The organism is Mucilaginibacter sp. 21P (assembly GCF_019331605.1).
GTDB lineage: Bacteria > Bacteroidota > Bacteroidia > Sphingobacteriales > Sphingobacteriaceae > Mucilaginibacter > Mucilaginibacter achroorhodeus.
Map to the genome: position 1 here is coordinate 1037627 of NZ_CP063061.1, position 57671 is coordinate 1095297.

At 43.4% G+C, this 57671-nt stretch carries 51 protein-coding genes (2 of these 51 running past the window's edge); 34 read left to right on the forward strand and 17 right to left on the reverse strand.

Annotated elements, in window-relative coordinates:
* The 4 genes from INP83_RS04540 to INP83_RS04555 form a co-directional block, all read right to left on the reverse strand.
* On the reverse strand, positions 1 to 140 hold the 5' portion of the coding sequence (locus INP83_RS04540; protein ID WP_219126463.1) for a YifB family Mg chelatase-like AAA ATPase. The gene continues 1399 nt to the left of window position 1, outside the view; the window shows 140 of its 1539 coding nt (coding positions 1-140); the start codon lies at positions 138 to 140; the stop codon falls past the left edge of the window.
* 171 nt (positions 141 to 311) lie between these two features.
* Complete coding sequence (locus tag INP83_RS04545; protein ID WP_219126464.1) at positions 312 to 2444, reverse strand: carboxy terminal-processing peptidase; 2133 nt, start codon at positions 2442 to 2444, stop codon at positions 312 to 314.
* Between the two features lie 188 nt (positions 2445 to 2632).
* Positions 2633 to 3259, reverse strand: a complete 627-nt coding sequence (locus INP83_RS04550) for a hypothetical protein (RefSeq protein WP_219126465.1) — start codon at positions 3257 to 3259, stop codon at positions 2633 to 2635.
* Between the two features lie 222 nt (positions 3260 to 3481).
* Entirely contained in the window at positions 3482 to 4120 is a 639-nt protein-coding gene (locus tag INP83_RS04555) for a DNA-3-methyladenine glycosylase (protein WP_219126466.1), read from the reverse strand.
* 95 nt (positions 4121 to 4215) lie between these two features.
* Between INP83_RS04555 and INP83_RS04560 the strand changes: the two genes are divergently transcribed.
* The 7 genes from INP83_RS04560 (at position 4216) to INP83_RS04590 (ending at position 12762) form a co-directional block, all read left to right on the forward strand.
* Positions 4216 to 5496 (forward strand): replication-associated recombination protein A, encoded by a 1281-nt coding sequence (locus tag INP83_RS04560; protein ID WP_219126467.1) that lies wholly within the window; start codon positions 4216 to 4218, stop codon positions 5494 to 5496.
* Positions 5497 to 5545: 49 nt separating this feature from the next.
* Positions 5546 to 7021, forward strand: coding sequence for a DUF5687 family protein (locus INP83_RS04565; RefSeq protein ID WP_219126468.1), 1476 nt, complete (start codon positions 5546 to 5548; stop codon positions 7019 to 7021).
* Positions 7022 to 7023: 2 nt separating this feature from the next.
* Entirely contained in the window at positions 7024 to 7779 is a 756-nt protein-coding gene (locus tag INP83_RS04570; RefSeq protein WP_219126469.1) for an ABC transporter ATP-binding protein, read from the forward strand.
* Positions 7779 to 9356 (forward strand): M1 family metallopeptidase, encoded by a 1578-nt coding sequence (locus tag INP83_RS04575; RefSeq protein WP_219126470.1) that lies wholly within the window; start codon positions 7779 to 7781, stop codon positions 9354 to 9356. Before INP83_RS04570 ends, INP83_RS04575 begins: the two co-directional genes overlap by 1 nt.
* Before the next feature lie 196 nt (positions 9357 to 9552).
* The gene (locus INP83_RS04580; protein ID WP_219126471.1) at positions 9553 to 9927 is read left to right on the forward strand and encodes a hypothetical protein; all 375 of its coding nucleotides are present in this window, start codon (positions 9553 to 9555) and stop codon (positions 9925 to 9927) included.
* 121 nt (positions 9928 to 10048) lie between these two features.
* Positions 10049 to 11131 (forward strand): ligase-associated DNA damage response exonuclease, encoded by a 1083-nt coding sequence (locus INP83_RS04585; protein WP_219126472.1) that lies wholly within the window; start codon positions 10049 to 10051, stop codon positions 11129 to 11131.
* Positions 11128 to 12762, forward strand: a complete 1635-nt coding sequence (locus INP83_RS04590) for an ATP-dependent DNA ligase (RefSeq protein ID WP_219126473.1) — start codon at positions 11128 to 11130, stop codon at positions 12760 to 12762. The genes INP83_RS04585 and INP83_RS04590 overlap by 4 nt, the downstream gene beginning before the upstream one ends.
* A 297-nt stretch (positions 12763 to 13059) precedes the next feature.
* On the opposite strand, the gene INP83_RS04595 is transcribed toward INP83_RS04590, so the two are convergent.
* From INP83_RS04595 to panC, 5 genes are all read right to left on the reverse strand, one after another.
* Positions 13060 to 13755 carry a hypothetical protein gene (locus INP83_RS04595; RefSeq protein WP_146269308.1) on the reverse strand — a complete coding sequence of 232 codons (696 nt, stop codon included), beginning with the start codon at positions 13753 to 13755 and terminating at the stop codon, positions 13060 to 13062.
* Positions 13756 to 13844: 89 nt separating this feature from the next.
* Positions 13845 to 16661, reverse strand: a complete 2817-nt coding sequence (gene carB / locus INP83_RS04600) for a carbamoyl-phosphate synthase large subunit (RefSeq protein WP_219126474.1) — start codon at positions 16659 to 16661, stop codon at positions 13845 to 13847.
* Positions 16662 to 16944: 283 nt separating this feature from the next.
* A complete protein-coding gene (locus INP83_RS04605) occupies positions 16945 to 17925 on the reverse strand; it encodes an energy transducer TonB (protein ID WP_219126475.1) in 981 nt (326 codons plus the stop codon).
* Between the two features lie 24 nt (positions 17926 to 17949).
* Positions 17950 to 18300: an aspartate 1-decarboxylase gene (gene panD, locus INP83_RS04610; protein WP_219126476.1), complete on the reverse strand. Its 351-nt coding sequence runs from the start codon at positions 18298 to 18300 to the stop codon at positions 17950 to 17952.
* Positions 18301 to 18475: 175 nt separating this feature from the next.
* On the reverse strand, positions 18476 to 19306 hold the full coding sequence (panC, locus tag INP83_RS04615) for a pantoate--beta-alanine ligase (protein WP_146269304.1): 831 nt from the start codon (positions 19304 to 19306) through the stop codon (positions 18476 to 18478).
* 160 nt (positions 19307 to 19466) lie between these two features.
* Here panC and INP83_RS04620 point away from each other — a divergent pair, with 160 nt between their 5' ends.
* The 3 genes from INP83_RS04620 (at position 19467) to glmS (ending at position 23678) form a co-directional block, all read left to right on the forward strand.
* Positions 19467 to 20291: a glycogen/starch synthase gene (locus INP83_RS04620; protein WP_146269303.1), complete on the forward strand. Its 825-nt coding sequence runs from the start codon at positions 19467 to 19469 to the stop codon at positions 20289 to 20291.
* Positions 20292 to 20306: 15 nt separating this feature from the next.
* Complete coding sequence (locus INP83_RS04625) at positions 20307 to 21701, forward strand: DUF4270 domain-containing protein (protein ID WP_219126477.1); 1395 nt, start codon at positions 20307 to 20309, stop codon at positions 21699 to 21701.
* A 141-nt stretch (positions 21702 to 21842) separates the two neighbouring features.
* Entirely contained in the window at positions 21843 to 23678 is a 1836-nt protein-coding gene (gene glmS, locus INP83_RS04630; RefSeq protein WP_219126478.1) for a glutamine--fructose-6-phosphate transaminase (isomerizing), read from the forward strand.
* Between the two features lie 74 nt (positions 23679 to 23752).
* Here the strand turns inward: glmS and dtd are convergent, their stop codons facing one another.
* Together dtd and rsgA are read right to left on the reverse strand one after the other, a co-directional pair.
* A complete protein-coding gene (gene dtd / locus INP83_RS04635) occupies positions 23753 to 24205 on the reverse strand; it encodes a D-aminoacyl-tRNA deacylase (RefSeq protein ID WP_219126479.1) in 453 nt (150 codons plus the stop codon).
* A 107-nt stretch (positions 24206 to 24312) separates the two neighbouring features.
* Positions 24313 to 25230, reverse strand: coding sequence for a ribosome small subunit-dependent GTPase A (gene rsgA, locus INP83_RS04640; protein ID WP_219126480.1), 918 nt, complete (start codon positions 25228 to 25230; stop codon positions 24313 to 24315).
* A gap of 247 nt (positions 25231 to 25477) precedes the next feature.
* On the opposite strand from rsgA, the gene thrA reads away from it, so the two are divergent.
* The 5 genes from thrA (at position 25478) to INP83_RS04665 (ending at position 31443) form a co-directional block, all read left to right on the forward strand.
* Entirely contained in the window at positions 25478 to 27928 is a 2451-nt protein-coding gene (thrA, locus tag INP83_RS04645; RefSeq protein WP_219126481.1) for a bifunctional aspartate kinase/homoserine dehydrogenase I, read from the forward strand.
* Between the two features lie 102 nt (positions 27929 to 28030).
* Positions 28031 to 29017: a homoserine kinase gene (locus INP83_RS04650; protein WP_219126482.1), complete on the forward strand. Its 987-nt coding sequence runs from the start codon at positions 28031 to 28033 to the stop codon at positions 29015 to 29017.
* A gap of 122 nt (positions 29018 to 29139) precedes the next feature.
* Entirely contained in the window at positions 29140 to 30450 is a 1311-nt protein-coding gene (gene thrC, locus INP83_RS04655; protein ID WP_219126483.1) for a threonine synthase, read from the forward strand.
* Positions 30451 to 30454: 4 nt separating this feature from the next.
* Complete coding sequence (locus tag INP83_RS04660) at positions 30455 to 30841, forward strand: hypothetical protein (RefSeq protein ID WP_146269295.1); 387 nt, start codon at positions 30455 to 30457, stop codon at positions 30839 to 30841.
* Positions 30838 to 31443: an HAD family phosphatase gene (locus INP83_RS04665; protein ID WP_219126484.1), complete on the forward strand. Its 606-nt coding sequence runs from the start codon at positions 30838 to 30840 to the stop codon at positions 31441 to 31443. Before INP83_RS04660 ends, INP83_RS04665 begins: the two co-directional genes overlap by 4 nt.
* Before the next feature lie 76 nt (positions 31444 to 31519).
* Here the strand turns inward: INP83_RS04665 and INP83_RS04670 are convergent, their stop codons facing one another.
* Complete coding sequence (locus INP83_RS04670) at positions 31520 to 33820, reverse strand: TonB-dependent receptor (protein WP_219126485.1); 2301 nt, start codon at positions 33818 to 33820, stop codon at positions 31520 to 31522.
* 70 nt (positions 33821 to 33890) lie between these two features.
* Positions 33891 to 34220 (reverse strand): hypothetical protein, encoded by a 330-nt coding sequence (locus tag INP83_RS04675; RefSeq protein WP_146269292.1) that lies wholly within the window; start codon positions 34218 to 34220, stop codon positions 33891 to 33893.
* 125 nt (positions 34221 to 34345) lie between these two features.
* Between INP83_RS04675 and INP83_RS04680 the strand changes: the two genes are divergently transcribed.
* The 14 genes from INP83_RS04680 (at position 34346) to INP83_RS21330 (ending at position 49026) form a co-directional block, all read left to right on the forward strand.
* Positions 34346 to 34699, forward strand: coding sequence for a hypothetical protein (locus tag INP83_RS04680; RefSeq protein ID WP_146269563.1), 354 nt, complete (start codon positions 34346 to 34348; stop codon positions 34697 to 34699).
* Between the two features lie 12 nt (positions 34700 to 34711).
* Positions 34712 to 35419 (forward strand): peptidylprolyl isomerase, encoded by a 708-nt coding sequence (locus tag INP83_RS04685; protein WP_219126486.1) that lies wholly within the window; start codon positions 34712 to 34714, stop codon positions 35417 to 35419.
* 186 nt (positions 35420 to 35605) lie between these two features.
* A complete protein-coding gene (locus INP83_RS04690; RefSeq protein WP_146269290.1) occupies positions 35606 to 36373 on the forward strand; it encodes an exodeoxyribonuclease III in 768 nt (255 codons plus the stop codon).
* A gap of 69 nt (positions 36374 to 36442) precedes the next feature.
* Positions 36443 to 37288 carry a menaquinone biosynthesis family protein gene (locus tag INP83_RS04695; protein ID WP_219126487.1) on the forward strand — a complete coding sequence of 282 codons (846 nt, stop codon included), beginning with the start codon at positions 36443 to 36445 and terminating at the stop codon, positions 37286 to 37288.
* A gap of 122 nt (positions 37289 to 37410) precedes the next feature.
* Positions 37411 to 38634: a PQQ-dependent sugar dehydrogenase gene (locus INP83_RS04700; protein WP_255563257.1), complete on the forward strand. Its 1224-nt coding sequence runs from the start codon at positions 37411 to 37413 to the stop codon at positions 38632 to 38634.
* A 201-nt stretch (positions 38635 to 38835) separates the two neighbouring features.
* Complete coding sequence (locus INP83_RS04705) at positions 38836 to 41226, forward strand: tyrosine-protein kinase (protein ID WP_219126488.1); 2391 nt, start codon at positions 38836 to 38838, stop codon at positions 41224 to 41226.
* A gap of 8 nt (positions 41227 to 41234) precedes the next feature.
* Complete coding sequence (locus INP83_RS04710) at positions 41235 to 42596, forward strand: lipopolysaccharide biosynthesis protein (protein WP_219126489.1); 1362 nt, start codon at positions 41235 to 41237, stop codon at positions 42594 to 42596.
* 16 nt (positions 42597 to 42612) lie between these two features.
* Entirely contained in the window at positions 42613 to 43248 is a 636-nt protein-coding gene (locus tag INP83_RS04715; RefSeq protein ID WP_146269286.1) for a DapH/DapD/GlmU-related protein, read from the forward strand.
* Between the two features lie 5 nt (positions 43249 to 43253).
* A complete protein-coding gene (locus tag INP83_RS04720; protein ID WP_219126490.1) occupies positions 43254 to 44525 on the forward strand; it encodes a hypothetical protein in 1272 nt (423 codons plus the stop codon).
* Between the two features lie 7 nt (positions 44526 to 44532).
* Complete coding sequence (locus tag INP83_RS04725) at positions 44533 to 45312, forward strand: glycosyltransferase family 2 protein (RefSeq protein ID WP_219126491.1); 780 nt, start codon at positions 44533 to 44535, stop codon at positions 45310 to 45312.
* Positions 45309 to 46613, forward strand: a complete 1305-nt coding sequence (locus INP83_RS04730) for a glycosyltransferase (protein ID WP_219126492.1) — start codon at positions 45309 to 45311, stop codon at positions 46611 to 46613. Before INP83_RS04725 ends, INP83_RS04730 begins: the two co-directional genes overlap by 4 nt.
* The gene (locus INP83_RS04735) at positions 46610 to 47746 is read left to right on the forward strand and encodes a glycosyltransferase family 1 protein (RefSeq protein ID WP_219126493.1); all 1137 of its coding nucleotides are present in this window, start codon (positions 46610 to 46612) and stop codon (positions 47744 to 47746) included. The genes INP83_RS04730 and INP83_RS04735 overlap by 4 nt, the downstream gene beginning before the upstream one ends.
* Positions 47724 to 48467, forward strand: coding sequence for a DapH/DapD/GlmU-related protein (locus tag INP83_RS21150; RefSeq protein ID WP_255563258.1), 744 nt, complete (start codon positions 47724 to 47726; stop codon positions 48465 to 48467). The genes INP83_RS04735 and INP83_RS21150 overlap by 23 nt, the downstream gene beginning before the upstream one ends.
* Before the next feature lie 286 nt (positions 48468 to 48753).
* A complete protein-coding gene (locus INP83_RS21330; RefSeq protein WP_370630610.1) occupies positions 48754 to 49026 on the forward strand; it encodes a DapH/DapD/GlmU-related protein in 273 nt (90 codons plus the stop codon).
* Here the strand turns inward: INP83_RS21330 and INP83_RS04750 are convergent.
* Positions 49023 to 49688: an acyltransferase gene (locus INP83_RS04750; protein WP_146269280.1), complete on the reverse strand. Its 666-nt coding sequence runs from the start codon at positions 49686 to 49688 to the stop codon at positions 49023 to 49025. The genes INP83_RS21330 and INP83_RS04750 overlap by 4 nt on opposite strands.
* A 306-nt stretch (positions 49689 to 49994) precedes the next feature.
* Between INP83_RS04750 and INP83_RS04755 the strand changes: the two genes are divergently transcribed.
* From INP83_RS04755 to INP83_RS04775, 5 genes are all read left to right on the forward strand, one after another.
* The gene (locus INP83_RS04755; RefSeq protein WP_219126495.1) at positions 49995 to 51143 is read left to right on the forward strand and encodes a DUF1972 domain-containing protein; all 1149 of its coding nucleotides are present in this window, start codon (positions 49995 to 49997) and stop codon (positions 51141 to 51143) included.
* Between the two features lie 9 nt (positions 51144 to 51152).
* Positions 51153 to 51953, forward strand: a complete 801-nt coding sequence (locus INP83_RS04760) for a polysaccharide biosynthesis/export family protein (RefSeq protein WP_219126496.1) — start codon at positions 51153 to 51155, stop codon at positions 51951 to 51953.
* 51 nt (positions 51954 to 52004) lie between these two features.
* Positions 52005 to 52850, forward strand: a complete 846-nt coding sequence (locus INP83_RS04765; protein WP_219126497.1) for a sugar transferase — start codon at positions 52005 to 52007, stop codon at positions 52848 to 52850.
* A gap of 60 nt (positions 52851 to 52910) precedes the next feature.
* A complete protein-coding gene (locus INP83_RS04770) occupies positions 52911 to 54233 on the forward strand; it encodes an OmpA family protein (protein ID WP_219126498.1) in 1323 nt (440 codons plus the stop codon).
* Between the two features lie 236 nt (positions 54234 to 54469).
* On the forward strand, positions 54470 to 54970 hold the full coding sequence (locus INP83_RS04775) for a hypothetical protein (protein ID WP_219126499.1): 501 nt from the start codon (positions 54470 to 54472) through the stop codon (positions 54968 to 54970).
* 5 nt (positions 54971 to 54975) lie between these two features.
* Here the strand turns inward: INP83_RS04775 and INP83_RS04780 are convergent, their stop codons facing one another.
* From INP83_RS04780 to INP83_RS04790, 3 genes are all read right to left on the reverse strand, one after another.
* Positions 54976 to 56883 carry a family 43 glycosylhydrolase gene (locus INP83_RS04780; RefSeq protein ID WP_219126500.1) on the reverse strand — a complete coding sequence of 636 codons (1908 nt, stop codon included), beginning with the start codon at positions 56881 to 56883 and terminating at the stop codon, positions 54976 to 54978.
* Between the two features lie 157 nt (positions 56884 to 57040).
* Positions 57041 to 57520 (reverse strand): hypothetical protein, encoded by a 480-nt coding sequence (locus tag INP83_RS04785; protein WP_219126501.1) that lies wholly within the window; start codon positions 57518 to 57520, stop codon positions 57041 to 57043.
* Between the two features lie 66 nt (positions 57521 to 57586).
* A protein-coding gene (locus INP83_RS04790; RefSeq protein ID WP_219126502.1) for a hypothetical protein crosses the window boundary here: on the reverse strand, positions 57587 to 57671 show its end. 359 nt of this gene lie beyond the right edge of the window; the window shows 85 of its 444 coding nt (coding positions 360-444); its start codon lies off the right edge, out of view; its stop codon occupies positions 57587 to 57589.

Here is a 57671-nt window from a genome sequence, read left to right on the forward strand (position 1 = left end):
ATCCTAAAATAGCTTTCTTTAACAGCAACATCCGGCAAACCAACAATAAAATACTTGGTACCCGCGGCAATATTTACTTCAACGGTGATGGTGATAGCCTGTATCCCATAAACTGCGCTTCCAAAGGTCTTAACTAACACGTGACAGGTTATTTATAAGGCGGAAGATAGCGTTTTTTTGAAACATTGCGCTTCCTTGTTAATCTTGAAGGATAATTTTATTATTACCGATTTAAGGTTTGCAACCGTGACCGTGTATATAAAAAAAGGGAACTGCACGCAGTTCCCTTTTTTTATTAGTATATGATAATTTTACGGGTTAACTACCGCTGTTTTATTTCCAAGTGTAATGTAGTCTGTCAATATTTGACCGGCTTCTTTTTGTAGGAAGTCAAGATCTTCGTTCTTAGGTTTTGCTTCGCCTTTTTTAAGCGGACGTAACCCGAGTGCTAACCGGCGGAGATTATTACGCTCAAATACTTTTTGCTCGTCTGCATCTCTTTGCTTTTTGAGGTCAACTTCGTTAAGTGTTATTGATTTTTCAGCGTCTTGTTTTTTAGCATCCTGGATATCTTCAAGCAGGTACTTGTAGCTTTGGCTTGTTGCCATTCTTTCATCATGCATTTTGCGCAGTTCAGGTATCACGGTTGAGAAATTACCAACAGTGGTGTAGCTTGTTTTAGCGATCATATCAAACGGAAGTGCAGATGGTTCGGTATCTTCTCCGTATTTATCAAGCGGTATGATAGACGGGAACTGAACATCAGGTATTACACCTTTGTGCTGTGTTGAGCTGCCGCTGATACGATAGAATTTAGCTATAGTTAAGTTAAGCTGGCCAAATTTGTTTTGGCTGCCGGTGGCAACCGTTTTCTGTTTGCCTGTAAGTGACATCAGCTTATCCTTAAGTGTAGGCGCTATGATCTTATCAAGATCAATAGCGTTTTGCACGGTACCTTTACCGTAGGTTTGTGTACCAATGATCAGTCCGCGACCGTAATCTTGTATAGCACCGGAGAAAATTTCTGATGCTGATGCACTAAACCTGTCCACAACTATTGCTAACGGGCCGGTATAATTAACTGTTTCGTCCTCATCCTTATCAACCTCTACCTGGTTGCGTGCATCACGCACCTGTACTACAGGCCCGGTTTTGATAAACAAGCCAGTTAATTCAATAGCTTCCATTAAAGAACCACCACCATTTTGACGAAGATCAATCACAACGCCATCAACATTCTCTTTCTTCAGGCTGTCTAAGATCAGTTTTACGTCGCGAGTGGTGCTTTTGTAGTTAGGGTTTCCTGCTTTGTAATCAGCAAAGTCAAGATAGAAAGCCGGGATAGATATCACACCTATCTTCACCTTTTTACCATTGCTATCATAAGTGCGGATGTCTTTCTTAGCAGAAATATCCTTAAGGATTATCTTTTCACGAACCAACTCAATAACCCTTGGCTTTGCAGTTGGGGAAGCGCTTTTAGCTAATAATTGCAGCCTTACAACAGTGCCTTTAGGGCCGCGGATCAATGCAATGGCGTTATCTATTCTCCAGCCAACAATGTCCTGCCATTCGCCGGTTTTACCTTGCGCAACAGCAATAATACGATCATCAGCATTTACCAGCTTACTCCTATCGGCCGGGCCACCAGGTGTTACACTTTTAATGGTTACATATTCATTTTCACTTAAAAGCGAAGCGCCTATACCTTCCAGCGAACGCGACATATCTATATTAAAATTAGCCGCATTTGATGGATTAAAGTAATTGGTATGTGGGTCAATCGCCTCGGTAAAAGCATCCATAAACGCTTGGAACACGTCCTGGTTGGATAACTTGTTAGATTGCGAAAGAATATTAGTGTAGCGTTTCTTGAGTGTTACTTTATTTGCCGCCAGGTCTTTGCCGGTAAGCTTTAAATTAAGCAGATCGTACTTAACACGTTTTGCCCAAAGTTCGTGCAGCTCATCATCAGATTTTGCCCATGGCAAGCTGTCCCTGTCATAAGTGTAAGTCTCGTTCTTAGTAAAATCAAAGTTTTTGTTTAACTCAGCAACTGAGAAGTTTACATATTCGTTGTAACGTTTCTGAAATATATTAAAGATATAAAATACACTATTGAGGTTACCTGCTTTAATATCATCATCCAGAATATTACGGAACTGGTCAATATTTTTTATATCGCCCTGTGTAAGATAGTTGTGATTTTCATCGAGCTTCTTAAGGTAGCTGTTAAAAATAATGTTCGAGATAGAATCGTTAAGCGGAACCTTTTTGTAATTATAGTCTGTAATAAGCTTCGCAACGTAGGTTAAAACTACACTTTGCTGCTCATCAGGTTTAAGGTCATTTCGGCCTAAAGGTTTGTAAGCTGGTTTTGATGGAGATGCATTGCAGGCCAGCGCAGCCGCTAAAACCAGCATTAAATATAATTTCTTGAACATATCTTTTACACTATTAAGATCGGGAACCTGGTTAAACATCAATACTTGTGCCTGTTTTAAATGCTACTATAAAAAAAGAGACAGCTTAATAGCCGTCCCGAATATATTGAATAAACAATATTACAATAATGTTTGCTTTGATTTTTTATAGGACCTGCATTTTACGCAATCGTTACAATGCCAGTATGTTATTTGGATTTGGCTGTGGTCTCAGCAGCATCTGCGTATCTAAGTTCTGATTTTGGAAGCCACGTTTTATTGGTCTGCAAAAATTTTAACTTTTCTTCAACCAGTTTCAGGTCTTGGGTGCGGCCGGCATTGCGCGCCATTTCACGGGCTTCGGTGAGGTCTTGTTGCGCTTGCGTAAGGTCGCCAAGGTCTGCCTTTACAAGGGCCAGGCAAATAAGGTTACTTATAGTGTGCGGGTAATCATTTTGCTGGCGAGATATTAAATTGCTTTGTAAATAGTACCACTTGGCTTCAGAAAGGCGGTTAGCTTTAACATATAGTTGTGCCAATTCGCTAAAGCGGTAACTGGCTTCACCGTATTGACGAAAGCGCATATTATGTTGAGCAGCGCGCATAATTACCCTTTCACCTGCCTCTAATTGTAACTGACTTATTACTGTAGGTATCGGTGCGAGTTTTTTGTTTGTAACAACCGGATAGGTAGCCATCAGCCGCTTCATAGCGTTGTATTTAGTTGAAGCGATCTGAGAATATCTTACATGTTTTTTAAAATCAAGCTTATACCACTGCGCAGTTGCAGTAAGGTTGAAAGCAAAAAGGATAACCAATAGTAAAGAATATCTCATGTAATTTTTGAGGGGGAGATGGTAAATAATTAACCGTTTAACAAACTTAAAAATTAGTTTTCTGATTTACAATAGCTTAAAAACATCGCAGAACCCGGGTCAACACTTAATCTTTTTAACGCAAAGTAAACTTTTGTGCCTTTATACCGGCTTTTTAACTAAAAAGTTTCAATCAACCTTAAACGAATAAGTGCCTTACTTATTACGCCTGTAAAAAAGTGATCAGGTTTTACTTTTTGGCTTCCGTGTTTGCAGGTAAAAATGCCATAGCAACATGCTGGCAACTGTACGGTATGGTTTCCAGGTATCGGCAATAATTAGCAGATCTTCTTTAGGTGTATCTTTCTGCAGATTTTTTAATTGTTTGATCGCGTTAACAATTGCCAGGTCGCCAATTGGTAAAACATCTGTATGATGCAAGGCAAACATCAGGTAAACATCAACCGTCCAGTTGCCAATGCCTTTTAAAGCAGTTAGCCTGCTTCGTATGTCGTCATCTTCCATTTGCTCAAAATCTGAAAGATTTATCTGCCCGCCCAGTATAGCTTCTGCAAGATACCTGATGTAAGCCATTTTTTGCCTGCTGCAATAACACTCCCGCATTTCTGCATCAGTTAACAACAATACACGGCCTTGCGTAATTTCACCAACGCGCTCACGCAGTTTGTTCAGTGCAGAAAGTGCTGAAGCTAATGAAACCTGCTGCTCCAATATAATATGCACCAGGGTTTCAAAAGTATTAGGCCTGCTCCAGAACGGCGGGTAGCCGTGTTGTTTTATCACCATTGCAAAGTCAGTGTCCATAATTGCTAACTCGTCGCAAAGTTGATAGTAGTTGACCTGTGTAAACTGTTGAGGCATGTGGTTGTTAGGACAATAGAAAATGACGCGATAAAGAATTTTAAAATTACTAACTTTTTTAGGATTTAGCGGTTCTATTTCTGACTTTTACCATTATGAATAATCTGCCGCCTTTAGCCGAACGTATGAGGCCTGCATCTCTCGATGATTATGTAGGCCAAAAACACCTTGTAGGTAAAGGTGCTGTTTTGCGCAAAGCTATAGAGAGCGGGGCTCTGCCTTCAATGATATTCTGGGGGCCGCCGGGTGTGGGGAAAACCACCTTGGCTTATATCATTTCACAATCGCTATATCGTCCATTCTTCTCACTAAGTGCCATTAACTCCGGCGTTAAGGATGTGCGCGAGGTGATAGAGAAAGCATCTGTACTTAAAGAACAGGGCGAGGTACTGCCGGTGCTGTTTATCGATGAGATCCACCGCTTTTCCAAATCGCAACAAGATTCGCTGCTGGGCGCTGTGGAACGGGGTATAGTTACGCTGATAGGCGCCACTACCGAAAACCCGTCTTTTGAAGTGATATCGGCTTTACTTTCGCGGTGCCAGGTTTACATACTTAAAGCCTTGGAAGAGCAAGACCTGCTTGACCTGCTTGCCAAAGCCATGAAAGAAGATGTGGTGCTGAGCGAACGCAACATCACCATTAAAGAACATGAAGCTTTGTTACGCCTCAGCGGTGGCGATGCCCGCAAGCTGCTGAATATTTTTGAACTGCTGGTAAACGCCATCGACAGTAAAAAAATTGTGCTTACCAATGATGTGGTGCTTGAGCATGTGCAGCAAAACATGGCCTTGTATGATAAAGCAGGCGAACAGCATTATGATATTATATCAGCTTTTATCAAATCTATGCGGGGCAGCGATCCAAACGGCGCCGTGTATTGGCTGGCGCGGATGATTGCAGGTGGCGAGGATCCGCTGTTTATTGCCCGCCGTATGCTGATACTGGCATCAGAAGACATTGGTAACGCTAACCCTAATGCTTTGCTATTGGCTCAAAGCTGCTTTAATGCTGTTCAGGTGATCGGGATGCCGGAGTCGCAGCTGATACTTTCGCAAACCTGTATCTATCTGGCAACTTCGGCTAAAAGTAATTCTGCCACTACTGCCATTGGTTCGGCTATGTCTTTGGTGCGTGAGACCGGCGACCTATCCGTGCCTTTGCATCTGCGAAATGCACCAACCAAGCTGATGAAAAATATTGGTTATGGTAAAAATTACAAGTACGCCCACAGCTATGAGGGCAACTTTGCCGATCTTGATTTTCTTCCTGAGCAAATACGCGGAACTAAAATTTATGAGCCGGGTAACAATCCACGAGAGGCCGAGTCAAAAGAACGTTTAAAGAAATTATGGGGCAGCAGATACAATTATTAGTATCTTAAGCACCGCAATCCTTTTTGCGTCACCTTACACACACTCTTTAATGATACTCACGTTTTTTAACCATGAGCTAAAATCTTTTTGGCGATCAAGAAATACAGGTAAAAGCATTGCCGTAAAGATCTTCCTCGGTTTGATGATCCTTTACCTTTTGGCTTGTGTAATTGGCCTGGGCGTTGTGCTCGATAAGCTTTTAGAGGAACTTTTTCCGCATGACGACCTGGTTGTTGCCTTTTGCGGCATCTTGCTGGTTTATTTTCTTTACGACCTGGTGATGCGCCTGCAGCTGCAGGAACTACCTACTCTTAAAGTTCAACCCTACCTGCACCTACCTATTAAGCGCAACAAAATAGTAGGTTACCTGGCACTCACGGCTATTTTCTCCGTGTTCAATTTGTGGCCTATTATTTTATTTACTCCGTTCATCGTAAAGATAATAGAGCCTGAAAATGGTGCGATGGTGGCATGGGCGGTTTGGTTATCCATTATCGCATTTTCTATTTTTAATAACTACCTCGCGCTTTACATCAAACGCCGCTCTAACCTCAATGGCTGGATCTTTTTAGTGGTTGGTGCATTGCTTTCTCTGGTTGTTTGCGGCGATTATATATGGCATTTATATTCAATTCAGCATGTATCAAATTTGTTCTTTGGTAACCTGATCAAGATGCCTGTATTAGTGGTTGTTCCGGTGTTGCTGGCAGTGGTGATGTTCTTTGTAAACTTTTATTATTTAAAGGCTAATCTTTATCTGGAAGAGCTAAGCTCTAAAAAAGCCGAAGACCGCAAAAGCAGTACAGAGATTCCTTTCTTTGGCAGATTTGGCCATATAGGAGACCTGGTGGCTAATGAGATCAAGTTAATACTCAGGAATAAGCGCCCTCGCAGCGCGCTTATCATGGGCTTGTTCTTTATGTTTTACGGTTTGATCTTTTACACGCAAAAAGCCTATGGCGAAAGCATGAAGGTTTTTGTTGGCATGTTCATGACCGGTATCTTCATCATCAGCTACGGGCAGTTTATGTTTAGCTGGCAGGCTGCACATTTCGATGGGATTTTGGTTAGCAAAGTAAAGTTTAAGGATTTCCTTCGGGCTAAATACATCCTTTTCACCGCTGTATCAACAGTTGCGTTTATCCTAACGCTGCCTTACGCCTACTTTGGCTGGCGCGTAGTGATGATCCATTTTGTAATGTATTTATGGAACATCGGTATCAATACAACAGTAGTACTTTGGTTTGCCAATTTTAACCAAAAGCGTATCGATCTGAGCAAAGGGGCGTCATTCAACTGGGAGGGTGTTGGTGCAAGTCAATTGTTACTGTCTTTCCCTTTAATAATTTTTCCTTACGTTATTTACCTGCCGTTTTACCTGCTGCACCGTGTCGATATCGGCTTTGCGGTTATGGCGATAATAGCTATTGTATTTATTGCGACACGCGAGTACTGGATAAAACAACTGAGTAAAGATTTTGAAAACAAACGATATAAAATAGCCGAAGGCTTCAGAAATAAATAGCCATGATAGAGATAAAAAACTTAAAGAAAATATATAACGGCGTTACCGTTGTAAATGTACCTGCGCTGCAAATTAATAAAGGCGAAAGCATTGGCCTTGTGGGCAACAACGGTGCCGGTAAAACCACGCTGTTCCGTATGATATTAGACCTGATACGTGCCGAATCGGGCGAGGTATTATCTAATGGCGAGGTAGTGGCCGGGGGCGAAAACTGGAAGAACTATACGGCCGCCTACCTGGACGAAGGTTTCCTGATAGATTACCTTACCCCCGAAGAATACCTGTATTTTGTTGGTGGCCTGCACCAGCAGAATAAGGCGCAGGTAGATGAGCAAACGGCTGCCTTAACCGAATTTTTCAACGGCGAGATCATCAATAAAGGCAAGTACATCCGCGACCTGTCTAAAGGGAATCAATGTAAAGTTGGGGTAGCAGGCTGCCTGTTGCAAAAGCCTGATCTATTGATGCTTGATGAGCCTTTTGCCAATATTGACCCCAGCACACAGTTCAGGTTAAAGAATATTCTTAAAGACCAGAATAAGAACAAAGGGGTAACCACCATCGTATCCAGCCATGATCTTAACCATGTAACCGATGTTTGTGACAGGATATTACTTATGGAAAAAGGCGTGGTCATAAAAGATATAGCAACCAGTTCTTCAACCCTGTCTGAACTGGAAGAATACTTTGGTGTTGGGCAAACTTTGGCGGGCGCTAATGCACCGGTTAGTTTTTTAGATAAAGAGGAAAACCACTAATGCGCCTACGGTTATCACTTTTAGTTTCGTTTGTGTTTGCTGCCCATGTTTATGCACAGCAACCCGGCCCAGGTATTGATGTGCAAAATTACCGGTTTGGCATCACTCTTACCGATGCGACTAACCTGATAAAAGGGGATGCGAACATAACTACGAAGATTCTCAGATCAACCCGGGAGATCAGCTTCGACCTGACCAAAAAGAATGCTACCGGTAAAGGCATGTTGGTATCTAAAGTTACGGAAGCAGGCAAGCCGCTCAAATTTACACAAGATAGTGCCCATTTGGTAATAAATACCGTTGCAGTAGCTGGGACGACACATGCATACCATATTTCTTATGAAGGAATACCTTCAGATGGTTTGATCATTTCTACCAATCATTACGGGAAACGCACCTTCTTTGGCGACAATTGGCCTAATCGTGCCCATAATTGGCTGCCTTGTGTTGATGCGCCTGCTGATAAGGCTTCGCTTGAATTTGATGTTACTGCACCGGCTAAGTACACCGTTGTTGCCAACGGCCTAAAAATAGCTGAGCAGCAATTGCCCGGGGGGAATAAATTAACCCGTTGGAAAGAGACAGCGAAACTACCTGCAAAGGTTATGGTAATTGGGGTAGCCGAATTCGCTATTGATAATGTTGCTTCACCGGATGATGTGCCCATTAGCACTTATGTGTTTCCGGAAGATCAAGAAGTTGGTTTTAAATCATACGCTGTAGCAGCAGAGATACTGCCATGGTTTGCGAAACGGATCGGAACTTTCCCATATAAGAAGCTGGCAAATGTACAATCTAAAACCATTTTTGGTGGAATGGAGAACGCGGGCGCTATCTTTTACTTTGAAGAGTCGGTTAAAGATAAAGGTATTGAGGCCTTGATGGCGCATGAGATAGCACATCAATGGTTTGGCGATGCCATCAGTGAGAAAAACTGGCAGCATGTCTGGCTTAGCGAAGGATTTGCTACCTACATGACCAATCTGTATTTAGAAAGCAAATATGGTGTAGATAGTTTAAATAAGCGCCTGATGGCAGACCGCAAACAGGTCTTTAACTTTGAGAAAAGCTATAATGCTCCGGTCGTTGATTCGGCCTTTAAAGGCAGCTTGATGAAACTGCTGAGCCCCAACGCCTATCAAAAGGGTGGATGGGTGTTGCACATGCTTAGGCGTAAAGTTGGGGATGAAGCCTTTTGGAAAGGTATAGCTGCATATTACAAACAATATAACGGGAGCAATGCCAATACCGACGATTTTAGGATTGTGATGGAAAAAGCCAGCGGGCAGGATCTTAAAAACTTTTTTAATCAATGGCTTCGCAGCGTGGGTCATCCTATCCTGAAGATCGCCCGCAGCTATGATGATAAAACTAAAGAGATGGTTTTAAATATTCATCAGGAAACCAACAAGCCCTTCAATTTTACATTAGAAGTTTCCGTTGATGGCAAACTTTACAAGCGTGAAGTAAAAGATGTAAATGCAGATCTGAAATTTCCTGCCGATAGCGCGACTGCCGAATTAAAATTAGACCCTAATACAAATCTGCTGGCTTCTTTTGTAGATCAATCGAAATAAATGTTTCTAATTATTTATTGCTTAAGTTTGGATAATATTAAATAATTGATATTTAATTTTGATAATTTCAAAAATCCAAAACTTTATATCTTTTTTATTTGTTTTTTCGTATAATTGAATATTGATAGTCACCAGGACACGACTTCTAAATATTTGAGAGTTATAAACAGATTGTATTACTTCTAAATTTACTATCATGACAAAAGCCTATCAATCCATTTATGTAGCATTTTACAGATGGAGTTTCAAAATTTTCGGCCAGGGTAGCTTACCTCAGTTTAAGTCGTTATTTAACGTGAGCTTTTTACTGGTAGTAGTGCTTACTAACGTGATGCTGTTAACCAAGCTGATGCTTAAAAGCCATTTGCTTACTTTAAATATGGGGACTGTGGTATTGATAACTGCTGGTGCAATTTTCTTTTTGCTTTTAAGCCATTTTGTGTTGTTAAATAACAGGATGTTAAAATCGCTTAATATCAGGCTGGCTACCGTTAGCCGCCACAACAAGAACTTTTTTAGCGTAGTGCTATTGGTGAACGTAGTGTTTGCCTGCAGCCTGTGCTTTTTATAAGATACCAATCAATTATAAACCAATTAAAGGCTTGGGTAATACTTACCCGAGCCTTTTTGTTTTTAAAGCACCGGCTCCCTCATTTAAAACTAATTCAGCATCTGCAGGTTATTTGTAAACCATGGCTAAACCATTGCTTGAGTTTACAGACCGCGGCATTTACTGCGAACAGGGCAAGTTTTACATTGACCCTTGGAAGCCTGTGGACGATGCAGTGATTACCCACGCACATGCCGATCACGCTTACTGGGGCCATAAACGCTACCTGGCTCATCACTTATCCCGCGAGGTTTTGTTATATCGTTTAGGGGAGATAAACCTGCAAACGGTTGAATACGGTGAAACCATTGTTAAAAACGGTGTAACTATATCTATGTTCCCGGCGGGGCATGTGATAGGTTCTGCGCAGATAAGGGTTGAATATAAAGGCGTGGTGTGGGTGGTGTCCGGAGATTACAAAACACAGGACGACGGTATTTCTACACCTTTTGAACCGGTTAAATGCCATCACTTTATATCAGAGTGTACTTTTGGGATGCCGGTATATACCTGGAAACCCCAGGCAGACATTTTCAGAGATGTGAACAGCTGGTGGCAAAGTAACCTGGAACATGGGCTGGCCACGGTTATAGTTGGCTATTCGTTAGGCAAGGCCCAGCGCATCCTGCAAAACCTCGATCTGAGTTTGGGCAAGGTTTACACACATGGGGTCATAGAGAATACAAATGAAGCTTTACGCCGAAATGGCGTGATACTTAATCCTACTGAGCGAATCACCTCAGAATCATCAAAAGAAGAAGTTAGGAAAGGTATCATTATAGCGCCCCCATCGTCTGTAGGAACGCCATGGATGCGCAAGTTTGGCCCATACAGTTTTGGGTATTGCAGTGGCTGGATGGCTATTCGCGGGGCCAAACGCCGCAGGGCGGCAGACAGAGGTTTTATCATGTCTGACCATGCCGATTGGGATGGCTTGGTAAGCGCAATTGATGCTACTGATTGTGAATGCGTATATCTTACCCATGGTTATACAGCTACGTTTACCAGATATTTAAATGAGATAGGTTTTAATGCCCGCGAAGTGCATACGCTATATGGCGGAGAAGAAGAAGATGCTACTGTTACTGAAAAAGACGAGAAAGAGGAAATAAGCGAATTGCCGAAAGATGAGCGTTCACCGCAATTGAAGGAGGCTGCTGAATGAAGGCATTTGCAAACTTATTTTTGGCTTTAGATGAGACCAATAAGACCAACGAAAAAGTTAAGGTACTGAAAGACTATTTTAACAGTGTACCCGATACGGATAAGATGCACATGCTGGCTTTGTTTACCGGCCGCAAACCAAAGCGACAGATCAATGCTACTTTGATACGTCATTGGGCCATAGAAGCATCAAATATACCGGCCTGGCTTTTTGAGGAAAGCTACCACGTGGTGGGCGATCTGGCCGAGACCATGTCATTACTGATGCCGGCTACGGAGAGCAGTAGCAGCAAATCGCTTACTGAATGGATAGGCGAAATAAACGACTTGGCTGACAAAACCGAGGGGCAAAAGAAAGAATGGCTCCTGGCATCATGGGCTATGCTGGACAGCCAGGAACGCTTTGTATTTAATAAGCTGCTCACAGGCAGCTTCCGGGTAGGCGTGTCGCAAAACCTGGTAGTAAAGGCCCTTGCAGATGTTACCTGCATTGAGGCACCTGCACTTACCCACCGCATTATGGGTAAATGGATGCCTGAGGATTATACTTACGACCAATTGGTGCAGGAGCAAACCGCATCAGACGATATCTCCCGCCCATATCCTTTCTTTTTGGCATATCCCATACAAGAAACATCCGAGCGACAAAAATCTGCAGAGGACCTGCAATTGGCGCTGGGCGACGCATCAGAATGGCAGGCCGAATGGAAATGGGACGGCATCCGTGCCCAGATGATCAAACGCGATGGCGAGATATTTATCTGGAGCCGTGGGGAAGATCTCGCTACAGAAAAATTTCCGGAATTGCATCCGTTTTTATACAGCCTGCCGGATGGAACGGTGCTTGATGGTGAGATATTGAGTTTTAGTAACGGAAAACCAATGCCCTTTAACGTGCTGCAAACACGGATAGGGCGTAAAAATATCAGTAAGAAAATACTTGCCGAAAGCCCGGTGGCAACCATTGTTTACGATTGCCTTGAGTACAACGGAGAAGATATCCGCTCTAAAACACAAACTGAGCGGCGGGAGATATTAGAAAAACTGCAAAGCCAAACCAATGATCCTGAAACATTTAGGATCTCATCGTTAATAAATTTTAGTAGCTGGCTGGAACTGGAAACCCAACGTGAACAATCGCGTGCTATGATAGCCGAGGGTATTATGCTGAAACGAAAAAGTGCCACCTACCAGGTTGGCCGCCGCCGTGGCGATTGGTGGAAATGGAAGATAGACCCGCTATCTGTTGATGCCGTAATGGTGTACGCTCAAAAAGGCCACGGCCGCCGCGCCGACTTGTATACCGATTACACATTTGCGGTATGGGATGGCGACAAACTGGTGCCATTTGCAAAAGCTTACTCTGGTTTAACAGACGCGGAGATCAATAAGGTAGATTACTTTGTAAAGCGCAACACACTGGAAAAATTCGGCCCCGTGCGTACGGTAAAACCCGAATTGGTTTTTGAGATAGGTTTTGAGGGGATCAATAAATCATCACGCCATAAATCGGGGATCGCCTTGCGTTTTCCCCGGATATTACGCTGGAGGCATGATAAGCCAAAGGAAGAAGCAGACACTATTGAGAGCTTGAGGGCTTTGCTGGATGTGGGGTATGAGGGCGAAAATTAAGGAGCGGGTGCTTATCGTAGGAAGGGAATCGCTTTGACTAACCCCTCCCTGCAATTGCGCTTCTACCTTCCGCACCCCTCCCCAAGGAGGGAATTGGAAAATATCTCCTCATCAACTAAAACGAAGCTCCGGTGCTATTCCCTCCCTTAAAAGGATTTCGGCGCTTTGATAAACTTCTCTCCGTCATTACGCTTACGTCAGCAGCGCCCCTTCCAGAGGCGGGAATGAGAAAATATGTTCCAAACAAAAAAGCGACGAAGTATTACTCCGCCGCTTTTTATTTATAAGTACATCTGCTTATGCAAATCTTACTTGCTTAGTTAGGCTGGTAGGCTCAAGTTGCAGGTATTCTGCAAATACCCCACGTACCTTGTCTACGATCTCGTTACGGTTAATGGTCTGGGCATCACGGCGGCATTTCAGGTAATGCTCACGGGCAATTTTCTCTGCCAGATCGCCAAGGGTTTTTACCTTAAGCTCTTTACCGAATTTTCCTGCAAGTACCAATCCTGTTATAGAAGCAACCATCCCTATATAACCAATGGTACTGTATACAAAGCTTACGGTAATAAACAGCAATAGCGATAACGCAAAGGCCCAAACTATACCTTGTTTAGGGCGCAACAGGTTCATGTGTAAACCCATTTCATGCTCAACATCAGCAACAACCTCAATGCGGTTGTCACGTGGGAAAAGCTCACAAAGCTTAGTTGTAGGCTTAAGATCGCAACGATCTACTTCCTTTTTGGCATTAATGGCATTGCGTAATTTATAAAAAGCCTGCTGCGTGGTGCAGCTGCCTGCCTGTACCTCTTTAACCTTATTAACAACCAGATCGCATAAAGCTCCGAAGGTTTTAACGTGGTTAAGATCATCATTTTCGAACCTGATATTGAACGAACACTCAATTTTCGCCAATATATCGCCTATATTTTCCGGGTCGATAGTGTTTAAATTGACTATCGGCGCGCCATTCTTAAAACTTACTTTCAATCCTGTAGCACTAAATTAAACAAATGGGGTAAGCCGCCGCAAATATACGGCGGCTTACCGGATAATTCAAAACTGATGCCAGTGCTGAATTACTTACTTAAATACATTGATTTTTCTTTGTATAGATGTCTGAAGTAAGGATCCATCAGGTTAGGAATAAACCTGATAGCCTCGCCTGTCGATTTCATCTCGGGGCCAAGCTCCTTATTCACTTCAGGGAATTTATCAAACGAGAACACCGGTTCTTTTATTGCGTAACCTTTAAGCTTACGCTGTATGGTAAAATCTTTTATTTTGTTAACACCCAGCATTACTTTAGCAGCAATGTTAATGTATGGCACATCGTAAGCTTTAGCAATGAACGGCACTGTGCGTGATGCGCGCGGGTTAGCCTCAATTACGTAAACCTTATCATCTTTAATGGCAAACTGGATGTTAAGCAAACCACGAACATTAAGCGCGCGGGCTACCTTTTCAGTATATTCTTCCATCTGGCTGATCACATTATCGCTCAGATCGAAAGGAGGTAATACTGCGTAAGAGTCGCCAGAGTGGATACCTGCAGGCTCAATATGCTCCATCATACCAATGATGTGTACATCCTCACCATCGTGGATAGAATCTGATTCTGCCTCAGCCGCGCGGTCAAGGAAATGGTCTATCAATACACGGTTACCGGGGAGATTTTTCAACAAATTAACCACAGCTTTCTCCAGGTCCTCATCGTTTATCACAATGCTCATGCCCTGGCCGCCAAGCACGTAGCTCGGGCGCACCAATACCGGGTAACCTACCTCATGCGCAACTTCAAGGGCTTCTTCAGCGCTTTCGGCAACACCGTATTTTGGATAAGGGATACCCAGGTCTTTCAACAGGTCAGAGAAACGGCCACGGTCTTCGGCAATATCCATATTGTCGAATGAGGTGCCGATTATTTTAATACCGTGTGCATGTAACTTCTCAGCCATTTTAAGAGCGGTTTGGCCACCCAACTGCACAATCACACCCTCAGGTTTTTCAAGGTCGATGATCTCGCGGACATGCTCCCAGAATACAGGCTCAAAGTAAAGCTTATCCGCCATATTAAAGTCGGTAGATACGGTCTCAGGGTTACAGTTAACCATGATAGCTTCGTAACCGGCCTCTTTTGCAGCAAGTAAACCGTGCACACAGCTGTAGTCGAACTCGATACCCTGGCCTATACGGTTAGGGCCTGAGCCCAATACGATGATCTTTTTGCGGTCTGATACTTTTGACTCATTCTCACCTTCGTAAGTTGAGTAGTAGTATGGGGTTTGTGCGGCAAACTCTGCAGCACAAGTATCTACCATTTTATAAACCCTTCTTAAGCCCAACTGCTTGCGGCGTTGGTAAACATCCTCTTCGGTAACGTTACCAAGGATGTAAGCTATCTGGGTATCAGAAAATCCTTTTTGTTTAAGGGTGTAGAAGAAATCGTCAGGAATGTTGTTCAGCGAATACCTGCGTAACTCATTCTCCAGGTTTACCACATCCTGTATCTGGTTCAGGAACCAGCGGTCTATTTTGGTTACCTTACGGATAGACTCCATTGGTACACCAAGGCTCATGGCATCATAAATGTGGAACAACCTGTCCCAGCTTGGATGCTCAAGGCTGTGCATTATCTCTTCAAGGTTACGGCTCTGGCGACCATCGGCACCTAAACCGGCGCGACCGATCTCCAAGCTCTGACAAGCCTTCTGTAAGGCCTCTATAAAGCTGCGGCCTATACCCATTACCTCACCAACAGATTTCATCTGCAGGCCAAGCTCGCGGTTAGCGCCTTTGAATTTATCAAAGTTCCAGCGTGGGATCTTCACGATCACGTAATCTAACGTTGGCTCAAAGTAAGCCGAAGTAGTTTTGGTGATCTGGTTCTCAATTTCATCAAGGTTGTAACCTATGGCCAGCTTGGCAGCAATTTTAGCGATAGGGTAACCGGTTGCTTTTGATGCCAGGGCCGATGAGCGCGATACGCGAGGGTTGATCTCGATTGCGATGATCTCCTCGTTTGCAGGGTTAACAGAGAACTGTACGTTACAGCCACCTGCAAAGTTACCAATGGCACGCATCATTTTGATAGCCTGGTTGCGCATTTGCTGGTAGCAACGGTCGCTCAGGGTCATGGCTGGTGCCACGGTTATCGAGTCGCCGGTGTGGATACCCATTGGGTCAAAGTTCTCGATAGAGCAGATGATAATTACGTTGTCCCGGTTATCACGCAATAGCTCCAGCTCATATTCTTTCCAGCCCAATACGGCCTGCTCTACCAATACCTCGTGGGTAGGTGAAGCCTGTAAACCGCGGCTAAGCGCGGCATCAAAATCTTCTTTTTTGTGTACAAAGCCTGCGCCTTTTCCACCCAGCGTGTAGCTTGGGCGTATAACCAGCGGGAAACCAATTTCCTGCGCACCTTCTTTACCTTCAAGGAAAGAGTTGGCAATTTTTGATTTGGCAACACCTACACCGATGTCAACCATCAGCTGGCGAAATGCCTCGCGGTTTTCAGTTTTCTCAATGGCGGCTACGTCAACACCAACCACTTTTACGCCATATTTTTCCCAAATACCGCGTTCTGATGCTTCAATACAAAGGTTAAGCGCAGTTTGGCCACCCATTGTAGGTAATACAGCATCAATTTTTTGTTCCTGCAGTATTTGCTCAATACTCTCGCAGGTAAGCGGTAAAAGGTAAACATGGTCGGCTATGACCTTGTCGGTCATGATGGTTGCCGGGTTGCTGTTGATTATGGATACGGAGATGCCTTCGTCTTTAAGCGAAAGGGCAGCTTGCGAACCTGCATAATCAAACTCACACGCCTGACCGATAATAATAGGGCCAGAACCAATAATTAATACGGATTTGATGGAGGTGTCCTTGGGCATAGGGCTTTAAATCAAAAAGTTAAAAACGGGCGTTTAGCCATTTAACAACAAGTTCTATGCGCTGAGATTGCGAAGTATTTTCCCGACTCAGCATCGGGGTGCAAAGATAGTAAGTTGCAAGGATTTACCGTGTTAAATTTTCAAATTTAATGCGGGGCAAATAAAGGATGGGGTTTAGCAAACTTGGGGGTATGTTATTGTGTATTTATAGCTAATTCGAAGAAGTAAAATTGGTGCAATTAAAACGAAGTTTATATCCAATTTAATTTATGTGATGAGGTATCTAATTTGTTTGCAAATTAAATGTTAGCGGCACATTGTATTTAGCACTTACCTGCTGCCCATACTTTGTTGCAGGTTTCCACTTCGGGCTCATTTTTATAGAACGTACAGCTTCATCATCAAGGCTTTTACCTGCGGAGAAAATTACTTCAATATCAGCCACGTCGCCGGCTTTAGTTATTGTGAAGCCTGATATAACTATACCGGTTTTGTTTTGTTCCCGTGCATCAGCAGGGTAGCGAACGGTGCGAACCAGAAATCTACCAAAGCCCATATCGCCATCGGGGAACTCCGGATTCGTAAACCTGTTTTTTGTGTACGTAGAAGTAATACCGTTAAAATTGGCAGAACCGGCCACCAATTCACCGTTGCTGTATGTCTCTTTAAAGGTTGCGTTGTTTAATTCGTCCCTGCCAGACCATTCTCCTTCACGCTTTCCATTTTTGACAGATCCTTCTTCTGACACAGCAGTGAAAGAACTGTTGTAAATTTTCAATATTCCGTTACCATCGGTGATTTGCTTAACACCGGTGGAATCGTACCCTTCCGTAATAGTAAATTCAGATTTTCTAAGGGGCCATTTAGTTTCAGGTTGCGGCGTTTCAGTAATTATATGCTTCTTATGCAGATACAGCTTTCCATTAGGGAAATAGTCGTCAGACTCTCCGGTGAGTACACCTTTATCAAACGTCTCAGTTGACTTTCGTCGACCGTTTTCAAAAAAAGTTAATTTAACACCGTCAAAGCTGGCGCTATTCATGACAACAGACTTGCCTACTGCTTTTCTTTTACCGCTTTTGTAATATTCAACTACGTTAAAAAGCTCAGAACCTTTATCTGGTTCACTAATAACTCGGATATAATCTGCGCTGTCTTTTGATACGACCAAAGTACCGTCATTCTTTAGGAAGAATACATTCTGAGCTTGCGCAAAACAAAATATAGGGAAAATTATAAGGGCTACTGTAAGAAGAGATTTCATTTTAAGGGTTTAAGTCCCTCAAATTTACCTAATCAGCTTGTTATTTCCATCAGGGAAAATCAAAATTGGCTCGTATTGCTTAGCCTCTTCCATTTCCATGTAGGCGTATGACATGATGATCACTATATCGCCAACCTGTGCCAGGCGTGCGGTTGCGCCGTTAAGGCAAATGGTACCGCTGCCGCGTTCACCTTTAATAACGTAGGTTTCAAAGCGCGCACCATTGTTGTTATTAACGATCTGCACTTTCTCGTTAGGGATGATATTAGCAGCGTCAATAAGGTCTTCATCAATGGTTATACTGCCAACATAGTTAAGTTCGGCCTGTGTAACCTTAACCCGGTGAAGCTTTGATTTTAATACCTCAATAATCATGGTGCAAAGGTAGGAATAATTTTAGTCGATAGTCCATAGGCAATAGTCCATGGTAAGTAAAGATTTGTTTGATTCATAGTTGATAGTTCATCGTTAAAGAAACGATGTTGTTGGTTGCTACATTATAAGCGTGGCTACTATGATCTATGAACCATAAACCATGAACTTGGTACAGCTAATAGATCAACATATTGTCTATCAATCTTGTTTTGCCAACGCGTGCGGCGGTAAGGGCAACAACAGATGTTGATGCGGGAGTTGCCGGGTATAAAGTTTTACCATCCACAATACGGAAATATTCGGGCTCAATACCTTCCTCTGCAGCCAGCAACTCCATTGCCTGTTCTTCTAACTCCGCTTCGCGGTTAATATCAAAATGATCTTTTATGTAATTAAGGGTTTTTGATAACACCAACGCACGCTTACGCTCAACATCAGATAAGTGAACGTTGCGCGAACTCATGGCCAGGCCGTCGGCTTCGCGTTCTATAGGGCACATCACCATGTTAACCGGCAGACTGAGCAGCTCAACCATGCGGCTCACCACTAAGAATTGCTGGTAATCCTTTTGGCCCATATACAGGCTGGTAGGTTTAACTATATCCAATAGCTTGTAAACAACTTGCGTTACACCCTGGTAATGGCCGGGCCTAAATTCGCCCTCAAGCAGGTGCTCAAGCGGGCCAATATCCAAATGCCATTGCTCATTATCGTCATACATTTCGTTCACCTCAGGAGCAAAAAGCACGTCGCAGCCGGCAGCTTCCAGTTTAGCCGTATCAGCCTCAATCGGGCGAGGATATTTCTCCAGGTCTTTAGGGTCGTTAAACTGGGTAGGGTTTACAAATATGCTGCAAACCGTTATAACATTTTCTGCTTTGGAGCGTGCTATTAAGGATAGATGGCCGTTATGCAATGCGCCCATAGTAGGCACAAAGCCAATTGTTATGCCAGCTTGCGCCGACAGGTATTCGCGGATGGACTGCCTTGTCTTAAATGTTTTCAAATCAGCTGAAAATTTGTGGCAAAAATTTGGCAAAGGTGTATAATTCTTTAAAAACTACCAAAACATAGTTGCACAAGTGGTTGCCAGTGTTTATAATAATGCTTATATTTGCAAACTCAAATTTTTTTGACTCTTACATTTACATTAATATCGATTAGTGATGGGTAAATCAAAACTACTGTTCATAACTCATGAAATGTCTCCTTTTCTCGAAATTTCTAAAATTGCAGAAATAACCCGCCAGTTGCCGCAAGCAATGCAGGATAAGGGGTTCGAGATCCGTATACTGATGCCGCGCTTTGGTAACATTAATGAGAGAAGGAACCGTTTGCATGAGGTTATCCGCTTATCGGGCATGAATATCATTATCAATGATAATGATAACCCGCTTATCATCAAGGTAGCATCAATACCGGCTGCACGCATGCAGGTTTACTTCCTTGATAACGAGGAGTATTTTCAACGTAAACACGTATTTAACGATAAAGACGGAAAATTTTACGCTGATAACGATGAGCGTATGATCTTCTTCTGCAAAGGCGCTTTAGAAACCGTTAAGAAATTAGGTTGGGCACCTGATGTGGTACACTGCCATGGATGGATGAGCTCTTTAGTACCGGCTTATTTAAAAACTACCTACAAAGACGACCCTACATTTAAAAACTCAAAAGTTGTTTACTCTATTTACGGTAACGATTTCACCGGTAACCTTGATGCTGATTTTGCGCGCAAAGCTGTAATGGGTAACATGACAGAGGAACACACTGAAGTATATAAAGAGGGCACTAACACCGCTCTTTATGCCGGTGCTATCCAGTATAGTGATGCGATAGTTTTGGGCAGTGCTGACGTAGATGCTGATGTGTTAAATATTGTTAAAAACAGCAATAAATCGGTATTAGATTACGTTTCCACTTCTGATTTCGAAAATTATTACAATTTTTACGAAGAAATCACCGATGAGCAATTGGTGGATGTTGCATAAGCTTTAAAAGATCATATGAAATTTTACAAATTAGGCTTATTAACCCTGTTAATAAGTCTTTTTATTTTTAGCAGTTGTAAAAGACAGGAAGGCATCGGCTTAGATGTTGACCCCGCTAACCAGATAAATGGCACTTTGCTTGTTGATACCAGCATTGTTCTTACTACCGTTCCGGAAGATACTGTGGTTACCAACGGCGTATTGGCCAGGGCACCATTATCTTATTTTAATGATCCATTATTTGGTAATACAAAAGCAGATATTGGTGCCATGCTTAATTTGCCGGGTACCGTTGCTTACACAATTCCTACCGGAGAGATATCTATTGATTCGGCCGTACTAATATTGCCTTATGCATCTGATGGCTTTTATGGTGATTCATTACTTTCAACGTTTAAAGTAAACGTTCATCAATTAAGCCAAAATATTGTAACAACGCAAAATTATTACAATACCAGTCAGTTAACGTATACCAGCGATATTATAGGTACTAAAACATTTAAGGCCCGCGCTCATGATACCCTGCAGGTGTATAACATTGTAAAAGGCAAGGCCGATACCTTGGCCAAGGTAGTGCCACAGGTCCGTGTCCCTATAAGTTCATCCTTCGTTTATACGAATCTGTTTAACGCCCCTGCCAGCATATTACGTAGCAATGCAGCGTATCAAAACTATGTTAAAGGACTGTATATAACACTTGATAAAAGCGGAACTACGGGTATAGGCGGCAATATGTTCTTTAGGGTTGATACAAGCGCTAAGGTACAGGTGTATTATAAATTAACCACAGGCGGCACCACAGATACAGCATCACTTGCGCTGCCTTTGAGTAATAATGTAAATCTTATTAAACACGCTTACAGCAGCAACGTCACGGCGGCTTTAAATCAAACTTCTAAAGATGGCTTGGTTTATTTGCAGGGCCTTGTGGGGCTTCGGTCTAAAATTACTTTTCCTGATGTTAAGAACATACTTGGTGCTGTAGGCAAAAACGCTATTATAAACCGCGCAGAACTTGTAGTGAATGTTGCGCCGGGCACGGGAACGCCATTTGCACCTAACCAGCAGCTTACGCTTTACAGGCTTGATCTTTCGAGGCAACGTGCGCTGTTGCAGGATGCATCACCATCAGACCCGCGAAATGCGCAGGTTTTCGGAGGCAGATACGATGCAAATGAAAATGCTTACCATTTCCTTATAACGGCCTATTTACAAGATCTTATTAGCGGTAAATCTGTTGATTACGGTACTTACCTTGCACCGGTTACACCATCGCCAGCCACTACATCAACGCAGCAAACCGTTAACATCGGTGTCACTTCTACCTATGCCCAGCGTACAGTTATAGTTGGTAAAAATGGAGCTAATAGAGCCCGGATCAACATATACTACACAAAGATAAATCCATAGAAAACTTTTTAAAGTTTCTTAAAAAGATGCCCCAAATAGGGCATCTTTTTTTGTATGTGAACTTTATTATTGATAATAGAATTATTCAGTTACTTTTGTTGCTGATTTTTATCAGCTAAACAAAAAAAAGAATATCTATTTATGTGTGGTATAGTAGGTTATATAGGCTTTAGAGATGCCTATCCAATAGTTATAAAAGGGTTGCACCGCCTTGAGTACAGGGGGTATGATAGTGCCGGTATAGCACTATCAGACGGTGACCTGAAACTTTTTAAAAAGGCCGGAAAGGTAAGCGATCTTGAAGCCTTTGTTGAAGGCAAAGATCTAAGCGGTAGTGCTGGTATGGGCCACACCCGTTGGGCTACACACGGCGTGCCAAGTGATAGAAATTCTCACCCTCATACATCAGGTGATGGCAAGCTTACCATTATCCACAACGGTATTATTGAAAACTATGCCGTTTTAAAGGAAGCCTTAACTTCAAAAGGGCACGAGTTTAAAAGCGATACAGATACAGAGGTGCTGATACACCTTATTGAGGAGATAAAAGACGTTACAGGCTTGGGTCTTCGCGAAGCGGTAAGGTTAGCACTTAACCGGGTGGTTGGCGCATATGCCATTGTTATCATGAGCGAAGAAGAGCCGGATGAATTGATAGCAGCCCGTAAAGGCAGTCCTATGGTAATCGGTGTAGGCAATGGCGAGTATTTTATCGCTTCAGACGCCACGCCAATTGTAGAATACACCAAGAACGTAATTTATTTAAACGATAACGAGATCGCTTACGTACGTCGGGATGACCTGCTGATCAAAAACATTGATAATACTGTTCAAACTCCTTACATACAGGAGTTGGAGCTTAAGCTGGAGATGCTGGAAAAAGGCGGCTACGATCACTTTATGCTAAAGGAGATATACGAACAGCCCCGTTCAATACGCGATTGTCTGCGTGGCCGTATTTATCCGGAACAAGGCATTGTGCAATTAGGCGGTATTAAAGAATATATCGAAAAGATAAAAAATGTTGATCGTATCATCATCGTGGCTTGCGGTACATCATGGCACGCCGGCTTAGTTGGCGAGTACCTGATAGAGGAGTATGCCCGTGTACCTGTTGAGGTTGAGTACGCTTCAGAGTTCAGATACCGTAATCCTATCATCACTCCTAAAGACCTGGTGATAGCCATATCGCAATCTGGCGAAACCGCAGACACCATGGCAGCTATTGAACTGGCTAAAGAAAAAGGTGCAACCATATTTGGTATTTGTAACGTGGTGGGCGCTTCCATACCACGTATTACGCACGCTGGCGTTTACACCCATGCAGGGCCGGAGATAGGTGTGGCATCAACCAAGGCATTTACTGCGCAGGTTACGGTTTTAACTTTGATAGCATTTTACATCGCGCAACAACGTGGTACCATTACGCAAAGCAAATTTGTTGAATACCTAACCGAACTTGACGAGATTCCTCAACTGGTTGAAAAAGCACTGGAATGCAACGATGAAGTAATTAAAATAGCTGAGCGTTTTAAAGATTCTGCCAACTGTTTATTCCTTGGACGCGGCAACTCGTTTCCTGTGGCATTAGAAGGTGCTTTGAAGCTCAAAGAGATATCGTACATTCATGCTGAAGGCTATCCGGCTGCCGAGATGAAGCACGGCCCAATTGCACTTATCGATGCCGATATGCCGGTTGTGTTTATTGCTACCAAAAATTCACAGTACGAGAAAGTGGTGAGCAATATACAAGAAGTTAAAGCACGTGGCGGCCATGTAATCGCCATTGTATCAGAAGGTGATACCGATGTTAAAGCAATGGCCGATTACACCATTGAGATACCTTTGACCAGCGAAACCTTTGTGCCGCTGCTTGCTACCATTCCGTTGCAGTTGTTATCGTACCATATCGCTGTAATGCGCGGTTGTAACGTAGATCAGCCTCGTAACCTGGCAAAGTCAGTCACAGTTGAATAAAAGCACCCAATTTTAAACTTAAATAGAAAACGCCCTGTAATTGCAGGGCGTTTTTGTTTATGAGCTAATTCTTTTTATTCTTTCACTTTGGTGTCGATCGTAATCGTGACAGGACCATCGTTAACCAGGCTCACTTTCATATCGGCGCCAAATATACCGGTGGCTACTTTTTTACCGGTGATCTGCTCAAGCGTGCTGATCATTTTTTCATAAAGAGGGATAGCTTTATCAGGCTTGGCTGCCCTGATGAAAGAAGGGCGGTTACCTTTTTTGGTTGCAGCAAACAGCGTAAATTGGGAGATCAATAAAATACCGCCGTCTATATCTGCTAATGATCTATTCATTAAGCCCTGCTCATCGCTAAAAACACGTAATCCGGCTATCTTTTGGGCAAGCCATTGCAGGTCTTCGTCTGTATCGGCATCTTCAATGCCTAATAGTACCATAAAACCAATACCAATTTCACCGGTGATATTACCATCAACCCGGCAGGCCGCTTCGGATACTCTTTGTATAACTGCTCTCATTGTGTAGATTCAAGAGTCAAGATATAAGAATCACGACTCGGATTACTAAGTTGTTCTTGACGTGATAAGTTGTCTTGTTTCTTGCCTCGTGTTGTCTTGCTTCTCCATTAAGACCGTGTATCGTTCCCATTATAAATACTCAGGTAGCTTTCATAACGGGTGATGGCTATTTCATCTTCATCCAATGCTTCTAAAACAGCGCAACCCGGCTCATTAATATGGCGGCAGTTGTTAAAGCGGCACTCGTTCATACGTTCGCGCATCTCCGGGAAAAAATGGCCAAGTTCCTGTTTCTCTATATCGATAACACCTAACTCGCGGATACCGGGTGTATCGATGATATAACCGCCCTGCGGCAGGTCAAACATCTCGGCAAACGTGGTAGTGTGCATGCCCTTATCGCTCCATTCAGATATCATGTGCGTTTTCAGCTCAAGGTCGGGCAGTAGACGATTGATCAAACTGGATTTTCCCACACCGGAATGACCCGTTAGCAAAGTGACCTTATCTTTGAGCTGATCTTGAACTTGCTGAATATTGGTGCCCTCTTTGGCCGATACCTCGTAGCAGGGGTAGCCGATACGCTCGTAAATATCTTTATAATCTCCGAGTATTGAAAGGCCTTCATCACTAAACAGATCGAGCTTGTTGAATATCAATCTCGCAGGTATATCGTAGGCCTCCGCAGTAACCAGAAAGCGATCAATAAAACCTAACGAAGTGCGGGGTGATGCCAGTGTAACGATCAAAAAAGCCTGATCGAGATTGGCGGCAATAATCTGCGCCTGTTTGGAAAGGTTTACCGATTTACGGATAATGTAATTTTTGCGCTGATGCAGGTTAGTGATAACACCTGTACCCTGTTCCGGCTCCATTTCAAAATCAACTACATCCCCAACCGCAATAGGGTTGGTGGTTGTGATGCCCTTTATCCGGAACTTACCTTTTATACGGCAATCAAACACCTCATTCCCCGCCTTTACCTGGTACCAGCTTCCGGTTGATTTTGTAACTAAACCCTGCATATGATGCGCAATTTACACACATAAAGGGCTTTGAGAAAAATAAATACAAATTGCCCTTGACATTCCGATTATTATCTACTTACTTTACCGACATTATATATGACAATTAACAACACCACAATTACAACAATTATTACCACCGGTATAAACCTCGGAGGAAGATAATCGTATGGTGTAAAAAACATAAATGAAACCAAACAGAAAGCCTTCCTCCGAAACGGGGAAGGCTTTTTTATTACAACTTAAAATGAAAGTATTAAAATTCGGAGGTACATCAGTAGGGTCGGTAGGAAGTATAAAAACCCTGCTTGATATTTTAAAGGCCGAGGACAAGCCACAAAGCAGGCCGGTAGTAGTACTATCAGCAATGGGTGGTGTTACCAATCTTTTGATAGCCATGGCCGAAGGTGCTGCAAATGGCAAAGAATTTACCGCCGAGCTTGCCGAGCTGGAGAAACGCCACTTTGATGTTGTTAAGGCACTGCTTGAAGTGCAGAACCAAAACCCTGCCTTTACCCGACTTAAAATTCATTTTAATCAACTTGAAGAATTGCTGCAAGGTGTACTTACACTGCGCGAACTTACCCCCAAAACCCGCGATCAGATTGTTAGCTTCGGCGAGCGCTGCTCCGCGCTAATGGTAGGCAAGATTGCTGCGCAGCATTTCGAGGATGTGCTTTTTGTAGATGCATCTGAACTGATTAAGACGGATAGCGCCTTTGGTAATGCGAAAGTAAACAGCGAGCTTACTAATATGCTGATCAATACTTTTTATCAGCAACATAAAAACCGACTAATGATCGTCACCGGTTTCATCGCCGGTAACGATGCAGGGCAGATCACTACTCTTGGTCGTGGTGGTAGCGACTATACCGCAGCTATATTTGGTGCAGCGCTAAATGCTGAAGAGATACAAATATGGACCGACGTTAACGGTATGATGACCGCCGACCCGCGCATGGTGCAAAAGGCGTTTCCGTTAGAAGAGCTATCCTATACTGAAGCCATGGAACTTTCCTACTTCGGTGCCAAAGTGATCTATCCGCCAACCATGATCCCGGCCTTTTTGAAGAAGATCCCTATCGTGATCAAAAATACTTTTGAGCCGGTGTTTGCCGGGACGGTTATCCGTCACGATTGTAAATCTTCAACACTGCCAATCAAAGGTATCTCTTCGATCAACAACATCAGCATCCTTAATTTGCAGGGCAGCGGCATGGTAGGCAAATCGGGCTTTAGCGGCAGGTTGTTCTCCCTGTTAGCCAGGGAGCAGATCAACATCATCCTGATCACACAGTCGTCATCAGAGCATAGCATCACTTTTGCCGTACAACCACAAGATGTTGAAAAAGCTAAACAAGTGATTGAACAGGAATTTGAGCTGGAACTTTTAGCCAATAAGCTTGAGCCGCTGGTGATTGAAAGCAACCAGGCCATCCTTGCCATAGTAGGTGAAAACATGAAACAAACTCCGGGCATGAGCGGTAAACTGTTCCATGCGCTGGGCCGTAATGGTGTAAATGTACGTGCCATTGCACAGGGCTCATCGGAGTATAACATCTCGGTTATCATATCCGCAACCGATCTTTCGAAAGCCCTTAACGCGGTACATGATGCTTTCTTTATTGAATTGACTAAAACTCTGCACGCCTTTTGCCTTGGCACCGGCAATATCGGTAAAACGTTGTTTGCTCAATTGAATGCACATAAAGATTACCTGCAAAAAAATAATGGTATACAGGTAAAAGTTGTAGGCATCAGCAACACACGCAAAATGGTGTTCAACAGCGATGGCCTATCGTTAGATACCTGGCAGGATGAATTACAGGAATCAACCCATGAGGCTGATCTGCCAGGCTTTATCGCCAAAATGAAGGAATTGAATTTGCCAAACTGTGTGTTTATAGATAACACTGCCAGCCCTAAACCGGTTGAGTTTTACGAGGATGCTTTTAAAGCAAACGTATCAGTGGTAACCTGTAACAAGATAGGTAACTCGGCTTCGCTGGCCCAGTACCAAAACTTTAGAGATACTGCCCGCAGACATGGGGTCGATTTCTTCTATGAGACCAATGTTGGTGCAGGCCTGCCTATCATCCGCACCCTAAAAGACCTGATGAGCAGCGGCGACAGAATCCAGAGAATCGAGGCCATTTTGTCTGGAACTATATCCTTCATCTTTAATCACTTTAAAGGCGACGACAATTTCCACGATGTGGTTAAAGAAGCACAGGAAAAAGGTTATACCGAGCCGGATCCGCGCGATGACCTGAGCGGTAAAGATTTTATGCGTAAGATCCTGATACTGGCCCGCGATGCCGGTCACGAAATTGAAGAAGCGGATGTATCTATAGAAAGCGTGCTGCCAAAAGCCTGCCTTGAAGCTAAAACTGTTGAGGATTTCTACGCAGCTTTAAAAGCTGAAGATGCTTTCTTTACTGATCTGAAAAACCGTGCTGAAAGCGAGAAAAAGGTACTGCGCTACATTGGTAAACTGGAAAATGGCAAAGCATCCATAACCCTGCAAATGGTTGATGAGAACCACCCGTTTTACATGCTTAGCGGCAGTGATAACATCATCTCTTTCACTACCGACAGGTACCGCGAGCGCCCGCTGGTAGTAAAAGGCCCCGGCGCAGGTGCCGAAGTTACCGCCGCAGGCGTGTTTGCTGATTTGATAAATGTGGGAGCAAATTAAGAGAGAGCCAAGAGACAGGAATCAAGAACCAAGATAAAGGACAAGAGCGCCGGGTTCCCCTCTTCAGAGGGGCAGGGGTGTGTCCTTAAAAAGATAAATAAAATGAGTAACGATATACAAGATTTAGAACAACCATCGGCGAAGGCAAACGCGGGCTTGGACAGCGTTCACGTCTTCGCACCGGCCACTGTAGCCAATGTGGTTTGCGGGTTTGATGTACTTGGCTTTGCCGTAAACGAACCGGGCGATGAGGTGGTAATGCGTCGCACTGAAAAGCCAGGCATCACCATCAGCAAAATAACCGGCGATAATGGCCGCCTTCCGATGGATCCGGCGAAGAACACGGTTAGCGTGAGCGTTGAGCATTACCTTAAAAGCATTGGCCGTTTAGATGTGGGCGTGGATATTGAGCTGCATAAAAAAATGCCGATAGGCAGCGGCCTGGGCTCAAGTTCGGCCAGTACCGTAGCTGGTTTGTATGCCATCAAGACATTAATGGGTGATAACTCTGACCCGGCTAAACTTCTGCCTTTTGCCATGAAGGGCGAAGAACTGGCTTGCGGGCATGGACATGCTGATAACGTGGCACCGGCGCTGTTTGGCGGCTTTGTGCTGATACGCAGCTATGAACCACTTGATGTAGTACGACTACCTCACCCTAAAGACCTATGGTGCGCTATTGTGTTCCCGGATGTAGATGTGCCTACCCGCGAGGCCAGGCAGATCATCCGCAACAAAATAAACATGAAAGATGCTGTAACTCAGTGGGGCAACATTGCCGGGTTGGTAAGCGGCCTCTTTATGCAGGATATCGACCTGATAGGCCGCAGCATGCAGGATGTATTGGTAGAACCGGTACGCAGCATGCTGATCCCCGATTTTTACGAGATGCGCAAAATGGCTATGGACCTTGGCGCGGTAAGCTTCGGTATCTCAGGCTCGGGCCCGTCGGTTTTCGCCTTTACCCGCGACGAACAAACCGCAAGGCTCATTACCGGTAAGCTGAAACAACACCTCAATAGTATCAAAATAGGCGCTAACACTTATGTATCTACCATAAATGATGCAGGGCCAAGGGTGATAGGGTAAATCAAAATTCAAAAGGGGTCAGAATTTACAGGATTAAAGGATTTACAGAATGCCTTATGTCCGCTCTGATTCATAATCAATTCAGTTAATTCTCAAATTCTGTAAATTCTGATTCTGACATAATGAAATTCTACAGCACAAATAACAAAAACCTTAGGGTTGGTTTCAAAGAAGCGGTTTTTAATAGCATGCCGCAGGATAAAGGCTTGTACATGCCAGAGCATATCCCTCACCTGGATGATAAGTTTCTGAACAATTTGGATAAGTACACGCTGCCGGAAATAGCTTTCCATGTGGCGCAAAACCTGTTGGGTGACGATATACCTTCGGATGATTTAAAAGCCATCATCAACGATGCTATTAACTTTTATGCACCCATTGTAAAGCTGGAAAAGAATGTTTTTGTGCTGGAGCTTTTCCACGGGCCATCATTAGCCTTTAAGGATTTTGGAGCAAGGTTCATGAGCCGTGTTATGGCTTACTTCCTTGAAGAAGGGGAAAAACAACTTGATGTGCTTGTGGCTACATCGGGCGATACCGGCGGCGCGGTGGCGTTAGGCTTTCTGGGCGTCCCGAATACACGTGTAACCATTCTTTATCCCAAGGGCAAAGTAAGCCACATACAGGAATTGCAGTTAACCACAAACGGCCAAAACATTCGGGCTGTAGAGGTCGATGGCACTTTTGACGATTGCCAAGCGCTGGTTAAGCAGGCATTTACGGATAAGAAACTTAATGAAAAGTTCCGCCTAACATCGGCTAACTCCATTAATATCGCAAGGCTTATTCCGCAAACGTTCTACTATTTTAACGCCTATGCACAGCTGCTTCGCCAGGGTATAAGCAAAGCGATATTCTGCGTGCCGAGCGGTAACTTTGGTAACATAGGTGCAGGCTTATTGGCTTGGAAGATGGGCTTGCCTGTTGAGCATTTTATTGCAGCAACTAACGCAAATGATACCGTACCTGCATTCTTAAAGAGCGGTGTTTATGAAGCCAAGCCATCCGTTTCTACGCTATCGAATGCAATGGATGTTGGCAACCCAAGCAACTGGGTGCGTATTGCTGACCTGTTTGATGAAGACCTTGACACTGTAAGGCAACTCATCACCGGTTACAGTTACACGGATGAGGATACGTTGGCTGCCATCGAACAACTATCGAAAGATGATAACTATGTAGCCTGCCCTCATACCGCTATCGCCTGGAAGGCCTTAAAAGCATATCAGCAGGAGCATATTGCGGATGATACTGCAGGTATATTCCTGTCAACGGCTCATCCTTGCAAATTCCCGGATGTATTTAAGCCGGAGATAGCCGAAAAGATCGAGATACCTGCACAGGTAAGCGAATTAGAAGAAAAAGAAAGCCATGCAGTAAGTTTAGGTACCGGCTTTGAAGAATTTAAGAGATATTTGCTAAACAATGCATAGCATAATGGATCGCTTTAAACTCCTGATTACTTTTTTAATATGTGCCGCCTTTGCTTATGGTTGTACTGCCAAACAAGATTTTGACCGTAAAGGCTGGAATGATGGCGACGGGCTCGATTTTCCGCGCCGTAACCTGATGATTGATGATCTGCTGCAGAAATACCAGTTTAAAGGCATGAAATATAAAAACGTTGTAGGCCTTTTGCATGAGCCGGATCGTTTCAGTTACGACAGCACGAACTTTCATTACCAGATAATCCTGAAAATGCAGGGTTTGGATACCATCCGCACTAAAAACCTTGTTTTCTGGTGGAATAAAAAAGACTCCGTGATTACTGATTATAAGGTGACTGAAAAAGACTATCCTAAAAAAGAATACAAGAAAAAGTGATCAATACCATCATATTTGATTTAGGCGCAGTTCTTATAGACTGGAACCCGCATTACCTATACCGCACTTTGTTTGACAGTGAAGAAGAGATGATCCATTTTTTGGCCAACATTGCCACCTCTGATTGGAACGAGGAGCAGGACGCCGGTCGGTCATTAGAGGAGGGTACTGAAATGCTGGTAAAGCGCTTTCCAGACCATGAGGCTAATATCAGGGCTTTTTATGGCAGATGGAACGAAATGTTGGGCGGTGCTTTTGATGACACAGTTGCAATCCTAAAAAAACTGAAAGAAAGCGGCAAGTATAAAGTTTATGCTTTAACCAACTGGTCGGCAGAGACCTTCCCTGTTGCTTTAGAGCGTTTTGAGTTCCTGAGCTGGTTTGATGCTATTGTGGTATCAGGCACCGAAAAGATGCGTAAACCCCAGCCGGAATTTTACCAACTATTGCTTAGCAGATACAATGTTAAACCCAATGAAGCTTTGTTTATCGATGATAACAAACGCAATATTTTAGCAGCCGAGCAATTAGGTATCAGGTCAATCCACTATCAATCGTCAGAACAGCTTACCACAGAACTGCAGCAACTCAATATTTTATAAACCAGGTCTTGAAATCGAAAAGCCCCGTTATCACTAACGAGGCCTTCTTTCTAACTAAACTAACTAACTTGTATTTTTATCTATTGGTCCCGAAAGGGATATAAACTCCAAATGTAATGTTGCGGCCCATGTTGTAAATACCAAACGTTGGGTCTTCCTGGCTAAAGCGGCCCGGCCTTAAACGGCTAAGCGCATCATAGTAAGCCTTATTGGTTAGGTTTGAACCAGAAACATATAATTTAAGTGGTTGTTTGCCAATATTGAAAGTGGCACCTATGCCCGCATTCAACAAAGTGTAGCCACCAGCGGCGGTCTCAAAGGTTTCATCTACACGGCCCTGTCTAAAAAAATTGTCTATACCTGCATAAAAGTAGAAATCCTTAATTCCCTTAACCTTTGGCTCAAAACGCAGGGTATTATGCAAAACACCCGCAGGTATCAGGGCCAGCGGCCTGTCAAACGTCTCGTTTTGTGCGTGGGTATAGCTAAACGTGTTTTCAAAGTGGATAAATGATACCGGGTGCAAAGTTAAGTTACCTTCAAAACCATAAAGGTTCGCATTTACCTGTCCGTAGCGATAAGTATCATAAGACCTGCTTTGTCCGTCCTCACCAACCACGGTGGTTTGTTCCTTATTGGTGTTTGAGGCGTAAATGTAGTTATGGATATAGTTCTCGTAAATACCCAAGCTTCCGGTAACAAAGCCAGAGCCATACTCCAGGGTTGCATCTGCCTGGTAGCTGCGCTCAGGAGAAAGGTTAGGGTCGCCTATTTCGTAACGGGTAGTACCTTCGTGCACACCGTTAGAACCTAACTCGGCCGGGTTTGGCGCGCGGAAAGCTGTACCGGCGTTAGCCTTAAAGCTCAGGTCATCGTTAAATATATGTGTAAAGCCCAATGCACCGCTCACGTTTGAGAAACGGTTATCAAAGCCTGTAAATATCGGTTCGCCTTCGGCGTTATTCTGTGCCTTACCTTTGTTGCTGATGAAATCATAACGGGCACCTGCGCTAAAAGTATTTTTATCCCAGGCTTTCTTTAAGTAAACAAAGGCGCCGGTACTGAATTCGTCATAAGCGGGTATCAATAGTTCCTCGCCAAGATTAACGCTATGGCTCAAAGCACTGCTTACGCCAATAACCGGGTGCCAGCCATTGCTCTCAGGCAGGTAATATTTAGCATCCAACGAGTAGGTGTTCATGTCAAAGAACAAATTCGGGGTAGAGGTTTCCTCCAACTCACGGCGCTGGTTTTTCTGGAAACCGAGATCAAGCTTTAACGAGCTGCTGCCGAACAGGAAGTTGTTGTTTAGGGCAACCTTGTAGTGGCGGATATCCTGGCGAGGGAAATCAAGCGTACGGCTGGTTGATGTGTTGTACAATGGATCGCCGGGTTCTGCATCAAGGAAACCGACGTTATTTTTATAGTAGGAGAAATTAAGGTGCGAATAACCCCAGGGCTTGTTTACACCCAGCATACCGCTGGCATTGGTTTGGTTGAATCCGCTGTTTATTACACGGCCTGCAGGGGTGTTGTAAGAGTATGCGTTTTGATAACTTCCGCGGCCTCTCCATACAAAACCATTCTCGTTACCGCTCAACATTACTGATGTATTGCTTAAGCCGTTGTTTGTAGAATAATTTGTTAAAACCTCACCCGCAATATTGCCCTCTGCAGGCGTAGGCGGGTCTATAACATTGATAACACCACCCAATGCATCAGAACCATATTGCAATGATGCAGCACCTCTTAATACCTCAACCCTGCCGGCAGAGAACTGGTCCATTTCAATACCGTGCTCATCACCCCATTGCTGGCCTTGTTGTTTAACCCCATCGTTTAAAGTAACCACACGGTTGTAACTTAAACCACGTATAACAGGTTTTGAAATAGCCTGGCTGGTGGTTATCTGGCTCATGCCCGGCACTTGTTTAGCCAATGCATCAATAAGGTTTGTTGACGAACCTTGCAGCTGGTCTTTAGTAACCACCGTGGCGGATGTGCTGTTATACTTGCTGCCTGCTGTAATTGGCGTACCGGTAATTACTACCTCGTGCGCCTCTATAACGCTGGGCTGCAAAGCAAATACCAGTGGTGCTTGGGATGAAAGATCGATAGTTTGGGTAAGAGATTTATAACTTACATACTGCACCTGCACCACAAAGCGGCCGCGTTGCGGGATGGATCTGAAAGTGAATTCGCCATTTAAGTTGGTAGCTACGGCAAGGCGCAGATCGGGGATGCTAACGGTAGCGCCGGCAAGCGGCTCGTTAGTCTTAGCGTCAACAACTTTACCTTTAAGGTCAATAACATCAGTTGCCGAGGCGGTAAACTGTACAAGTAAAAATATAAAGCAATATAAAAGCTTTAGTTTCATAATTAAAAATTAAAGAATCAGACAAAAATCAGCCACGCAGAACCGCGGCTATCTAAAAATTGAACGGTAATTATGAAATAACGGGAGGAGCCCTGCCAGAGGCAAGGATGAGGCCTATACTTTGAAAATGGTACTGTTTAAAAGTGTAAACACGGTCGGTTTTGCTAAAGTGTAAAGCAAACTGCGGTTTAAAAAGTTCCATAAAATCATGGTGCATGCTGTCGCAAACCTCACATTTTTCTTTAAGTATCTGCTTATCGGGGTTGTGTTTGTCGCTTTGAGATAGCTGGTGCACATGCTTGTTCACATGATGCTGGTGCGCAAATACCATGTACTGCCCTGCAACAAAACAGAACAATAGTGCCCAGGCACAAATAATATGGTAGATGCTTTTCTTCACAGCCTTAAAATGCAATGCAAAAATAAGTAATAATAATGCAATACTGTTGCATAAACGTAACAATATTGTTAATAGTATTAGAAATATTCGCTTTGCGGCGGTTAAGCTTCAGTATATTTGCCGGTATGAAACCTGCCGAAATTAATGCCAAGTGGGCTGTATTGCAGAATAAAATAGCCGAGGAGTTTGATAATGAGAAGCCGGACATGAAGGTGATGCTTTTTCTGGTTGGCGTGCAGGAACTTGGCCAGGGCCCGCGTAAATTCAGTAAAAGGCAAAAAGAAGAGTTGATGCATATTGCCAACTGCAAGTTATTTAGCCAAATGGGTTTTTACGAACTGGAGGGACTTGACCAGGATGGCTGGCCGCATTGGAAACTGGCAAAAACCATCCCTAATTATACCTTGCTTGAGCAGGAATTGCTGCTTAAATCATTGATGATAACTTATTTTGAAACAGAATTAGATTGGGAACTTTAACCTTATAGTTGCATGACCAGATTTTTTACCATTTGCCTGCTGTTCATTAGCACCATCGCTTTTGCTAAGCCACCTAAAAACCAGTATGTGCGCATACGGTCGTCATACGGAGACGTCATCATCCGCTTGTATAATGAAACACCCAAACATCGCGATAACTTTATTAAGCTCACTAAACAGGGTTTTTATAATGGTACGCTTTTTCACCGTGTGATACAGGATTTTATGATCCAGGGTGGTGATCCGGATTCGCGCGATACTACCAAGAACCAAAAGGGCAAAGAGCTTGGCAACGGCGATGTTAAATATACCATCCCGGCAGAATTTAGGGACAGCCTGTTCCATAAACGCGGTGCTTTAGGTGCAGCGCGTGATGATAACCCTGCAAAAGCATCCAGCGGTTGCCAGTTTTATATAGTAGAGGGTAAACGCTTTACACCCGCTAAACTGGATACCGTAGAAATAAAGAGACTTAAAGGCCGCAAGATACCTGCCTGGCAACGCGATATTTATACTTCCGTCGGAGGAGCCCCGCACCTTGATCAAAACTATACCGTATTTGGTGAGGTGGTAAGCGGCATAGATATGGTTGATCGAATTGCAGCCCTTAAGCGCGATGGTAACGACCGCCCTGAAGATAATGTACCCATGACCATAGAACTGCTCAGTAAAAAAGAATGCAAGCAGTTAGATGAGTTACTTTGGCCAAAAGAGAAATAATAATATTTTGTCATCTGAGCCTGTTGAAGACGTATTAAAGCGAGTGGTTCGACAAGCTCACCACGACAAAACATTTAGGCTATTCGTTCCTAACCTCCGCCAAAAGGGTCAGTCTGAGCTTGTCGAAGACCTATCCAGGAGAGTGGATCGACAAGCTCAACAATACATAAGTATTTAGGAGATAATATGAAGATCGTCACTTATAACGTAAACGGCATCCGTTCTGCTATTAACAAGAACTGGCTGGCATGGCTGCAGGCTACAGATGCCGATGTGGTATGTTTACAAGAAATAAAAGCTACACCCGATGTATTGACCGATCTGGGTTTGGTTGATGCATTGGGTTACCAGCACTTCTGGTTTCCGGCAGAGAAAAAGGGTTACAGCGGCACAGCCATTTTCAGTAAGATACTGCCTAATCATGTGGAGTACGGCTGCGGCATACCTGATTTTGACCGCGAAGGACGGTGCATACGAGTTGACTTTGATAATGTTTCTGTAATGAGCGCGTACTTTCCATCAGGCTCAAGCGGCGAAGAAAGGCAGGCATTTAAGTTTCGTTTTTTGGATGAGTTTGGGAAATACCTAACGCTGCTAAAGGCAAGCATACCCAACTTGGTGCTCTGCGGCGATTACAATATCTGCCATCGCCCTATCGATATCCATAATCCAAAATCGAACGCCAACTCATCAGGCTTTTTGCCCGAAGAACGGGAATGGATGGAAAATTTTCTGGAGTCGGGGTTCATTGACACCTTCCGCCATGTGAACAAGGAGCCGCATAATTACACATGGTGGAGTTTCCGCGCCAATGCCCGCGCCAAGAACCTGGGTTGGCGTATTGATTATGCGCTGGCAAGTAAAGAGCTTGAGGAAAACATTAAACGCTGTATGATACTGCCCGAGGCCAAACATTCCGACCATTGCCCCGTGCTGTTGGAATTGGAGTTTTAGTTAAAATGACTTTTATATGTAAGCTCTTTGATCAACAAACCGTTGATTTGGATAGTTAAACATTGTACTATGAAATTAACCATCGGCTTTTCGCCCTGCCCAAATGATACCTTTATATTTGATGCTCTTATTCACAATAAAATAGACACCGAAGGACTGGAGTTTGAGGTTTTTTACGATGACGTGGAAACCCTTAACCAAAAGGCATTTCGCGGCGAATTGGATATCACTAAGCTAAGCTACCACGCCTTTGCTTACGCAGCGGATAAATATGTGCTGTTAGATGCAGGCAGCGCGCTGGGTTTTGGTGTTGGGCCTATGCTGATAACCAAGCAGGAAGATATCTCATATTTAAAATCTCATATCTCAGATCAAAAGATAGCCATCCCGGGCAAATATACCACCGCTAACTTCCTGCTTAGTCTGGCTTTCCCTGAAGCTACCAACAAACAGGAACTGGTTTTTTCAGACATTGAAAATGCAGTGTTAGATGGGCGTGTTGATGTAGGTTTGATCATCCACGAAAACCGTTTTACCTATCAGGACAAAGGCCTGCATAAAGTGATGGACCTTGGCGATTACTGGGAAAAGGAAACAGGTTGCGCTATACCATTAGGCGGTATTGTAGCCAATAGAAATCTTCCTGTTGACGTTCAGCAAAAAGTAAACAGGCTCATCAGGCAATCAGTAGAGTTTGCTTTTGCCAATCCAAAATCGGGGCTGGATTATATTCGCTCCCATGCGCAGGAAATGAGCGAGGATGTGATGTACAAGCACATCGATCTGTATGTAAATAAGTTCTCGGTTGATCTCGGTGAAGAAGGCAAAAAAGCAGTTAAGCTGATGTTTGATACCGCACTGGAGAAAAATATTATTCCGCCGATCGATAAGCCGCTTTTCCTGAGCCCTTTGTAACAATCTGCTAACCTGTAAACTTTAGCGGGTCTGTTTGGTTTCTAACTGAGTATATTGCAGTGTGATCCATCTCCCCATGCATATCGATCATAACCTATTTTTGCTCAAACTAAACTACTATAATGACATCTGCTAAAAACAAAAAAATGCTTATTGCGCTCGGCTTTGCTACGCTTATCGGCGGCACGGCCAATGCAGGCACCGTTCAAAGAGATACGGTATTAGGGCCTGTTGAAACCCAGAAGCCTAATACAGATTATAAGCCTGCTTTCCGCGGGCAAACGCGTATTGGCGGTATAAAAACCAAAACGCCTTATACGGCAACCGTTATCAACAGCGATCTTAAAAACCCATGGGGCATACACGTATTGCCCGATGGTCGTTTTATAATCACAGAAAAGGCCGGCTCCATACGCATTTTAAAAGCCAGCGGTGCTTTTGACAAGCAAGTTACCGGTTTCCCGGCGGTACTATTTAAAGGCCAGGGCGGGTTACTGGATATTACTATCGACCCGGCTTTTGCCACTAACCGAATGGTTTACTGGGGCTATGCTGAAGAAGCATCCGGCGGTTCGCTGCTGGCCATTGCGAAAGGTAAGCTGTCTGCTGACGAAACTAAATTAGAGAATGTACAAGTAATATACCGCGCAGAGCCGGCATATAAAGGCACGCTGCAATATGGCTGCCGAATTGTGTTTGATAAGCAGGGCAACTTGTTTGTAAGCACCGGCGAGCGCAGTGGTGCTGATATCCGCATGAAGGCACAGGACTTGGGCGCAGGCATCGGCAAGGTTATCCATATTACTAAAGCGGGTAAAGCCGTTCCAGGTGGTCCGTTTGCAGGTAAGGCAGGTGCGTTGCCGGAGATCTACAGCTACGGCCACCGCAACCCTGATGGTTTGGCCTGGAACCCTGCTACCGGTGAATTATGGGAAGCAGAGTTTGGCCCACGTGGCGGCGATGAGATCAATATCATTAAGCCCGGCAAAAATTATGGCTGGCCCGTGGTTACCTATGGGATTGAATACAGCGGTGAAAAAGTTGGCGACGGCATTCAGCAAAAAGAAGGTGTTGTGCAACCTATTTACTATTGGGACCCAACTATCTCCCCGGGTGGTATTACGTTTTATACCGGTAACCTGGCCGAATGGAAAAACAATCTTTTTGTAGGCGGCCTAAGCGGCGCGCATATCGCCCGGTTAGTGATCAGAAACAATAAAGTTGTTGGGGAAGAACGGCTATTGCGCGATAAGAACGAACGATGGCGCGCATTAGTAACCGGCAAGGACGGTGCGCTATATGGCTTAACCGATAGCGGCAAAATGTATAGAATAGCTAAAAAGTAATAATAAGGCCCTGCACATCAAATGCAGGGCCTTATGCTTTAATTCCACTCATCCCTTTTGTTCATTCTGTTCAGCGTATTCACTTTATTCATTCTCGTTCATTGCTGAACAAGGCATCCTCGTTTAGTTAAATTAGTAAACAGAAACCGGTGGTTAAATCACCGGAAAAACTGCTGCTTACTACCTAAAATTTGACTGAATATGATTGACAGGGACATATTAGCCGATAAACTCGATTTTACTTACAAGAAACAGGACGATGTTGGCGAAGTAAGGCAATTGCTCGCCGTGATTGCCAATTACTGGTATCTGTTTGTCGGCGGTGTGCTGGTAAGTTTGCTGGTAGGTTTCCTGGTTATCCAATATACTCCAAAGCAATGGAACGTGATGGGTAAGATCATCATTGAAGATGAAAAGAACTCACCGTCCAAACTACTCTCCAATGGTGTCAGCTCAGATCTGTCGTCACTTTTCGATATCAAAAGCAATTCATATAATGAGGTAAGGGTGCTGGAATCACGCAACCTGTTACGCCGTGTAATTACCCAAATGAACATCAACGTTCATTTATACGACAAAAGCGGCCTGATGAAGAAAGAACTTTTTGATAATGCGCCATTTAATATTGCCCTTTCAAATAACGACGTAACCCGGTCAAACAACTATAAAATAGCCGTGCTTGATAGCCAGCACTATCAATTAACGGATGCAGATAATGATATTAATATTAGAGGAACATTTGGCGTGCCAACCAAACTGCCCGACTATTCCATCAATCTCGTTAAAACTTCATATTTCCACCCAAACGGAGATTATAAAATTGCTGTAAAATCTATCAAGAAGGCTGAGAATGAACTGGCTGCTAAGTTTGTTGCGTCACTCAGCGACAAGCAATCCACCGTAATTGGGGTACAGTTGGCTTATGGAAATGCCAAAAGGGGCGAACTCATCTTGCAGAAATTCATGGAGTTGTACCTGCAAAACAACCTCTCAAACAAGGTACGCATGGCCGATAGCACCATAAAATTTATCGATAGCAGGCTTAGCGTTGTAAGCGCCGAGCTGGGCAAGGTAGAAAAGACACTGGAAAAATATAAGGTTAATAACAAAATATCAGACATTAACGCCCAGGCAAAAGCGCTTGTGCAAGGCGCAAGTGATTACCAGCAAAAGTTAAATGAAACAGAAGTACAGCTTGCCGTGGTAAATGATCTTTACCGTTACGTAAGCAATGGGAAAAACTCGCAGGTGGTGCCAAGTTCGCTCATCACTAAAGATATGTCTTTCGGCAGTGCAATAAATTCATACAATGAGATGCTGCTTCGTCGCGAGCAGTTGAAACTAAACCTGCAGGAATCGAGCTCTATCATCAAAAACCTGGATCAGCAGATAGAAACAGCCCGCAACATGCTTTTAACAAGTTTAAAGAGTTACAAGCATAGCCTTAACATATCGCGATCTGCCATAGTAAGGCAAAATGCGGCCATTGGCGATAAGATTGCCGATGCACCGGTAAAGGAAAGGGTTTACCTGGATTACTCGCGGCAGCAAAGCTTAAAGCAGGACCTTTACCTGTTCTTGCTTCAAAAACGTGAGGAAACCGCCATCTCACAAAAAGCCACTATATCTAATTGCCGCATTTTAGATAATGCTGAAAGTGATGAAGATCCCTTTGCTCCTAAAAAGTCTTTTATATATACAATTGCGTCGTTGTTTGGCTTGTTTTTGCCCGCTGCGGGCCTTGGCATCAGGCAGACAACCAACAATCGCATCAGCAAGAAAGATGATATTGAAAAGCATACCACTGTTGCTGTGCTCGGCCAAATTAGCAAGAACAATCACAAGCAAAAAATGCTGATCTACAACGAGGCTCGCACGGTGATAAGTGAAGAGATCCGCGCATTGCGTACTAATTTAAAGTATGTTACCGACGGAGGAAAATCAAACGTCATCATGTTCACCTCAAGCATGAGCGGCGAGGGCAAATCGTTCATCTCGCTAAACCTTGGTAACTCAATTGCGCTATCGGGTAAAAAAGTGGTGCTGCTTGAGCTTGACCTGCGCAAGCCTAAGTTGCTGAAATACTTGGGTACACAGGCGAGCTACGGCTTTACCGATTACGTGATAACCCCTGACAAGGATTGCATTGATGATCTTATACATCCTTCTACTTTCAACGAGAACTTTTATTTCATTTCATCGGGTACCATACCACCCAATCCTGCAGAGATATTGATGAGCAGCAGGCTAAAGGAGCTTATAGAAGAGTTACGGGTAAAATTTGACTATGTAATTATAGATACCGCGCCGGTTGGCCAGGTCTCAGACGCCTTGGTAATAGAAGAATTTGCCGACGTTACCTGTTATGTTATGCGCCAGAATTATACCTACAAATCGCAACTGAATATTGTGAATGATCTGCAAAAATACCGTAAGGTGAAGCAGTTATATCTTATTGTTAATGATATTGAACTCAATACCAATAACATAAGCGGTTACGGTTATGGCTATGGTAACTATAACTACACGGAGATAGAAGAGGGCAACAAGTTCTCTAATTTTATGAAAAAGCTTAGGCCTACTGTAAAATAAGTAAAGTTATGTTGCAGGTAATACAAACAGGTTTTCGCAGCTTTTTTACCAAGGGCCACGAGCGGTCGTTAAGGGCGAAGAAAAATATTTTTCAGTCGTTGCTTATCAAAAGTGGCGGGGTGGTTTGCTCGTTTGCTCTTATACCGCTCACCATTAGCTACGTTGGTGCAACCAATTATGGGGTGTGGTTAACGCTTAGCTCTATCATTAGCTGGGCGGCGCTTTTTGATATGGGCTTAGGTAACGGACTTAAGAACAAATTAGCTGAGGACGTTGCCTTGGGTAACTATACAGAGGGGCAAAGTCATATAAGCTCTACTTACGCCATACTTGCCGCTATATCAGGCGTTTTGCTGGTAGCATTTTGCTTGATTAACCCTTATATCAATTGGCACGGTATATTAAACGTACCCGCTAAAGAGTTGCCTAATCTTAATCACCTGGTTGCAGTCATCTTTATTTTCTTTTGCTTGCAGTTTATAGTTCAGTTGATAAATACTGTGCTAACTGCAAATCAAAAGCCCGCATTACCAGCTTTGATAAGTGTTTTAGGGCAGGCCGCTACCATCATCAGTGTGGTTATTCTTACCAATTTTACTACAAGTTCCTTAACTTATTTAGTGTACGTGGTTACAGGCATACCCCTGATAATCTTACTTATTGCCAGTTTTTATTTTTATAGTGGCAACTACAGATCTTTAGCGCCAACGTTTAAGTCTGTGAAATATAAATACGCACACCAGTTGCTTTCGGCGGGCGGTGCATTCTTCATTATCCAGATAGGTACTTTGGTGTTATATGAGACAGATAACATCGTTATCACCCAATTATTCAGCCCCAAAGAGGTAACCACATTCAATATTGCATACAAACTTTTTTCGGTTATCCTAATGGTTTTTATCATGATCATCACACCGTTCTGGAGCGCCTTTACCGAAGCCTATGTAAAAAAAGACCTGGATTGGATAAGGCTAACGCTTGGCAAGATGAACAAACTTTGGCTGGGACTAAGCCTATGTACGGTAATGTTGCTTATCTGCTCGCCGGTAATTTACAAGCTTTGGCTCGGCGATGGCGTTAGCGTTCCGTTCACGCTTTCGCTGGCTATGTGCATTTATACCATAGCGCTTATATGGCAAGCTATGTATGTGCAATTTTTGAACGGCATCAGCAAGATAAGGCTGCAATTGTACCTCAGCATTATTTGCGCAGTCATCAATATTCCGCTGTCAATATTATTAGGAAAATATTGGGGACTTGCGGGGGTTACAACATCAAACACCATCATTTTTATTATGATGGGAATAGCATTTTCGGTACAAACTAAAAAGATAATCAACGGCACGGCGGCAGGTTTGCTGGCCAGGTAGTTAGCAAAAGTATAACATGGCTTTACCATATTATATACGAAAGGCTTACAGGGGCATGCGTGTAGTTTACTACCGTGCTGCCCGCACTTATTCGCACGCTATTACCACGTTTAAGTTTAACCTTAATGGGGTGCAGTATCATAAGGATTTTGTTGGATTTGGTATCCCTATCCTCGATATCAATATGGATGGGAAATTCTCTATAGGGAAAAGGTTTTGGTTCAACAGCGGTAAATACCATGCCATGGGTGGCAGGCAGCAGCAATGCTATTTTGTTGCAGCCAAAGGTGCTGAGATAAGCATTGGCGATAACGTGGGTGTTACTTCCATTGCCATTATCTGCCACAGCAAGATAAGCATCGGCAATAATGTAAAGATCGGTATCAACACGGTGATCTATGATACTGATTTCCATTCGCTGGATGCAAGGATAAGAAACCAGATCCCCGAGAGTATTGAGGGGGTGCGCTCAAAGCCCGTAACCATCATGGATGGTGCATTTATAGGTGGTCATACTACCATACTTAAAGGCGTAACTATTGGTAAAAATGCAATTGTCGGCGCGGGTTCGGTGGTTTTTAAAAGCATCCCGGATGAGCAGGTATGGGCGGGTAACCCGGCGGTATACATAAAGGATAACACGTATAATTAAAGGTTATGGCATTGAGAGTGAAGTTCTATTCTGCTTTATTACTGTTGCTGGTTGTGGCTTCTTTCTTCCACATGCAGGCTGTGGTAATAGGTGTTGCCATTATAATTATAGCAATGCCGATGGAACGCCACGTATCGGCCGTTAAACTGATAAGATTATTCGCTATTCTAATTATTCCGGTGGTGTTAGGAATGTTTGCCGGTTTTTCAAACAATAACTACCTGATATTAAAGGATTTTTACTATTTCATGCTGCCGGTACTTTTTATACTTGCCGGCATTTTACTGGCCTGTCATTTAAAGATCCATGAGTTTCTTAAAGTGCTGGTATATGCAGGATTGATCACTTCGCTGCTGGTTACCGGTATTTCTGTTTACTATATAGGTGTCGGATCTCTTACTGATCCTTACTCTGCTCACTACGCTGTCGGGATAGTTGGTACGCCCGGGCCGCCGGTAGCACTTGCAATATTATTGCTCACAAAAAAATTTAATATCAAACTGTTCAGCAGGTTTTATTTCAATCTGTTTGTGGTGGTTAATGCGTTTGGTATTTACATGTGTGCATCGCGCACCTATCTTATCATTACACTTTGTTTTGTGATGCTCTTAGTTGCCGATAAACTCAAAAGGCAATGGGTTCTTCCGGTATCATTTATAGTGGTAGTTCTGGTATCATTTGTACCGCTGGATATTTTTAAACCAACACAATCATCAACCTCTTTTATTGATAAGCTACTGGGCTCTTTTAACGAACTAAGCATCGGTAACTACAGTACCGAGGAAGACATTAACACCAAATACCGCGGCTACGAATCATTTATGGCGCTTAACCAATACATGCAGGGCGATACAAAGGATTGGATCTTCGGTGGCCTGGGTAAACTGGTAGACCTTAAAACCTTTTTGCGCCTGGGCGAGGATACCGATTATGAATTTATCCCGGTACTACATAACGGCTGGCTTTACCTGCTTATTAAAACGGGTATGCTGGGTATTGTAACCTATGCATTTGTATTTATAAGGCTTACTGTTATTAACTGGCGTAAGTATGCCAACGCAAATGGCCGGCCGGTGATCAAGCTGTTCGCTGCGCTTTCGGTAGGGTGCATACTTAGCCTTTTTCTGACCAACTATATTGTAACGGCATTTTTTAATGTGGAGATGAGTATCCTGATGGTGACCCTCGGTTTTAGTTATCTCAATTTTAACCATTTGCTTTTCATGAATGAGCAGCGCGAAACAGCCGGACATCCATCAAACCAATTTGCTTATTAAGAGCGCCATGAATACACAAAATTACACTGCAAACCCTAAGGTAAGTATCGTTACGACGGTGCTTAACGCAGTTGATACCATAGAGCAAACCATTTTGAGTGTACTTAACCAAACCTATAAAAATATAGAGTACATCGTGATGGATGGCGGTTCAACAGACGGCACACTGGATATTATTGAAAAATATCGCGACAGGATAGCAGTAATTGTAAGTGAACCGGACAAAGGCATTGCCGATGGTTTTAATAAAGGTATAGCGCGCGCAACGGGGCAATGGATAGGCATGATAAACGCCGACGACTGGTACATGCAGGATGCAGTTGAACTGGTGATGATAAATACGTATGCCAATGATGATGTATGCTGCGCCAATTTATTGTTGATAGGTGATAATGGTTTTAAACGCATCAAGAAGAGTAAAATAGGCTGGCTTAATTACGGTATGTACATTATGCACCCTACATGTTTTGTGAGAAATGGCGTTTACAAGGCGGTTGGCGGGTATGACCCGGCATACAAAATAGCCATGGATTATGATATGTTTTTAAGGATAAAACATGCGGGTTATAAAATCAAACATATCGATGAGCACATAGCTTGCATGCGCACCTTCGGCGTTAGTAACGATGTAAAAAAAATGCATGCCGAAGAACTGGCCGTTATGAAGCAGAACCTGTCGTGGAGTAGCTTCTTGTTAGCCGGCTTATTTAACAAACTGAACAGGCTGCGTTGGCGCCTGTGGTATAAAGATCCCTTCCGTTCGGTTAATAAATTTGCAGCGCTTTGAAGAAAAAGCTCCTCATATCAGCTTATGCCATATCCCCAACGCGGGGGTCGGAGTATGCTGCGGCCTGGAACACGGTGACAAACCTGGCCGGGGAGCATGATCTTTGGGTGCTTTACGGCATGTCTGATGATCACATGGGCGATACCCAAACGCTGAAACAGTATATAGAAGACCATCCGCTGCCTGGTGTTAAATTTATTGATGTGAAGGCAGGATGGCTCGCCAAAACCATTAATCTATTAAATAAGGCAGGTTTCGGCTGGTTCTTTTATTTTGCTTACTACCTGTGGCAGAAGCAGGCTTTGAAAGCCGCTCAGGAGTTGTTAAAAGAAGTAGCTATCGATGTTGTCCATCAGCTTGGCCCAATAGGTTTCCGGGAGCCGGGTTTCCTAAGCAAGCTTGGTAAGCCCCTGGTTTGGGGCCCAATTGGGGGAATGAAAATAGTCGATAAGCGGTTATTGGCACAACTGCCATTTAAAGCCAGGATAAAGTTTACCCTTAAAAACTTCATCAACAAATATCAGCTCAGATACTCGTTACGGATCAAATTAGCATTTAAAAAAGCCGACGTATTAATAGCGGCCACGCACTTAGGTCAGGATATTATTAAGCAACACTTTAACCGTGATAGTTATTACCTGCCCGAACAAGGGATTACAGGTGACGTTTTTCCGTGCGTAAATAAGTTTAATAATACAGCAGAACAGGTACAGATGGTTTGGAGCGGCACGCTCAACGAGCGCAAAAATCTGAAAATGTGCCTGCAAGCTTTGGCTGCCCTTAAGACATACAATTGGAAGTTAAATGTTTTGGGTGACGGCCCGCTTCATGAAGCACTTAAAAAATATGCAGCAGAAAATGGTATAGCAGATAAAGTTGTTTTCAGTGGACACCTGCCACGAAAGGAGGCCGTGCGAATAATCGCGTGCTCCCATTTGCATATCATGACCAGCATTGCCGAAGATAATCCTGCCGTGATATTTGAGGCAATGAGTAACGGCGTACCCACACTTACCCTTGACCATTGCGGCATGGGCGATGTAATATGTTCTAAATGTGGTGTAAAGGTACCTGTTGACAGTTACAACAACATGCTTGAACGGATCACATCCGTAATTAACATTTTGCTCGGCAACACTCAAATATTGGCAGATACGCATCAAACCACGTTGCTGTGTGCAAACGAACACCGTTGGGACAAACGTCTAAAAAAGCTGAACCATATATATGATGAGGCTATTGCAGTGCACCGCCAACGTAATGGTTATCCTGTAGAAAGGAGGTTGAACATTGTACAATGAGTAACACCGGCAACAAAATAAATGTAGGTATTGATGCCAAGTGGTTCTTTAGCGGGCCACCCAGCGGCAACATGGTGGTTAAGAACCTGGTGAACGAAATGATACTGCACAACCATGATCGCTTTAATCTGCACCTATTTATACCATCGAAATTTAAAAAACAAGCACAGGCTTTGTTCCCTGCAGATGTTAAATTGATTGGTTTACCTGAAATACCTAACCTGTTATCCAATCAGTTTTTGGTGCCCCTGGCGGCCTTGCGACATAAATTGAAAGCCGTATTGTTCCAAAATTTCGCGAGCACATGGCCGGGCAAGCTGCACAAGATAGCTTACATACATGATGTTCTGTTCCTCGATTATCCGGAATATTACTCAGGTACTGAGCGGTTTTATTTTAAGCAGATGAAGCGCCTGGCTTCCAGGTCAGACACGGTTATCGCTATATCAGAATCTGAGAAAGAACGTTTGCTAAGCAACAACGTCTCCGGCAGCTCAAACACAAGCGTGGTTTATCATGGCATAAATGAGAGCTTTAAACCCAAGAGTTTTTACAGCAATAGTGAAGTGCAGGCTTTGGCTGATAGTTATGGGCTACCTGCAAAATATCTGCTGTTTGTAGGTAGGGTAAATGTTCGTAAAAACCTGCTAAACCTGGTAAAGGCATTGTTGTATATCAGCAATCAGGATATACCACTGGTAATTGCAGGTGAGCGTAATAACCTTACGGATGAATTGGAAACGTTGATCGCTCAGCATAACTTGTCGCATCGTATTATTATTACCGGTCATGTGCCGGAGGCTGATCTGCAGGTAATCTATGCCTGCGCAACTATTTTCTGCTTTCCATCTTATGCAGAAGGTTTTGGCTTGCCACCCTTAGAAGCTATGAAATGTGGTGTGCCGGTCATAGTATCAGACCGCACCGCCATGCCCGAGGTTTGTGGGGATGCAGCAGTATATATAGATCCGGACAACCCATATGACATCGCCCGAAAAATTGATACCCTTTTAAATAACCCCGATCTGTACAACGATAAGGTTGCAAAGGGACTACAACGCGCCGAAAAGTTTGTGTGGTCACGCTCGGCGCAACAGATCTTAACAATAATTGAAGAAGCCGGTGTTAATTGAAAAACTGATAGCAAAACTTAAGCGCAACCCCAACTATAAATGGGAAAGCAAATACAGCACGCGCGATCTGCTGATCATCTTATCAGGCAGGGCGGGCCAGGCTTTGCGTGGCGGTTGGCTTAAACTGTTTATAAAAACGGAGGGACTAATATTTGTGGGGGCTGGTGTAAAAGTAAAACACCCGCACCTGGTAAAGGCCGGCAAAAACTTGATACTTGAGGATGGGGTTTATCTTAACGGACTTTCTGAACAGGGCATTATGATGGGGGATAATGTGAGTATTGCCCGCAACAGCAGCATCATTTGCACCGGAGTTATCGCTAAAAAAGGTGTTGGGGTTAGCATTGGTAACAATACGGGCATAAATGCGGGCGCTTTTATTGCCGGCCAGGGTGGTGTAACCATTGGCAACGATGTGATCATTGGCCCGGGCGCTAAAATTTTCTCAGAGAACCATGTGTTCTCAAAACCGGATGTGATCATTAAAGATCAGGGAGTTACCAGGCAGGGTGTTGTAATAGGTAATAATTGCTGGATAGGCGCCGCGGTTACTATTTTAGATGGCGTTGAAATTGGTGATGGTTGTGTGATAGCTGCAGGCAGCGTGGTTACCAAGTCGGTACCTGCAAATTCTGTAGCGGGAGGCGTGCCTGCCAAGGTTATCAAAAAGCGCATCACTAATCAGTGTAACGAGATAGAACAAATATTGAGATCGGCCTGAAAAAAAAACAACAGAAATGGCAAAGGGCTATCAGAAATTTAAAGGATCATGCATCTACATTTTTTGTGGAATGATATCTCTTTTGCCTTTCCACGCGCTGAGGATAGGTTTGTTGAAATTATTAAAGGCAAAAATTGACCGGAAAGTGGGCCTATACAGAGGCTTTGAAGTACGCTCGCCCTGGAAGATGAATATCGGGCATGATACCATCATTGGTCATAAAGCTTTATTAGACGCACGCATGGGGTTAAGCATTGGCAGCAATGTGAATCTCAGTAACGAGGTGATGATATGGACACTGCATCATGATTATAACAGCCCGGATTTTGCACAAGCCGGCGCGCCGGTAGTAATAGAAGATTATGCGTGGGTATGCTCAAGAGCTATCATATTACCCGGGGTAACAATTGGCAGAGGTGCAGTAGTAGCGGCGGGGGCGGTTGTTACCCGCGATGTTGCACCTTACACGGTAGTTGGCGGTACCCCTGCCAAAAAAATTGCAGATCGTAACCCTGATTTAGTTTACAATTTGGGCGAGTATATTCTTCCCATTATTTAATACCACCATGAAATTCCGCTTTTTAAAACTCTTAGCGGGCTGCCGCCAAAAATGCTTTTCTCGCCAACAAGCGGTTTGGTAACCATGGAGTTTGCAGCAACAACACAGCCATTAGGGATAACAGCACCTTTTAAGATAGTGCATTTGCAGGCCACCCATACATTGTCACCAATGATTATTTCTTTAGGATGATTGAAGACTGTTCCGGTCTCATCCGCTATATGATGGAAATCCGTGTCCATTACCAGGCTTTCCCATGAAATACCGCTGTGGTTCCCGATCTGTATCTTCTTGGCTGCTACTATTGCACATTCGGTGCTCATATTAAAATCATCGCCGAATATTAGTTGTGCGCCCTGGCTTACATTAAGCTTGCAGCCATGCATTATAAATGCCCGCCCGTTAAAAACAACATCGCCATGTACTTCCCATATTGCTCTTGAGCGTTTAAAATCAGCTATGCCTATTTTGCCGTAGCCTATCTGCACCAGTGCCGTTCTGATAGGGCCGTTGATAATTACCCGCCCTTTCATCTGGTGCAAAAAAACGTTGTTTGAAATAAATACCGGAAACTTGATGGCCGTTTTAAATGGAAAGTATTTAAAGTTAAAGCGGATTGTTTTCAGGTTTATCCTGGTGATGAATTTTAAAAGGTTATTCATGGGGTTAAGCTCATTATTCAAATAATTAGGCACATCGCAAAAACAGTTAAATTATAAGATGTTTTTTGCGATTTTCCCAGCCACTCAACTGTCTTAAACCGTAGCAGGCTAAAATATTCAGGGATTTAGCCGTAGTCTATTTCATTCACTCTGTTCACAGCTGTTCATTTCATTCATATCGCCCTTACAAGCGAAATTTCGCGGTTTTTTGGTGTAATATAGATTATTGATTAACACACTTTATTGCAGATACAGGTCTGATACCTAAAGGTATTTAGCAATATACACAGCTAATAATTGAACACCATGCGCATCGCTATCATCGGAACAAGAGGCATCCCCAACAACTATGGCGGGTTTGAACAATGTGCAGAATACCTGTCGGTTGGCTTGGTAAGAAAAGGGTATGACGTTACTGTTTACAACTCGCATAACCACCCTTACCAGCAAAAGGAATGGAACGGTGTTGAGATCTGCCATTGTTATGATCCAGAATATAAATTAGGTACAGCCGGGCAGTTTATCTATGACCTCAACTGTATCAAAGACGCCCGCAAAAAGAATTTCGATGTTATCCTGCAATTGGGCTATACCAGCAGTTCTGTTTGGGGATGGATGCTGCCGCCACAATCTGTAATTACAACCAACATGGATGGTATGGAGTGGAACAGGGCAAAATATTCAAAAAGGGCTAAGGCGTTTTTGCGTATGGCAGAGCGCTTAGCGGTATTAACCAGCGATCACCTTATTGCCGATTCTACCGAGATACAACGCTATGTTAAAAATAAATATGGTAAAGAGCCGGTGTTTATTCCGTATGGCGCAACCTTATTTAATGATAATAATCCTGCCGTATTGCTTGAGTACCGTTTAAGGCCATACCAATATAACATGCTTATTGCCCGCATGGAGCCTGAGAACAGTGTAGAGACCATACTGGATGGATACTGCCTTACCGAAAGTGAGCACAAATTTTTGGTGGTTGGCAACACTAACAATGCGTTTGGCAATTACCTGGTTAAGAAGTTCAAGTTTAATCCTAACATCATATTCAGTGGCAGCATTTTCAGTGGCGATAAATTGAATAACCTCAGGTTTTATTCAAACTTGTATTTCCATGGGCACACAGTTGGTGGCACCAATCCATCCCTTTTAGAAGCGATGGCATCAAATGCACTTATCTGCGCCAGCGATAATGTGTTTAACCGCGCAGTGCTTAACGAGAATGCCTGGTATTTTAACACACCTGCTGATGTAGCCCAGTACATAGATAGTATTGACAAAGGATCCGGCGCTTACAACGGCATGATTACGAACAATCGTGACAGGATAGAGAACTTTTACAACATAGATAACATCGTTAATTCCTACGCCAATCATTTTGAGCAGATAGTGAGCGAGAGGGTCGAAAAGAGTCAGGCAAAAATTAGCGAAGGTCAGGTCACATTCAACTAAAACAAAAAGATGCCGCTCAAAAAAACTAAAAGCCTTTTCCGTTATACCATCACTGCAGTTGCTTTACTGTTGATCGGTACCTCCTGCTCCTACAAGCAAAACCAGTTGCTTTTTGAAACGCATGGGGCTGCTAACAGTACCGCTTTACTGGTCGGTTCTGCTCCTTACGAATATAAAATTCAAACACAGGATATCATCCAAATGCGTAACCTGCAGGATATCAACTATGTGGTTACCGTACCCGGCGGCGGTGGTAGTACACCAGGCGCATCTTCAAACGCGCCTCAGCCCCAAACCTACCAGGTAGAGAATGATAGTACAGTAGCACTACCGGTATTAGGCAAGGTTAAAATTGCAGGGCTTACCAAGCTGGAGGCTACCAAAAAGATACAGGGACTTTACGCCCGCACCGTATTGAAAAACCCGATCATCGATCTACGCATTATGAACCTCAAGGTATCCGTATTTGGTGAGGTGCGCTCACCGGGCAGCTATATGCTTACGAGCGATAAAACCAACCTGATAGATGTATTGGCACAAGCCGGCGGCTTAACTGAAAAAGGAGATGAGAAGAAGGTTAAGATAGTGCGCGGCGGAATGACAGACCCGCAGGTTTTGTTTTTCGACCTCAGTGATTTCCGTACCGTATCAAATCCGGCCACTATTCTGCAAAGTCAGGACATTATTTACATAGCACAAAACCGGAGAGCAATAAAAAACGAAAAGATACAAGACTTTTCTACCATAGTGCAGCCGGGACTGCTTTTTTTAAACACAGCGCTGCTAATATTCACCATAGCACGCAAGTAAAACAATTAACAGGCTTATTGAAACAAGTTTAACAACATAGTATAAAGCGTTATGGAAAGAGTTACATCCCTTAGCCGTGTCATCTCAATTTTGATCCAGGATGGTTTTTCTAACAGTTACCATCAACTGTTTAAACCGGCCCTGCGTGCTGCTTACCATAAAGAACTCACCAGGTATATGCGGCAACCATACGCCCGCATAACGTTCCCTGCGCAAGCTAACCTATTCATCAATAACGCATTTACCTTCAACGGTTTACTGATCGAAGCCGATAATGAGAACATCTTTTACAAAAATAATTACTGGTTCCGTGCCAGTAAAAGGGCGTTTGACATTGTTTTTTCGTTGGCCGTTATCATATTCATATTAAGCTGGTTACTGCCCGTCATATCGCTGTTGATCATGCTTGAATCTAAAGGGCCGGTGATCTTTTCTCAGGAGCGCTCCTCTCGCGATAACCGGAGTTTTGACTGTTATAAGTTCCGTAGCATGTACGTGAACAAGGATTCTGATACGCTGCAAACAGCCAAAGGCGACCCCCGCATAACCAGGATAGGCGCTTTTTTAAGGAAAACCAATCTTGATGAATTACCGCAATTTTTTAACGTGCTGATGGGCGATATGTCTGTAGTTGGCCCGAGGCCGCATATGCTCTCTCAAACGCGCGAATACTCTGAACTGATAGAGCATTTTATGATACGCCACCTGGTAAAGCCGGGCATTACCGGCTGGGCACAGGCCAATGGCTTACGCGGGCGTACGGCAACTGTTGATGAGATGCTGAACCGTGTGGATGCCGATGTATGGTACTTAAAGAACTGGACCTTCCTGCTGGATATGTATATCATTTTTTTAACGGTAGTATACACCCTGGCTGGTAACAAAAACGCATACTGAACCATAAATACTATAAACCTGAATTATAAAAGATCTATCACACCTAAAGATTTTCCAACAATGAAAACATTAAAAAACTGGTGCCTTGTGGCTTGCCTGTCGGCCATTTCTGCACAAGGTATTGCCCAAACAAGCAGTACCGACACATCTAAGTTGCCCACCGATGACCTGCGCCGCTGGTCGATAGGTGCTAACGGCGGCTTTTTAACCCATTGGACACCGTTTAACCGTAAAACCAATGGCGACTACGGTAACCCGCACGAAAAATTCGGTTATTCGTTTTTTGTAAAGAGGCAGATAATGTCAAGCTTCGGCCTGCAGGCCGATTTCTTGTTCGGAAAGGTTAACGCTTCTAAACTGAACAATTTCCCGGATGGCTTACCCGGCAAGGACCAGAGCGGCTATGAAACCAATATCAACTGGTCGGCAGATCTGCGTGGTTACTTTACAGTGCCTAATTTAAGTTTATCTATAAAACCTGCAGTAATAGTGCCTTACCTTACTGCGGGTGTGGGGTATATGTCATACTCCACTACGGTGCGCAACCCGCCGCCGGTAATGGCTAATGTGCCGCAACCCACAAGCGGTGATGGTAAAACATGGTTTTTACCTATTGGGATAGGCTTTAAGATAGGTGTTTCAAAGGCGGTTAATATCGATCTGGGTTACACCGTGTATTCTTTAAGAACTAACGCCTTTGATGGTTACCGGAGCGGTTTGCATGATCACATGTCTTATGGGCACTTAGGTATTGAGTATAGCTTTGGTAAGAAAAACGCAAGGCCGCTGCAAAACTTTAGCACGGTTGCGGTAGTACATGAGGAGATAAAGGAAACAGCCGCCCAGTTACAGGCAAGGTTAGCAGCAGAAGAGCAAAAACGCCTTCAGGACGAAAGGGACATGGCTGATGATGATAACGACGGCGTAGCAAATAAATATGACAAATGCCCGGGTACACCAGCTGGTACCAAAGTAGATGGCGGTGGTTGTCCGCTGCCTGTTGTTGTTGTAAAAGAGAAGGAAGTTATTACCCAACAAGATCGCCGTGTAATTGGCGATGCCATTAAAAACCTGGAGTTTGCTTATGGCAAGGCAGAAATTAAAGAACGCTCATACCCAACCTTAGACCGCGTTGCAGAATTACTGATCCAAAAAGATTTTGCGCTTAAACTGGCAGGCCACACCGATAGCAAAGGCAGCATGAAAGCGAACATGGCTTTATCGAAAGCACGTGCACAGGCTGTGAAGAATTACCTGGTATCAAAAGGTGCAAATGCATCGCGCATAGAGGCAACAGGTTACGGCCCGCTGCAGCCGATAGCCACAAATAAAACAGATAAAGGCAGACAAATGAACCGCAGGGTTGAGTTTACACTGTTTTAAGTTAATAAGTTAGTAATTATGTTAAAGGCCGCTTCTTATAAAGGAGCGGCCTTTGTGTTGATATCACTACAAGAATTTGTTCGACACTTACGCGGGTTGCTCTATAACGGCGTTATCCCAGTTGATTAATTTCTGCAGTTACATTTTATAATTCTGAGTTACTTGCTCGGGTGCTGCTTTGGCGTATCTGTCGTATAAATTCTATTTCCTATCTTTAGAATAATTATCTTTAAAGCATGTCCAACCAATCCTTAAGCTTTAAAAAGACTTTTCTTACAATATGGTTACCTGCAGTTTTCGCTGTGATTGGAATTTGGTACGGTAGTAATTTGAATGCCAAAACTGAACGTTATAATAAGCTTCGTGATATAAGGCTACAATATGAGACTGAGGCTTATCAGAACCTTTGTTATGCTATAGTATACCGTGGCCAGCATCAACAACGACTTTCCGCATTGTACTTAAGAAAGGTAGCGATAGCTGTGCAGTTTTTCGGTACTCCAGAGCAAATTGATTTATTGCATATACAGACGAAAAGAATTGAAGAGCGCAAAGGTAATGACTTTACAGATTTGCTAAATTCTTTACGAAATGACCTGAGAAAACAATTTGAGTTACCAGTAGAATCATCCGATATACAACAAGTTATGATTGACAGTGCTGTGTTTGACAAAGCTGATAGCGCATACTTTGCTAACTATAAAAAAACTTCGTTAAGTGATGCAAACAGGAAGTAAAAAAATTACTTCACCGGCGCAATGCCTTTTACGGTAGGCACAACCCGCTTAACAGAGCCATCACTGTTAAACTCCAGTTTATCGATACAAACCTCCCGGTTGTAGCCGGCGGCGTCGCCCATGGTAATGCCCTTGGGGCGGTTAAAGCGATGATAAATAATATACCATTCATCTTTACCAGGGATCTGGATAACGCAATTATGGCCGGTGCCGTAGATGGCATTATCGGCATCTTTGGCTAACACCAGGTTATTAGCAGGTATCTCTATCTTGCCAAGCGGCGAAGTTGATGTCCCGTACCTTACGCGATAGTTTTCGCTCCTGGTGTCGTCCTCAGACCACATAAAATAATACTTCCCCTTGCGGTAGAATACCTCGGTACCCTCACGGAATGAGGTATCCGGCGTGAGCACTTTAATAGTTGTGGTGTCAATGGATATCATATCCTTGTTCAACACAGCTCCGGTCATGTAGCCATTACCCCAATATAGGTATGATATGCCGGTTTTGGGATCAGTGAAAACATCAGGGTCTATTTGCTGCCCTCCCTTTATGCCTGCCGGGAGCTTATCAATCAGTGGTTTGCCGCTATCTTTGAAAGGCCCGGTAGGGCTATCAGAAACCGCTACCCCTATTTTTTGGGCGGCACAGAAGTAATAGAAATATTTGTACTTGCCGTTGATCATTTTTTCGGCAATGGTGGGTGCCCATGCATTTCGGTTAGCCCATGATACATCCTTTTTAAGGTCAAGAATGATGCCCTCATCTTTCCAGTTAACCAGGTCAGTTGATGAAAAGGTTTTAAAATACGTGCCCGACCATCCATCAAATCCATCGCTGGTAGGATAGATGTAATACTTATTTGTCTTGTGCGAATACAGGATTTCAGGATCGGCGTAAAGGCCTTTCAGCGCAGGGTTATGCAGATCATTATCACCCCATCTGGCCATCAATCGCTGGTATTCACTTTCGGTTATGGGCATAACCGTACCATGGCGAGGGTGAAAATTCATGGTTACCATTTGATCTATTACCTTAAAGTTTTCCAGGTCGCTGCTTTTAGTAAACTGGTATTTACCTTTTGTATAAACATCGTACATCAAAATGTAATCGTTACTGTTATTCAATTTGAATACCCCTGCACCTTCAACAGGGTCAGTAGTTTGCTGTAAGTATTTATCCTGCGCAACGTAGCCCGAAGTAAGCCTGTCTGAAACAGCCTTTTTAATGCCGTTTCCTGAGCCTTCGGTTTTAAAGAACAGGTTGTATTTGCCCTCCCTGTTAATAATATCGGCATCTATGGTTGATTTGTTATCTCCTGCTGCAAAAAGTACTTTAGGCGCAGAAACAAGGCCTGTAAAATCTTTGTTCGCATAAGCGTAATATAAAATATCCGGTCCGTTGCCTACACGCATAGACCAGTAGAGCATATATTTTCGCTGTTCTTTATCATAGATAGTTTGCGGGGCCCAAACCCTGTTCACGTTTGCAAATTCTTTATACTGCTTAGTGATATTTACTGATACTGATTTCCAGTTGATAAGGTCGTCCGATTTCAGCATCACCAGTGCTGTGTTAGGCCCCCATGCATATTTTGCCACCTGCATATCCGTGGCAACCATGTAGAAGGTGTGCCCATCCTCAGCCCTTAAAATGTGAGGATCCCTTACCCCACCGGTAGCGCTTATGGCCGCCGGGTTCAAAACCGCAGCATCCTGGTTTAGCGCTTTGTAATTGTAGCCATCCCTGCTAAGTGCAAAGTGTATGGCCTCTTCGCCTTTGCCGTTACCGGTGAAGTAAGTGAACAAGTAAGCGGTTTTTTTTTGCGCATTGGCTGCGGGCACATTATGCAAAAGCAGGAAAACAATTAAGAATGCTTTTATTACTAAAGCCGGGTTTACTGGTCTTTTCATCATCGATAGATAATTGGCAGGTAAAAGGCTAATGTAGTAAAATATTTTAATTGTGTTATTAACACTTAAAATATGTTTCGTATTGTTTGTTCGACTTAACAGGTAATTAGGCTTTAAAATTGATAGATTGTTTTACAATTGACTTAATTGAAGCTTTTTAAAAGATAGCTATTTCACCATTTTCAAGCCAATCAGGAATGTCTATATGTTGTGCTTTCGGATGTTGTTGAAAAATTATTCTTAAAGCGTTTAATGACCTATAAGCCAAGGAAATTGTTTCCCTTTGCAAATCAGTATATTTTAAATCATATCTGTCTTCATCAATGCGATGCGCAGGATCTTGACGTTCTCTGCGTATTTTTTTTATCGGCTTAAAAATATACGCGACTGCTTCATTATTTTCAAAATTAAAATTCGCTGTTATCCATTCTTCCAGCAACGAAATAGTGCCTTTCGGTTTGCGTTCCCTTGTGACAGCGTCAACCATTTCATAACTGTATAAGTCAATTTTGCCATCAAAAAAACTTTTATCAATATTTTCAGATAGCATCTTATCTAAGAGTAGTGTGAAAGCATTATAATTTTTTAACGTAGGACTAAAAGAAAGTAAATTCTTTGGGCTTTTTTTCTTCTTCAAAATCTCGGCGAAAAAGCGCTTTACCAAATATTTCTTTTGTAAGCTGATTTATCAGTCTTAACTCTGCTAAAAAAGCACTAAATATGAGTGAGTAAAACTCCAATTTCCACCAATAGTGTTATCGTAGTATTCTCTAACTACGGAATTGTCT

Excerpts from the sequence above, each read along its gene's own strand:
- INP83_RS04545 (WP_219126464.1), bottom strand. The coding sequence starts at position 2,444 with ATGTTCAAGAAATTATATTTAATGCTGGTTTTAGCGGCTGCGCTGGCC.
- INP83_RS04550 (WP_219126465.1), bottom strand. The coding sequence starts at position 3,259 with ATGAGATATTCTTTACTATTGGTTATCCTTTTTGCTTTCAACCTTACT.
- INP83_RS04555 (WP_219126466.1), bottom strand. The coding sequence starts at position 4,120 with ATGCCTCAACAGTTTACACAGGTCAACTACTATCAACTTTGCGACGAG.
- INP83_RS04560 (WP_219126467.1), top strand. The coding sequence starts at position 4,216 with ATGAATAATCTGCCGCCTTTAGCCGAACGTATGAGGCCTGCATCTCTC.
- INP83_RS04565 (WP_219126468.1), top strand. The coding sequence starts at position 5,546 with ATGATACTCACGTTTTTTAACCATGAGCTAAAATCTTTTTGGCGATCA.
- INP83_RS04570 (WP_219126469.1), top strand. The coding sequence starts at position 7,024 with ATGATAGAGATAAAAAACTTAAAGAAAATATATAACGGCGTTACCGTT.
- INP83_RS04575 (WP_219126470.1), top strand. The coding sequence starts at position 7,779 with ATGCGCCTACGGTTATCACTTTTAGTTTCGTTTGTGTTTGCTGCCCAT.
- INP83_RS04580 (WP_219126471.1), top strand. The coding sequence starts at position 9,553 with ATGACAAAAGCCTATCAATCCATTTATGTAGCATTTTACAGATGGAGT.
- INP83_RS04585 (WP_219126472.1), top strand. The coding sequence starts at position 10,049 with ATGGCTAAACCATTGCTTGAGTTTACAGACCGCGGCATTTACTGCGAA.
- INP83_RS04590 (WP_219126473.1), top strand. The coding sequence starts at position 11,128 with ATGAAGGCATTTGCAAACTTATTTTTGGCTTTAGATGAGACCAATAAG.
- carB (WP_219126474.1), bottom strand. The coding sequence starts at position 16,661 with ATGCCCAAGGACACCTCCATCAAATCCGTATTAATTATTGGTTCTGGC.
- INP83_RS04605 (WP_219126475.1), bottom strand. The coding sequence starts at position 17,925 with ATGAAATCTCTTCTTACAGTAGCCCTTATAATTTTCCCTATATTTTGT.
- panD (WP_219126476.1), bottom strand. The coding sequence starts at position 18,300 with ATGATTATTGAGGTATTAAAATCAAAGCTTCACCGGGTTAAGGTTACA.
- INP83_RS04620 (WP_146269303.1), top strand. The coding sequence starts at position 19,467 with ATGGGTAAATCAAAACTACTGTTCATAACTCATGAAATGTCTCCTTTT.
- INP83_RS04625 (WP_219126477.1), top strand. The coding sequence starts at position 20,307 with ATGAAATTTTACAAATTAGGCTTATTAACCCTGTTAATAAGTCTTTTT.
- glmS (WP_219126478.1), top strand. The coding sequence starts at position 21,843 with ATGTGTGGTATAGTAGGTTATATAGGCTTTAGAGATGCCTATCCAATA.
- dtd (WP_219126479.1), bottom strand. The coding sequence starts at position 24,205 with ATGAGAGCAGTTATACAAAGAGTATCCGAAGCGGCCTGCCGGGTTGAT.
- rsgA (WP_219126480.1), bottom strand. The coding sequence starts at position 25,230 with ATGCAGGGTTTAGTTACAAAATCAACCGGAAGCTGGTACCAGGTAAAG.
- thrA (WP_219126481.1), top strand. The coding sequence starts at position 25,478 with ATGAAAGTATTAAAATTCGGAGGTACATCAGTAGGGTCGGTAGGAAGT.
- INP83_RS04650 (WP_219126482.1), top strand. The coding sequence starts at position 28,031 with ATGAGTAACGATATACAAGATTTAGAACAACCATCGGCGAAGGCAAAC.
- thrC (WP_219126483.1), top strand. The coding sequence starts at position 29,140 with ATGAAATTCTACAGCACAAATAACAAAAACCTTAGGGTTGGTTTCAAA.
- INP83_RS04660 (WP_146269295.1), top strand. The coding sequence starts at position 30,455 with ATGGATCGCTTTAAACTCCTGATTACTTTTTTAATATGTGCCGCCTTT.
- INP83_RS04670 (WP_219126485.1), bottom strand. The coding sequence starts at position 33,820 with ATGAAACTAAAGCTTTTATATTGCTTTATATTTTTACTTGTACAGTTT.
- INP83_RS04680 (WP_146269563.1), top strand. The coding sequence starts at position 34,346 with ATGAAACCTGCCGAAATTAATGCCAAGTGGGCTGTATTGCAGAATAAA.
- INP83_RS04685 (WP_219126486.1), top strand. The coding sequence starts at position 34,712 with ATGACCAGATTTTTTACCATTTGCCTGCTGTTCATTAGCACCATCGCT.
- INP83_RS04690 (WP_146269290.1), top strand. The coding sequence starts at position 35,606 with ATGAAGATCGTCACTTATAACGTAAACGGCATCCGTTCTGCTATTAAC.
- INP83_RS04695 (WP_219126487.1), top strand. The coding sequence starts at position 36,443 with ATGAAATTAACCATCGGCTTTTCGCCCTGCCCAAATGATACCTTTATA.
- INP83_RS04700 (WP_255563257.1), top strand. The coding sequence starts at position 37,411 with ATGACATCTGCTAAAAACAAAAAAATGCTTATTGCGCTCGGCTTTGCT.
- INP83_RS04705 (WP_219126488.1), top strand. The coding sequence starts at position 38,836 with ATGATTGACAGGGACATATTAGCCGATAAACTCGATTTTACTTACAAG.
- INP83_RS04710 (WP_219126489.1), top strand. The coding sequence starts at position 41,235 with ATGTTGCAGGTAATACAAACAGGTTTTCGCAGCTTTTTTACCAAGGGC.
- INP83_RS04715 (WP_146269286.1), top strand. The coding sequence starts at position 42,613 with ATGGCTTTACCATATTATATACGAAAGGCTTACAGGGGCATGCGTGTA.
- INP83_RS04720 (WP_219126490.1), top strand. The coding sequence starts at position 43,254 with ATGGCATTGAGAGTGAAGTTCTATTCTGCTTTATTACTGTTGCTGGTT.
- INP83_RS04725 (WP_219126491.1), top strand. The coding sequence starts at position 44,533 with ATGAATACACAAAATTACACTGCAAACCCTAAGGTAAGTATCGTTACG.
- INP83_RS04735 (WP_219126493.1), top strand. The coding sequence starts at position 46,610 with ATGAGTAACACCGGCAACAAAATAAATGTAGGTATTGATGCCAAGTGG.
- INP83_RS21330 (WP_370630610.1), top strand. The coding sequence starts at position 48,754 with ATGATATGGACACTGCATCATGATTATAACAGCCCGGATTTTGCACAA.
- INP83_RS04750 (WP_146269280.1), bottom strand. The coding sequence starts at position 49,688 with ATGAATAACCTTTTAAAATTCATCACCAGGATAAACCTGAAAACAATC.
- INP83_RS04755 (WP_219126495.1), top strand. The coding sequence starts at position 49,995 with ATGCGCATCGCTATCATCGGAACAAGAGGCATCCCCAACAACTATGGC.
- INP83_RS04760 (WP_219126496.1), top strand. The coding sequence starts at position 51,153 with ATGCCGCTCAAAAAAACTAAAAGCCTTTTCCGTTATACCATCACTGCA.
- INP83_RS04765 (WP_219126497.1), top strand. The coding sequence starts at position 52,005 with ATGGAAAGAGTTACATCCCTTAGCCGTGTCATCTCAATTTTGATCCAG.
- INP83_RS04770 (WP_219126498.1), top strand. The coding sequence starts at position 52,911 with ATGAAAACATTAAAAAACTGGTGCCTTGTGGCTTGCCTGTCGGCCATT.
- INP83_RS04775 (WP_219126499.1), top strand. The coding sequence starts at position 54,470 with ATGTCCAACCAATCCTTAAGCTTTAAAAAGACTTTTCTTACAATATGG.
- INP83_RS04780 (WP_219126500.1), bottom strand. The coding sequence starts at position 56,883 with ATGAAAAGACCAGTAAACCCGGCTTTAGTAATAAAAGCATTCTTAATT.